Annotated in this window: 53 protein-coding genes and 1 pseudogene (2 of these 54 cut by a window edge); 23 read left to right on the plus strand and 31 right to left on the minus strand. The window is 68.7% G+C overall.

The features are described 5' to 3' along the window. From ABT313_RS33505 to ABT313_RS33515, 3 genes are all read left to right on the plus strand, one after another. Nucleotides 1-677, plus strand: the 3' portion of a protein-coding gene (locus ABT313_RS33505; protein WP_350862075.1) for a magnesium and cobalt transport protein CorA. The gene continues 430 nt to the left of window position 1, outside the view; the window shows 677 of its 1,107 coding nt (coding positions 431-1,107); its start codon lies beyond the left edge, outside the window; its stop codon occupies nt 675-677. Nucleotides 678-852: 175 nt separating this feature from the next. Beyond that, on the plus strand, nt 853-1,866 hold the full coding sequence (locus tag ABT313_RS33510; protein ID WP_350862077.1) for an ArsR/SmtB family transcription factor: 1,014 nt from the start codon (nt 853-855) through the stop codon (nt 1,864-1,866). Between the two features lie 148 nt (nt 1,867-2,014). Continuing rightward, entirely contained in the window at nt 2,015-2,473 is a 459-nt protein-coding gene (locus ABT313_RS33515; RefSeq protein ID WP_350862079.1) for an RICIN domain-containing protein, read from the plus strand. On the opposite strand, the gene ABT313_RS33520 is transcribed toward ABT313_RS33515, so the two are convergent. Further along, on the minus strand, nt 2,470-3,660 hold the full coding sequence (locus ABT313_RS33520; protein ID WP_350862081.1) for an acyl-CoA dehydrogenase family protein: 1,191 nt from the start codon (nt 3,658-3,660) through the stop codon (nt 2,470-2,472). The genes ABT313_RS33515 and ABT313_RS33520 overlap by 4 nt on opposite strands. Before the next feature lie 114 nt (nt 3,661-3,774). Beyond that, entirely contained in the window at nt 3,775-5,220 is a 1,446-nt protein-coding gene (locus tag ABT313_RS33525) for a serine/threonine-protein kinase (RefSeq protein ID WP_350862083.1), read from the minus strand. A 131-nt stretch (nt 5,221-5,351) separates the two neighbouring features. Here ABT313_RS33525 and ABT313_RS33530 point away from each other — a divergent pair, with 131 nt between their 5' ends. Together ABT313_RS33530 and ABT313_RS33535 are read left to right on the plus strand one after the other, a co-directional pair. Beyond that, nucleotides 5,352-6,008 carry a peptidylprolyl isomerase gene (locus ABT313_RS33530; protein WP_350862085.1) on the plus strand — a complete coding sequence of 219 codons (657 nt, stop codon included), beginning with the start codon at nt 5,352-5,354 and terminating at the stop codon, nt 6,006-6,008. A 41-nt stretch (nt 6,009-6,049) separates the two neighbouring features. Beyond that, nucleotides 6,050-6,658 carry a VOC family protein gene (locus ABT313_RS33535; protein ID WP_350862087.1) on the plus strand — a complete coding sequence of 203 codons (609 nt, stop codon included), beginning with the start codon at nt 6,050-6,052 and terminating at the stop codon, nt 6,656-6,658. Here ABT313_RS33535 and ABT313_RS33540 read toward each other — a convergent pair. Further along, nucleotides 6,655-7,617, minus strand: a complete 963-nt coding sequence (locus tag ABT313_RS33540) for an HpcH/HpaI aldolase/citrate lyase family protein (RefSeq protein ID WP_350862089.1) — start codon at nt 7,615-7,617, stop codon at nt 6,655-6,657. The genes ABT313_RS33535 and ABT313_RS33540 overlap by 4 nt on opposite strands. Before the next feature lie 96 nt (nt 7,618-7,713). On the opposite strand from ABT313_RS33540, the gene ABT313_RS33545 reads away from it, so the two are divergent. Further along, a complete protein-coding gene (locus ABT313_RS33545; RefSeq protein ID WP_350862091.1) occupies nt 7,714-8,241 on the plus strand; it encodes a hypothetical protein in 528 nt (175 codons plus the stop codon). 7 nt (nt 8,242-8,248) lie between these two features. Here the strand turns inward: ABT313_RS33545 and ABT313_RS33550 are convergent, their stop codons facing one another. Together ABT313_RS33550 and ABT313_RS33555 are read right to left on the minus strand one after the other, a co-directional pair. Next, nucleotides 8,249-11,896 carry a S8 family serine peptidase gene (locus tag ABT313_RS33550; protein ID WP_350862093.1) on the minus strand — a complete coding sequence of 1,216 codons (3,648 nt, stop codon included), beginning with the start codon at nt 11,894-11,896 and terminating at the stop codon, nt 8,249-8,251. A gap of 117 nt (nt 11,897-12,013) precedes the next feature. Then, entirely contained in the window at nt 12,014-12,982 is a 969-nt protein-coding gene (locus ABT313_RS33555) for a transcriptional regulator TrmB (protein ID WP_350862095.1), read from the minus strand. 88 nt (nt 12,983-13,070) lie between these two features. On the opposite strand from ABT313_RS33555, the gene ABT313_RS33560 reads away from it, so the two are divergent. The 6 genes from ABT313_RS33560 (at nt 13,071) to ABT313_RS33585 (ending at nt 18,756) form a co-directional block, all read left to right on the plus strand. Next, nucleotides 13,071-14,366, plus strand: a complete 1,296-nt coding sequence (locus tag ABT313_RS33560; protein ID WP_350862097.1) for a magnesium transporter MgtE N-terminal domain-containing protein — start codon at nt 13,071-13,073, stop codon at nt 14,364-14,366. Further along, nucleotides 14,356-14,892 carry a DUF1003 domain-containing protein gene (locus tag ABT313_RS33565; RefSeq protein WP_350862099.1) on the plus strand — a complete coding sequence of 179 codons (537 nt, stop codon included), beginning with the start codon at nt 14,356-14,358 and terminating at the stop codon, nt 14,890-14,892. Before ABT313_RS33560 ends, ABT313_RS33565 begins: the two co-directional genes overlap by 11 nt. 40 nt (nt 14,893-14,932) lie before the next feature. Then, nucleotides 14,933-15,835: a zinc metalloprotease HtpX gene (gene htpX / locus ABT313_RS33570; protein ID WP_350862101.1), complete on the plus strand. Its 903-nt coding sequence runs from the start codon at nt 14,933-14,935 to the stop codon at nt 15,833-15,835. Between the two features lie 4 nt (nt 15,836-15,839). Further along, nucleotides 15,840-16,403 (plus strand): PspA-associated protein PspAB, encoded by a 564-nt coding sequence (gene pspAB, locus ABT313_RS33575; protein WP_350862103.1) that lies wholly within the window; start codon nt 15,840-15,842, stop codon nt 16,401-16,403. 75 nt (nt 16,404-16,478) lie between these two features. Continuing rightward, a complete protein-coding gene (locus tag ABT313_RS33580) occupies nt 16,479-17,624 on the plus strand; it encodes an Mrp/NBP35 family ATP-binding protein (RefSeq protein WP_350862105.1) in 1,146 nt (381 codons plus the stop codon). A gap of 55 nt (nt 17,625-17,679) precedes the next feature. Continuing rightward, nucleotides 17,680-18,756, plus strand: coding sequence for a GNAT family N-acetyltransferase (locus ABT313_RS33585; RefSeq protein ID WP_350862107.1), 1,077 nt, complete (start codon nt 17,680-17,682; stop codon nt 18,754-18,756). On the opposite strand, the gene ABT313_RS33590 is transcribed toward ABT313_RS33585, so the two are convergent. Beyond that, nucleotides 18,739-19,320, minus strand: coding sequence for a TetR/AcrR family transcriptional regulator (locus ABT313_RS33590; RefSeq protein WP_350862109.1), 582 nt, complete (start codon nt 19,318-19,320; stop codon nt 18,739-18,741). The genes ABT313_RS33585 and ABT313_RS33590 overlap by 18 nt on opposite strands. A 51-nt stretch (nt 19,321-19,371) precedes the next feature. Between ABT313_RS33590 and ABT313_RS33595 the strand changes: the two genes are divergently transcribed. Next, nucleotides 19,372-19,791, plus strand: a complete 420-nt coding sequence (locus tag ABT313_RS33595) for a hypothetical protein (protein ID WP_350862111.1) — start codon at nt 19,372-19,374, stop codon at nt 19,789-19,791. Between the two features lie 4 nt (nt 19,792-19,795). On the opposite strand, the gene ABT313_RS33600 is transcribed toward ABT313_RS33595, so the two are convergent. The 7 genes from ABT313_RS33600 to ABT313_RS33630 form a co-directional block, all read right to left on the minus strand. Beyond that, nucleotides 19,796-20,131, minus strand: coding sequence for a sec-independent translocase (locus ABT313_RS33600; protein ID WP_350862113.1), 336 nt, complete (start codon nt 20,129-20,131; stop codon nt 19,796-19,798). Nucleotides 20,132-20,193: 62 nt separating this feature from the next. Next, nucleotides 20,194-21,723: a S1C family serine protease gene (locus ABT313_RS33605; protein ID WP_350862115.1), complete on the minus strand. Its 1,530-nt coding sequence runs from the start codon at nt 21,721-21,723 to the stop codon at nt 20,194-20,196. Between the two features lie 78 nt (nt 21,724-21,801). After that, nucleotides 21,802-22,857 carry a sigma-E factor regulatory protein RseB domain-containing protein gene (locus ABT313_RS33610; protein ID WP_350862117.1) on the minus strand — a complete coding sequence of 352 codons (1,056 nt, stop codon included), beginning with the start codon at nt 22,855-22,857 and terminating at the stop codon, nt 21,802-21,804. Between the two features lie 3 nt (nt 22,858-22,860). After that, nucleotides 22,861-23,469 carry an anti-sigma factor family protein gene (locus ABT313_RS33615; RefSeq protein ID WP_350862119.1) on the minus strand — a complete coding sequence of 203 codons (609 nt, stop codon included), beginning with the start codon at nt 23,467-23,469 and terminating at the stop codon, nt 22,861-22,863. Then, nucleotides 23,466-24,137: an RNA polymerase sigma factor SigE gene (sigE, locus tag ABT313_RS33620; RefSeq protein WP_350862121.1), complete on the minus strand. Its 672-nt coding sequence runs from the start codon at nt 24,135-24,137 to the stop codon at nt 23,466-23,468. The genes ABT313_RS33615 and sigE overlap by 4 nt, the downstream gene beginning before the upstream one ends. Before the next feature lie 150 nt (nt 24,138-24,287). Further along, nucleotides 24,288-24,509 carry a biotin/lipoyl-binding carrier protein gene (locus tag ABT313_RS33625; RefSeq protein WP_350862123.1) on the minus strand — a complete coding sequence of 74 codons (222 nt, stop codon included), beginning with the start codon at nt 24,507-24,509 and terminating at the stop codon, nt 24,288-24,290. A 120-nt stretch (nt 24,510-24,629) separates the two neighbouring features. Next, nucleotides 24,630-27,392, minus strand: a complete 2,763-nt coding sequence (locus ABT313_RS33630) for a sugar-binding protein (RefSeq protein WP_350862125.1) — start codon at nt 27,390-27,392, stop codon at nt 24,630-24,632. 102 nt (nt 27,393-27,494) lie between these two features. Between ABT313_RS33630 and ABT313_RS33635 the strand changes: the two genes are divergently transcribed. Then, entirely contained in the window at nt 27,495-28,493 is a 999-nt protein-coding gene (locus ABT313_RS33635; protein ID WP_350862127.1) for a LacI family DNA-binding transcriptional regulator, read from the plus strand. On the opposite strand, the gene ABT313_RS33640 is transcribed toward ABT313_RS33635, so the two are convergent. The 5 genes from ABT313_RS33640 to ABT313_RS33660 form a co-directional block, all read right to left on the minus strand. Then, nucleotides 28,466-29,329: an NAD-dependent epimerase/dehydratase family protein gene (locus ABT313_RS33640; protein WP_350862128.1), complete on the minus strand. Its 864-nt coding sequence runs from the start codon at nt 29,327-29,329 to the stop codon at nt 28,466-28,468. The genes ABT313_RS33635 and ABT313_RS33640 overlap by 28 nt on opposite strands. Beyond that, entirely contained in the window at nt 29,326-30,210 is an 885-nt protein-coding gene (locus ABT313_RS33645) for a carbohydrate ABC transporter permease (protein ID WP_350862130.1), read from the minus strand. Before ABT313_RS33645 ends, ABT313_RS33640 begins: the two co-directional genes overlap by 4 nt. Next, entirely contained in the window at nt 30,207-31,049 is an 843-nt protein-coding gene (locus ABT313_RS33650; protein WP_350862131.1) for a carbohydrate ABC transporter permease, read from the minus strand. Before ABT313_RS33650 ends, ABT313_RS33645 begins: the two co-directional genes overlap by 4 nt. Before the next feature lie 34 nt (nt 31,050-31,083). Beyond that, entirely contained in the window at nt 31,084-32,445 is a 1,362-nt protein-coding gene (locus ABT313_RS33655) for an extracellular solute-binding protein (protein ID WP_350862133.1), read from the minus strand. 117 nt (nt 32,446-32,562) lie between these two features. After that, the gene (locus ABT313_RS33660; protein ID WP_350862135.1) at nt 32,563-33,093 is read right to left on the minus strand and encodes a CGNR zinc finger domain-containing protein; all 531 of its coding nucleotides are present in this window, start codon (nt 33,091-33,093) and stop codon (nt 32,563-32,565) included. A 70-nt stretch (nt 33,094-33,163) separates the two neighbouring features. Between ABT313_RS33660 and ABT313_RS33665 the strand changes: the two genes are divergently transcribed. Next, nucleotides 33,164-34,318, plus strand: coding sequence for an MFS transporter (locus ABT313_RS33665; RefSeq protein WP_350862137.1), 1,155 nt, complete (start codon nt 33,164-33,166; stop codon nt 34,316-34,318). Here the strand turns inward: ABT313_RS33665 and ABT313_RS33670 are convergent. Continuing rightward, nucleotides 34,305-35,165 carry an SIS domain-containing protein gene (locus tag ABT313_RS33670; RefSeq protein WP_350862139.1) on the minus strand — a complete coding sequence of 287 codons (861 nt, stop codon included), beginning with the start codon at nt 35,163-35,165 and terminating at the stop codon, nt 34,305-34,307. The two genes, ABT313_RS33665 and ABT313_RS33670, sit on opposite strands and share 14 nt — an antisense overlap. Nucleotides 35,166-35,284: 119 nt before the next feature. On the opposite strand from ABT313_RS33670, the gene ABT313_RS33675 reads away from it, so the two are divergent. From ABT313_RS33675 to ABT313_RS33685, 3 genes are all read left to right on the plus strand, one after another. After that, complete coding sequence (locus ABT313_RS33675) at nt 35,285-36,067, plus strand: DeoR/GlpR family DNA-binding transcription regulator (protein ID WP_134108530.1); 783 nt, start codon at nt 35,285-35,287, stop codon at nt 36,065-36,067. Nucleotides 36,068-36,208: 141 nt separating this feature from the next. Continuing rightward, nucleotides 36,209-36,898: an O-methyltransferase gene (locus ABT313_RS33680; protein WP_350862142.1), complete on the plus strand. Its 690-nt coding sequence runs from the start codon at nt 36,209-36,211 to the stop codon at nt 36,896-36,898. 126 nt (nt 36,899-37,024) lie between these two features. Then, entirely contained in the window at nt 37,025-38,146 is a 1,122-nt protein-coding gene (locus ABT313_RS33685; RefSeq protein ID WP_350862144.1) for a Fic family protein, read from the plus strand. On the opposite strand, the gene ABT313_RS33690 is transcribed toward ABT313_RS33685, so the two are convergent. The 4 genes from ABT313_RS33690 to ABT313_RS33705 are packed head-to-tail and all read right to left on the minus strand — an operon-like array spanning nt 38,074 to nt 40,725. Then, a complete protein-coding gene (locus tag ABT313_RS33690; protein ID WP_350862146.1) occupies nt 38,074-38,796 on the minus strand; it encodes an alpha/beta hydrolase family protein in 723 nt (240 codons plus the stop codon). The two genes, ABT313_RS33685 and ABT313_RS33690, sit on opposite strands and share 73 nt — an antisense overlap. Beyond that, nucleotides 38,793-39,788 (minus strand): amidohydrolase family protein, encoded by a 996-nt coding sequence (locus tag ABT313_RS33695; protein ID WP_350862148.1) that lies wholly within the window; start codon nt 39,786-39,788, stop codon nt 38,793-38,795. Before ABT313_RS33695 ends, ABT313_RS33690 begins: the two co-directional genes overlap by 4 nt. Then, complete coding sequence (locus ABT313_RS33700) at nt 39,785-40,300, minus strand: 3-hydroxyanthranilate 3,4-dioxygenase (protein ID WP_350862150.1); 516 nt, start codon at nt 40,298-40,300, stop codon at nt 39,785-39,787. Before ABT313_RS33700 ends, ABT313_RS33695 begins: the two co-directional genes overlap by 4 nt. Before the next feature lie 2 nt (nt 40,301-40,302). Next, nucleotides 40,303-40,725, minus strand: coding sequence for a RidA family protein (locus ABT313_RS33705; RefSeq protein ID WP_350862152.1), 423 nt, complete (start codon nt 40,723-40,725; stop codon nt 40,303-40,305). 90 nt (nt 40,726-40,815) lie between these two features. Here ABT313_RS33705 and ABT313_RS33710 point away from each other — a divergent pair, with 90 nt between their 5' ends. Next, entirely contained in the window at nt 40,816-44,310 is a 3,495-nt protein-coding gene (locus ABT313_RS33710) for a tetratricopeptide repeat protein (RefSeq protein ID WP_350862154.1), read from the plus strand. Here the strand turns inward: ABT313_RS33710 and ABT313_RS33715 are convergent, their stop codons facing one another. From ABT313_RS33715 to glgC, 4 genes are all read right to left on the minus strand, one after another. Further along, a complete protein-coding gene (locus ABT313_RS33715; protein WP_350862156.1) occupies nt 44,311-45,813 on the minus strand; it encodes a 2-hydroxymuconic semialdehyde dehydrogenase in 1,503 nt (500 codons plus the stop codon). Between the two features lie 145 nt (nt 45,814-45,958). Continuing rightward, nucleotides 45,959-47,260 (minus strand): FAD-dependent oxidoreductase, encoded by a 1,302-nt coding sequence (locus ABT313_RS33720; protein ID WP_350862158.1) that lies wholly within the window; start codon nt 47,258-47,260, stop codon nt 45,959-45,961. Continuing rightward, a complete protein-coding gene (gene kynU / locus ABT313_RS33725; RefSeq protein ID WP_350862160.1) occupies nt 47,257-48,510 on the minus strand; it encodes a kynureninase in 1,254 nt (417 codons plus the stop codon). The genes ABT313_RS33720 and kynU overlap by 4 nt, the downstream gene beginning before the upstream one ends. After that, a complete protein-coding gene (gene glgC, locus ABT313_RS33730) occupies nt 48,507-49,769 on the minus strand; it encodes a glucose-1-phosphate adenylyltransferase (protein WP_350862162.1) in 1,263 nt (420 codons plus the stop codon). The genes kynU and glgC overlap by 4 nt, the downstream gene beginning before the upstream one ends. A 64-nt stretch (nt 49,770-49,833) precedes the next feature. Between glgC and ABT313_RS33735 the strand changes: the two genes are divergently transcribed. The 3 genes from ABT313_RS33735 (at nt 49,834) to ABT313_RS33745 (ending at nt 52,864) form a co-directional block, all read left to right on the plus strand. Then, the gene (locus ABT313_RS33735; RefSeq protein WP_350862164.1) at nt 49,834-50,379 is read left to right on the plus strand and encodes a GNAT family N-acetyltransferase; all 546 of its coding nucleotides are present in this window, start codon (nt 49,834-49,836) and stop codon (nt 50,377-50,379) included. A 19-nt stretch (nt 50,380-50,398) separates the two neighbouring features. Further along, nucleotides 50,399-51,556: a glycogen synthase gene (gene glgA, locus ABT313_RS33740; protein ID WP_350862166.1), complete on the plus strand. Its 1,158-nt coding sequence runs from the start codon at nt 50,399-50,401 to the stop codon at nt 51,554-51,556. 69 nt (nt 51,557-51,625) lie between these two features. Next, nucleotides 51,626-52,864 (plus strand): alpha/beta hydrolase, encoded by a 1,239-nt coding sequence (locus tag ABT313_RS33745; RefSeq protein ID WP_350862168.1) that lies wholly within the window; start codon nt 51,626-51,628, stop codon nt 52,862-52,864. 15 nt (nt 52,865-52,879) lie between these two features. Here the strand turns inward: ABT313_RS33745 and ABT313_RS33750 are convergent, their stop codons facing one another. Next, entirely contained in the window at nt 52,880-53,731 is an 852-nt protein-coding gene (locus tag ABT313_RS33750; protein ID WP_350862169.1) for a helix-turn-helix transcriptional regulator, read from the minus strand. A 103-nt stretch (nt 53,732-53,834) separates the two neighbouring features. On the opposite strand from ABT313_RS33750, the gene ABT313_RS33755 reads away from it, so the two are divergent. Next, nucleotides 53,835-54,686 (plus strand): oxidoreductase, encoded by an 852-nt coding sequence (locus ABT313_RS33755; RefSeq protein ID WP_350862171.1) that lies wholly within the window; start codon nt 53,835-53,837, stop codon nt 54,684-54,686. Nucleotides 54,687-54,796: 110 nt separating this feature from the next. On the opposite strand, the gene ABT313_RS33760 is transcribed toward ABT313_RS33755, so the two are convergent. From ABT313_RS33760 to ABT313_RS33770, 3 genes and pseudogenes are all read right to left on the minus strand, one after another. After that, nucleotides 54,797-55,528, minus strand: a complete 732-nt coding sequence (locus ABT313_RS33760) for a putative endonuclease domain-containing protein (protein WP_350862461.1) — start codon at nt 55,526-55,528, stop codon at nt 54,797-54,799. 87 nt (nt 55,529-55,615) lie between these two features. Next, nucleotides 55,616-55,750 (minus strand): annotated as a pseudogene (locus tag ABT313_RS33765) (type IV toxin-antitoxin system AbiEi family antitoxin domain-containing protein); the annotation flags it as partial. 189 nt (nt 55,751-55,939) lie between these two features. Then, nucleotides 55,940-56,550: the 3' portion of a leucyl aminopeptidase family protein gene (locus ABT313_RS33770; RefSeq protein WP_350862173.1), read on the minus strand. Its footprint extends 865 nt past the window's final position; only the last 611 of its 1,476 coding nucleotides appear in the window; its start codon lies off the right edge, out of view; it ends in the stop codon at nt 55,940-55,942.

The raw sequence follows: 56,550 nt of genomic DNA on the forward strand, positions 1-56,550 counted from the left end.
AGGTCATGGTGTTCTGCGGACCCGGCTTCGTCGTCACGGTCCGGCATGGTGAGCACAGTGAGCTGACCGGACTGCGCCAGGAGCTCGAGAAGGAGCCGAAACGGCTCGCCACCGGTCCAGGCGCAGTACTGCACGCGATCGCCGACCACGTCGTCGACCGGTACCTGGAGGTCGCGGACGCCGTACAGGCCGACATCGACTCGATCGAGACAGGCATGTTCACACCGCGTGGCTGGCGGAACATCGACAAGGTCTACCAGCTGAAGCGCGAGGTTCTGGAGCTCAAGCGGGCTGTAGCGCCGCTGACCGGCCCGATGCGCGCATTGTCGACCCTGCGCAACCCGCTGATCGCCGACGAGACCAGGAACTACTTCCGCGACGTCGACGACCACCTGCAGCGAGTGAAGGAGCAGGTGATCTCGTTCGACGAGCTGCTCAGCTCGATCCTGCAGGCCGGGCTGGCCCAGGTGCAGGTGGCCGAGAACGAGGACATGCGGCGGATCTCGGCCTGGGTCGCCATCCTCGCGGTGCCGACGATGATCGCCGGTATCTACGGCATGAACTTCGACTACATGCCCGAGCTCCGCCTCAAGTACGCGTACTTCGTCGTCCTCGGTGTGATGGCCTCGGCGTGCTTCGTCCTTTACCGGTTGTTCAAGCGGAACCACTGGCTGTGACCCGGGTGTTCTCTACCGTCTGATACCCGACTTGGCAACCTTTTGCCATGGCCAGGAGTACTTGCGGATTGGAATGTTCAAACGGTTGTGGACCAATCCGCTGCCTTGATTGAATTCTGCCGTCGCGTTCGGTCAGGAATCGAGCACGTTCTGCGACCGAGGGGAGGGACTTGCGGTGCTTCGAATCCACTTCACGCCACGGGACCTTGCCCGCGTCACCGTCGCGACCACGCCGGCGCCGCTCTGGGAGGTGCTGCTCAGCCTGCACATGCTGCAGCACTCGGACGGCCGGCTCATCTTCGAGGACTGGCGCCGCCACGTGCGGACCAAGGTCGCACCGGACCAGATGCGGCTGCTGCTGGAGCTGACCCCGTCCAAGGGCTACTCCCCCGACTTCCTGACGCCGGCCGAGTCCGCACCGGACTTCGACTCCGCGCTGGAGCAGACGCTGGCGACGCCGCGGCAACAGCTGCGCAGCCAGATCGACCTGCTCGGGACGTACCGTCCGGCGTCGCCGTGGACGCGGGAGCTGGCGCAGGGCGGCCGGACCTCGATGCACAAGCTCGGCCGGGCCATCCGGACATACCACGATGCGGCAATCGCGCCGTACTGGAAGTCGATCGGCACGCATGTGTCCGCGGACCACGCCCATCGTGGGGAGGCGTTGGCCCGCCACGGGGTGGACCGGCTGTTGTCGTCACTGCATCCGCGGGTCCGGTGGGTCGCACCGGTCCTGCAGGTGCTGGACATGAACGACCGCGACCTGTATCTCGATGGCAGGGGAATCGAGTTGCAGCCCTCGGCGTTCTGCTGGCAGGTACCGACCAAGCTGCGGGACCCGGACCTCAAACCGATCCTGGTGTACCCGATCCAGCACGCGCCGGGGATCCTGCGGCAGGCGTCGGCGGAGCCTGCACTGTCGAGTGACCCGCTCGGGTCACTGCTCGGCTCGACCCGCGCGGCGGCCCTGGAGGCCACCGTCAGCGGCTGTACGACGACCGAGCTGGCCAAGCGCTGCGGGATCTCCCCGGCCGCCGCCAGCCACCAGGCGACGGTACTGCGGGAGGCCGGCCTCATCACCACCCGCCGGGCCGGCGCATCCGTGCGCCACGAAATCACCCAGCTCGGCATCTGGCTCCTGTCCGGCCACGGCTCCGGCCACACCCGGCCGCCGGCGCACACCCCCTAGCCCCTGCCCCGCCGAGCGCTGGGCCGACCGGCACCGCCCCGCCTGTCGACCCAGCGCCCCGGCCGTCAGCCAACCGTCAGCACTTCGTCAGCACCTCCCGGGATGGTTGTCCCGGCCGCCGCTCCGCGGCCAGGACAAGGGAGAGCACATGCGAAAGCTACTCGGGGTGCTGAGCACATTGGCCGTGGCTGCGGCTGGGCTGGTAGCTGCGACATCGCCGGCGCAGAGCACGGTCTACCTGGGTGTCTACATGATGAAGGCGCTCGGGACGAACCTCTGCATCGCGGACTCCAGCGACGGTCTGTGGATGCAGACGTGCAACTCGCACGACACGGACCAGCAGTGGGACACCAACGCGCCGCCGAACACCAGGGTCTTCTCGAACCGCACCTTCATCGGCTACTGCCTGGACGACAGCATCAACGGCCTGATGACGGTGCGGTGCAACGGGACCGACTACCAGCGGTTCACGCTGGACGTGAAGAGTGACGGTGCCTACGTGAAGAACGTCCACACCCATGGCTGCGTGACGTTCGGTTCCGGCAACGTCTATGCGTCGGCGTGCCGTGCCCTGCATTCGCAGCGGTGGGTGCTGGTCAAGCTTTAGAGCTTGTAGTCCTCGAGGAGGCGGCGGCCGATGATCATGCGTTGGATGTCGGCCGTGCCTTCTCCGATCAGGAGCATCGGGGCCTCGCGGTAGAGGCGTTCGATCTCGTACTCCTTGGAGAAGCCGTAGCCGCCGTGGATGCGGAACGAGTCCTCCACCACCTGGGCGCAGTACTCACTGGCCAGGTACTTCGCCACGCCGGCCTCGAAGTCGTTGCGGGAGCCGCTGTCCTTCTTCCGGGCCGCCTTCACCATCAGCTCGTGCGCCGCCTCGACCTTCACCGCCATGTCGGCCAGCCGGAACAGCACCGCCTGGTGATCGGCGATCTTCTTGCCGAACGTCTCCCGCTGCTGCGCGTACGAGATGCCCAGCTCGAAGGCCCGCCGCGCCACACCGCAGCCGCGGGCGGCGACGTTCACCCGGCCGACCTCGACGCCGTCCATCATCTGGTAGAAGCCCTTGCCCGGTACGCCGCCGAGGATCTGCGCGCCGTCGATCCGGTAGCCGTCGAAGACCAGCTCGGTCGTGTCGACGCCCTTGTAACCCATCTTCTCGATCTTCCCGGGCACGGTCAGCCCCGGCGAGACCTCACCGAAGCCGGGCTCCTTCTCGACCAGGAACGTGGTCATGTTCCGGTAGACCGAGTCCTGCCCCTCGTCGGTCTTCACGAGTACGGCGACCAGGTTCGACGAGCCGCCGTTGGTCAGCCACATCTTTTGGCCGTTGATCACGTAGCCGTCGCCGTCGCGAGTGGCCTTGGTCTTGATCGCGGACACGTCCGAGCCACAGCCCGGCTCGGACATCGAGAACGCGCCGCGGACCTCGCCGGTCGCCATCCGGGGCAGGTACTTCTGCTTCTGCTCGTCGGTGCCGTGCTGCAGCAGCAGGTACGCGACGATGAAGTGTGTGTTGATGATGCCGGAGACGCTCATCCAGCCGCGGGCGATCTCCTCGACGCACAGCGCGTACGTGAGCAGCGACTCGCCCAGCCCGCCGTACTCCTCGGGGATCATCAGCCCGAACAGGCCGAGCTCCTTGAGGCCCTCGACGATCTCGGTCGGGTACTCGTCGCGGTGCTCGAGCTCGGTGGCGACCGGGAGGATCTCCGCCTCGACGAACGCCCGGACCGTCTTCAGGATCTCTTCCTGGATGTCCGTGAGCCCCTCGGTCTGCTGCAACCTGCTCATGCTGCGCCTCCTGTCGTCCCGGGACGGCTTACCCGCGAGTATCGCGGTTCCCAGCATCCCGGGACGAGGGTGACACCCGCTGTGACATCGACCACCTGGCGGAGGTCGCGTGGCTCACTCGTTGTTGTCGTGCTGCGGCCGCGGGAGTGCCTGCCCGACTGTCTGGAACAGGGCAATGATCTGCGGGGTCGCCTGCCAGCGGTGGCGTTGCTGCGCCTCGAACAGACGCTGCCGGGCTGCATAGAAGTTCCGCGCTGCTGAGTCCAGGTCGCCGTGGTCGAGTGCTTCGGCGGCCCGGTCCAGCTGCTGCGCCGCGTCGCGTGGCGCCTTGCTGCGGCTGCCCTGCTGCGTCGCACGGACCTGTGCGGCCAGCGTGCGCAGGTTCTGCACCAGAGCCGCCTGCGGGTTCTGCGGCGTCTCCTTGGGAGTCGGCTTGGGCGTGGGCTTCTTCGACGGAGTCGTCGAAGGCTTGGGCTTCGGCGTGGTCTTGGGCGCACTGGTCGCCTTCACCACCGGCGCTGACGGCGTACCACCGGCCTGGGCTGGCGGATCGGTCGTCAGACCGGCTCGGAGCAGCAGAGCGGCCACTACGCCGACTACGACGACAGCAGCCGCCACGCCGATCTTTGCCAACGGCAGCGCCTGTCGCGGCGCTCGGTGCGCAGACGTAGCAGCCTGCTCGTCGTCGTCCTCCCACTTGCCGACGCCGAGAACGTCCTCCGCAGCCGCAGGCGGCGCGAACGCCAGCACCTGGGTCTGGTTGGCCGGTGCGAGAAGCGCACTGACGTCAGCGGACGACGACGGCCGGTCTGCCGGGTTCTTCGCCAGCAGGTGCGTGACGAGATTCGACAGCTCCGGCGGTACGTCGGTCCGCGCGATCGGCGGCGGCGGTGCGTCGAGGTGCTGGCGCATCACCACGTCGACGGTCGGCCCGGTGAACGGCGGCGTGCCGGTCAGGAGCTCGTGCAGGACGCAGCCGAACGAGTACCAGTCGCTGGCGGGTGTGGCCGGCTCGCCACGGACCTGCTCCGGCGACACGTACGACGCCGTACCGAGCAGGACGCCCAGTCCGGTCGTCTCGTTGCCGGCGCGCTTGGCGATGCCGAAGTCGGTCATCTTGAGCGTGCCGTCGGGTGCCAGCAGCAGATTGCCCGGTTTGACGTCGCGATGGACGATCCCGGCCTCGTGGGCCGCGTCCAGAGCGCGGGCGCCCTGGACGGCGATGTCCGTGACCAGATCGGCCGACGGCAGCCCCGCAGTACGCATGAGCTTCTGCAGGTCGGGGCCCTGGACCAGCTCCATCACCAGGAACACGTGGTCGCCGGCAGCGCCTACGTCGTACGTCGCGACGACGTTGGGATGCGACAGCCGGGCCGCGGCCTGCGCCTCCGCCCGGAACCGCTGGACGGCGTCCATGGGGTCGCCCTCGAGACTCCTGAGGAGTTTGACCGCCACCTGGCGGGCGAGGACGGTGTCCTCGGCCTGCCACACCTCACCTGCACCGCCCCTGCCGAGCAGGGACACCAACCGGTACCGACCTGCCAGTACCTCGCCGTTCACGAACCACACCTTCCGCAGTGGACCGCAACACCTTAGGCGGGAAGCGCGGGATGATCGAGTCCGCGGCCGAAACCTTCAGAAAGCCTTCCGGAACCTCTGCAGAGTGCGATCGGAGTACTACGGTGTGTCGCATGAAGCGATCGATTCCCGCCCTGATCGCGGCCACCCTCGTCGCCGCGACGCTGACCACTTCGACGGCTTCCGCAACGCCCGTCCGGCACCCGAAGCCGGTCGTGACGTGCGAATTCACGCCGACCCCCGAGAACCCGGCCGCCAAGCCGGTGCGGATCCCGTCCCCGACGGCCCGCGCGAAGGGCACGGTCGACGTGTTCTTCGTGACGAACTACGGCCCGTTCGTCGTCCGGATGGACCGGGCCAACGCGCCCTGCGGAGTGCACAACTTCGTCCACCTGGTGCAGAGCCGGTTCTACGACTCGACACAGTGCTTCCGGCTGACGAACTCGACGCGCCTCGGCGTGCTCCAGTGCGGTGACATCTACCGCCAGGAGGAAGGCGGACCGGGGTACAAGTTCCCGGACGAGGTGACCGGCCAGGAGACCTACCCGCGCGGCACCGTTGCTTACGGCAACCAAGGCCCGGGGACCAACGGCTCGGAGTTCTTCGTCGTCCACTCGTTCGCGAACATCGCGCCGAACTACACCGTCCTCGGTCACGTGATCGCGGGCATGTCGACGTTCGACCGGATGGTCGCCGCGGGCATCGCCGACCCCGACCAGGACGGCCCGCCGGTGAAACCGATCCGCATCTACAAGGTCTGGAGCCTCTGAGGGGAGGGTAATTCGCCGCCTTCCGGCCTTACCGTGGCGACGTGGGCACCCGCGGACGACCGAGACATCCCGATGTACTGACGCCTGCCGAGTGGCGGGTGGTGCACCTGGTGCGCCACGGCATGTCGAACCGCGAGATCGCGCAGCGCCGCGGAGTCAGCGTCGACGCGGTCAAGTTCCACGTCGCGAACGCCCTGCTGAAGCTCGGCCTGCACCGCCGGGCCGAGCTTCGCAGCTGGCGCGGCGTGCCCGCGGACAGCGCGCTACGAGGACAAGGAGCCCAAGCGATGGAGCTAGGTGTCATCGGGCAGATCGCCCGACCGGTCAGCGATATCCAGAAAGCAGTGGAGTTCTACGGCGACGTCCTGGGTCTCCCGCACCTGTACACGTTCGGCGATCTCGCCTTCTTCGACTGCGGCGGCACCCGGTTGTTCCTGAGCGCCACCGACGAGCCGGCCGAGCCTTCGATCCTGTACTTCCGCGTCGACGACATCCAGACGGCCTACGACGAACTCCGCGACCGTGGGGTGGAATTCGAGCAGGCTCCGCACCTGATCCACAAGCACGACAACGGCGTCGAGGAGTGGATGGCCTTCTTCCCCGACCCCGACGGCCACCTGCTCGCGATCATGGCCCAGGTCGGGCCCTAGTCCGCCGGCGGCTGCCAGATGTCGGTGCGGGTCAGACCGGCGGCGCGGCCCTTGGCGGAGATGACCAGGGCCATCTTGCGGGACGCCTCGTCGATCATCTCGTCGCCGAGCATGACCGCGCCGCGTCCGCCGCCGGCGGCCGAGGTGTAGTGGTCGTAGGCATCGAGGATGTTCTCGGCGTGGTCGTAGTCGTCCTGGCGGGGCGAGTAGACCTCGTTGGCTGCGGCGATCTGGTCCGGGTGCAGGACCCACTTGCCGTCGAAGCCGAGCGCGGCCGAGCGACCCGCGACGCGGCGGAAGCCGTCGACGTCCTTGATCTGCAGGTACGGGCCGTCGATCGCTTGCTTCCCGTGCGCCCGCGCGGCCATCAGGATCTGCATCAGGATGTAGTGGTAGGCGTCGCCGACGTCGTAGCCGGGCGGCTGCTCGCCGACCACCAGCGACTTCATGTTGATCGACGCCATGAAGTCGGCCGGGCCGAAGATGATCGTCTCGACCCGCGGCGAGGCCTGTGCGATCGCGTTCACGTTGGTCAGGCCCAGGGCGTTCTCGATCTGCGCCTCGATGCCGATCCGGCCCGGCTCGTACCCGTGGACCTTCTCCAACTGGGTGAGCAGCAGGTCGAGCGCGACCACCTGCTCGGCGGTCTGCACCTTCGGCAGCATGATGCAGTCCAGGTTCGCGCCGGCGCCGCCGACGACCTCGATCACATCGGCGTACGTCCACTCGGTGGTCCAGTCGTTCACCCGGACCACGCGGAGCTTCGTGCCCCAGCCGCCTTCGTTCAGCGCGGCGACGATGTTCTTCCGGGCGTCCGGCTTGGCGATCGGGGCGACCGAGTCCTCGAGGTCCAGGAACACCTGGTCGGCATCCAGTCCCTTCGCCTTGGCCAGGAACCGCGGGTTGGACCCGGGCGTGGCCAGACACGACCGTCGACTGCGTAGCACCTGCTCCGACATGTGACCTCCACTCGGTTACCCACCGGTCACCGGCAGCGTACGGCGAAACGCACGCGACCTGCCCGGTGACATCGCTCACTGTGACACTCTTGGCCCGTGGAGAACGAGGACGCTGTGACGGAGATCGCCGCGGTGATGAAGAAGGCCGGGCTGGTCTGGCTGGCCTGGGACGGTGGCCGGCCCGCACCGGCCTGGTTCGCCACGGTCGACGGACAGTACGTCGTTCTCGCGGACGCGGCCGACAGCGCCGAACAGCCACTGCCCGGACTGGCGACGGCCACGTCGGTCGAGGTCGTCGTACCGGCCAAGCCGGCCACCAACCGGCTGGCGAGCTGGAAGGCCACGGTCCGGCGGCTGACGCCGGGTACCGACGAGTGGACGCAAGCCGCCCAGGTACTGCGGACCGACCGCCTGAACGCGGCCGGCCTGGACACGCAGCTCGAACGCTGGCAGACCGAGGCCGACATCCTCGTCCTGGACCCGACCGGTGAGATCACCGAGGCAACCGGACGGTACGACGCGACCCCACGGGCCGAGGCTCCGGTGCCCACCAGAGCCACGACCCGTGGGAAGCCGCCGACGACGTTGCACCGCCCGATCCGCCGGCGCCCGAAGCTGAGCTAGTGCGGGGCTAGCGCACTCCGAAGGCCCGCTCGACGGTCTGGGTCACGCTGTTACCTGCCGCGTCGCGCGCCGTCACCCGCAGACTCGCGTAGTTGGCTGACGCCGGTGCGTCCAACTTGGCTCGCCAACCGGCTCCGGAGCGCTGCAGCCGGACCGGTCGCCACGTCGCGCCGTCGTCGTACGACAGCTCCAGCGTCGCCGCAGTGACCTTCCCCGTCCCCGCAGCACCCGGAAGGTGCGAGGCAGCCACCTCGAGATCCGTGTGACGCTTCGCCTTGCCCGACAGGTCCGTCGCGACCGAATAGTCGAGCTGGAGCAGCGGAAGCGTCTCCAGGTTCGCGTAGTCGGCCTGACCGGAGACGAAGCCCCACTCGGTGTGCGTCCGTGGCGAGTACGGCCGGCCAGGTAGATCACGCGTGGTGTCGACGACCAGCCGGTACGGCGCTGACTCGGGCGGCACCTCGACCGAGAGCATGTCTGCTCCCTCACCGAGCAGCGTGTCGCCCTGGTACAGCGCAGTGGTCACCTGGGCGCCCACGTCGTACACGATGCCCTGGTGTGGGCCGGAGTCGGCCCAGCCGGGCAGGGTGAAGACGCTGATGATGTCGCCGACCCGCGAGGGCGGAGTCGAGAGCGCGCTGTCGCTCAACAGCCGCGGCCGCTGGATGCCGCCGAACCAGGTCTCCTTCGTCGTGCTACCTGCCCGATAGGACAGCGAGGACCCCTGCTGCGACAGATCGGGTACGGCGGCCATGCTGAGCCACTTCACCTTCGGACTGGCAGTCACCCAGACGGTGTGGTCACCCTGCGCGGGCACAGTCGAGGCTGCGGCCGCCACAGCCCAGGTGAAGTCGGTCGACAGGTCGAAACGGACGTCGACCGCGTCTCCAGGCTTGGTGTCTCGGTAGGACTCGTCGATCCGCGCCAGGTCCCGCGCACTGGGTCGATAGCCAGGGTCACTCGGCACTGCTCCGTCGTGGTGCTGGACGAGGTCGTACAGATAGTCCGGACACGGATGCGAGACCACGGACAGCAGCTTCGGGCTGTGCGCAAGCAGCTGCCGACCCTGGTCGGTGGTCAGCGATGCCACTGGCAGCGCCGGCGCATCCTCGATCGGCAGGTCGGCCCAGGCATCCAGCGGACCGTAGCCGTCGTTCAACAGCAACAGCATCTTCGCACCGGCGCGCGCAGCGGATGCTGCCTGCTCCGTCGGCGGTACGACGTCGTTGCGCTGGGCAACCGCGATCTTGCCGCGGACGTCGTACTTCGCGAAGTCCGCGCCGTCACCCACATAAACCGCCTGATTGATGCCGGCGCCTTCCGGAAGCTTCGGGGAGAGGCTCTGGACCATGGCGCCGAACGAACCGACGGTCAGCGCCGGCTGCTCCTGTCGCCAGCGCGTCGCGAACGTGTACGAGCCTTGTGTCACCTTGCGGGTCGGCGTGGCCCAGAGAGAGTCGTAAAGCCACCACTCGAGCTGATACGTGTCGACGAAGCGATGCAGGGTGCCGTAGCTGCGGTACTGGTCCACTCGGACGTACGTGTTCTCCGTCGGTCGTGGCGTGACCGCGGCGACCTTGCGCAGTCCGGCTGCGTCGAACATCAGCGTCCGGTCCTGGGCGACCTCCACCTCCGGCTGACTGATGACAGCTCGACCCAGCGAGTGAACACCCTCCAGACCGCGAACGTCGGCGTACATCCAACCGGCGTAGGTGCTGGGACGCACGTTGACGTCCAGACTGCCGCTCTCGTCGACCATGAACACCTGCGGTACGACGTCGCGCTTGATGTCCTTCAGCACGACGACACCCGGCAACGGAGCGCCATGCGGGTCCTTGGTGCGAATGGACAGTTTGACTCGTTCGCTCTGCTTGCTCACGCCGATGGCGTTGTGCGCGCGGGCTGTCCCGTCGGCGTCTGTTGCCGTGAGCATCGAGCTGTAGCCGGCGTCGTCGGCCGCCAGGTCGAGGTGGCTGACCACACCGACAGTCGCCGTACCGTGGGCCGGGACTGTCACCTGCGGGGCCGTCAGACTGAAGAGGCCCGCCGGGATGCCTTGGTTCTTGAGGGACAGGTTCAACGTGACAGGTTCGGTGCCGTCGTTCGTGTAGGTGACGTCTTTCTGCACCAGTCCACTCGCCGGGTACGGCCATTTGACCGCAGCGAAGGCGGAGCCGGACGAGAACAGCGTGCCGCGTACGGCGGCGGCCACATCGAGCCGACCGGCACCTGCTGCGAACGGGCTGTACTGGACCGTGGTCTTGGTCGAGCTGACCAATGCGTCCTTCAACTGCTGCCCGCTCCAGTCAGGATGCGCGTGCGCCAGCAATGCGGCCGCGCCAGCGACGTGTGGAGTGGCCATCGAGGTCCCACTCATCGCGACGTACGACCCCTCCCCTTCGGGCGAGTAGTGCGACCGAGCCGCGAGTACGTCGACACCGGGAGCGGTCAGGTCGGGCTTGAGCGCACTGTCGCCGAGTCGCGGACCGCGGCTGGAGAAGCTGGCCAGTCGATCCGCACCGTCGACCGCACCAACAGTCAGCGCAGCGTCCGCCGCACCGGGTGCGGAGACGCTGTACGGATCCGGACCCGAGTTGCCGGCCGCGATGACGAACAGGGCGCCGGTCTCCGCGCTCAACGTGTTGACTGCCTGGCTCATCGGGTCGGTGCCGTCGGACGGACCTGAGCCGAGGCTCATGCTGATCACCTTGGCGTGCTGGTCACGCGCGGCCCACTCCATGCCGGCGAGAATCCAGGAGTCCTGACCGCTGCCGCTGTCGTCCAGGACCTTGCCGATGTGCAGACCGGCGCCCGGTGCGACGCCCTGCTCCTTGCCGTTCGACGCTGCACCGGTGCCGGCGATCGTCGAGGCGACGTGGGTGCCGTGACCGTTGCGATCGGTGACGTCCTGTCCGGGGACGAAGCTGGTGGAGGCGACGATCCGGCCGGCGAAGTCCGGGTGCCCGGCGTCGATGCCCGTGTCCAGGACTGCCACGTCGACGCCTTGACCGGTGTCACCGCCCTGCCAGACTTCCGGTGCGCCGATCTGTGCCGTCGTGTCGGCGAGGCTCGCCTTCGCCTTGCCGTCCAGCCAGATCTTCGCGATTCCGCTGGGCACCGCGCGGGCAGCCGGGGTACCGCCGGTGAAGGACGACCAGAACGCGGTGGCCTGGTCGTGGTCGGCGGTCACGGCGGCGCCGCGGATGCTGCTGAGCACCAGGGTCTGCCGGGCTCCCGCCGGCGGTGTCTGCTTGCGCGCCTGGTTGTACGAGACGATCAGCGGCGTGCCGTCGCTGTGCGCGTCGTCGTACCCGTCGGTCAGGAGTTCGGTGACGTTGAACAGTCGCTGGTCGAGAACGCCGGAGGCGAGGTACGGGAGGGCGGCGTCCGGGTAGACGTACAGGTCGTTGCCTACGGCCATGACGTGCGCTCCGGCCGGAGTGCCGTTCGGCTTGCGCACAGTCGCGGTCGGGCGGCCGGCGACGGTCGTCACGGAGACCTTGTCACCGGTGATCAGGGTGACTGTGTTGGTCGAACCAGCAGACACCGGAGGACCAGTGGGCGCGGCGCCGGCCGGGGGCACGGTGGCGGCGCTCAGCGCCAGCACGGCCGCGCCCACGGCGGTCAGCCCGCGACGGGCGGAGGAGAGGGACACGACAGCTCCAAGCTGAGGGGAGGGGCAGCAATCCCCGCATTACATGTGGAGCTGCGCCCGGACTGCTATCGATCCGCCTGGCGCAAACGGGACACGACCAATCAGGTCAAGGTCGGGTCAGAGCCAACCTCGGTCTCGGGCATGCCAACCGAGCTGCAGCCGCGACCGTGAGTGCGTCTGCTCCATCAGCTGCTGCACCCGCCGCGCCACCGTGCGCCGGCTGATCCCGAGCCGCGCACCGGCCGCATCGTCGGTCAGACCAGCGACCAGCAACGACAGGAGGTGCCTGTCCTCGGCTGACATCGCCTCTTCCGCCTGCAGACCGTCCGAGTCGGTCACCGAGAGCGGGCTGGCGCGGTTCCACACGGTCTCGAACAGCGCGACGAGTGCATCGAGCAGACTGCACGGATGCACCAGCAGAGCGGCGTCCTGCGCCGGTGTAGCCCAGTCCAGCGGCAGCAGTGCGAGCTCCCGATCCGCTACGGCGAGCTTGGTCGGCAGGACGTCTGCAATCCGCGCCTGCTCCCCTGCTCGCACGTGGCTGACGGCGCTGGCGGCCAGTACGGCGTCTCCGAGCGCTGAGCTGTCATAGACGACCCGATAGGCCACACCAGCGCCCTGCCTAGCCAGCTGCGTGCTGTTGACCTCAGCCGACGCGACGTACGGCGGTGCGACCAGCTCACGCATCTCGACCCGAGCCGTCCGCTGCACCCGGTCGAAGGCCAGCCCCACTGCGGGCTCGCCGGTGACGATCTCGATGAGCTCCTCGGTCCGCCGCGCGCCGCCCTGCCTGGTCGCCTCGGCTGCCAGCCGGTACGCCGCCTTGCGGATCCGCTCGAACTCCTCCTCCTGCCGCTGCACCAACTGCTCCACGGCAAGCTCCGGCGGCACCGGGACGATCAGCTCGCCCGGCGCCGGCGTACGGTGCACGAAGCCTTCGCTCTGCAGTCCGTCGACCGCCCGCTGCACCTCCTCCACCGGCCACCCGAGCCGCGCCGCCAGCTCCACCGGTGAGGCCGCGCCCCACCGGATCAGGTCCAGGTACGCCGCCTCGCTCTCGGCCCCGAGCCCGGTCGATCCCTGCATGTCAGTCCCCACTTCGCCGTAACCCGAGGTAAGAAGTCTACGAAGCGTCCTCAGCTGAGACGTAGGCTCCGCGGGTTAGCCTTCGGACATGACCGGATCACCGTCGCGCGTGTACGTCGCCCGGTTGGCGGGATTGCCGGTCTACGACCCCAACGGGGACCAGGTCGGCAAGGTCCGCGACGTGGTGGCGATGATGCGTCAGGACAACCAGCCGCCCCGCGTGCTCGGCCTGGTCGTCGAGGTGTTCACCCGGCGCCGCATCTTCCTGCCGATGACCCGTGTCACCTCTGTCGACGTCGGCCACGTCATAACGACCGGCCTGCTCAACGTACGGCGTTTCGAGCAGCGTGCGACCGAGGTACTCGTGCTGGGAGAGCTGCTCGATCGCACTGTCACCATCGCCGACACGGGTGCGACCGCAGTGGTGTTCGACATGGCGATGGAGCAGTGGAGAACCCGCGACTGGCTGCTGACCAAGGTGGCGGTGCGGGAGGGCTCCAAGCGGTTCCGGCGGCGCGGACAGACCTATGTGCTCGACTGGAGAGACGTCACCGGGTTCACCCAGGACGAGGAGGGTCAGGGCGCCACGCACATCCTGGCCGCCTTCGACTCGATGCGGGCCGCGGACCTGGCCGGCGTACTGCACGACCTGTCCGCCAAGCGACGCAAGGAGATCGCAGCTGCGCTGGACGACGAGCGGCTGGCCGACGTGCTCGAGGAGCTGCCCGAGGACATCCAGGTCGAGATCCTCGACGGTCTGGACACCGAGCGAGCCGCCGACGTTCTGGAGGAGATGTCGCCGGACGACGCGGCCGACCTGATCGCCGAGCTGCCGACCGAGACCGCCGAGCGCCTGCTGACGCTGATGGAGCCGGAGGAGGCAGAGGACGTACGACGGCTGCTGACCTACGAGGAGCACACCGCGGGCGGCCTGATGACGTCCGAGCCGGTCATCCTGCCGGTAGACGCCACTGTGGCCGACGCGCTCGCCCATGTGCGCAACGCGGATCTCAGCCCGGCTCTGGCCGCCATGATCTACGTCTGCCGCCCGCCACTGGAGACGCCGACCGGGCGGTTCATCGGGATCGGCCACATCCAGCGGCTGCTGCGCGAACCGCCCTCCGAGCTGGTGTCCGCAGCACTGGACACGGATCTGGACGGGCTGCGGCCGGATGACAGCCTGCAGACGGTCAGCAAGTACCTGGCGACGTACAACCTGGTCGCGGCGCCGGTGCTGGACGACGAAGGCCGCTTGCTCGGTGCGGTGACTGTTGACGACGTACTGGATCACCTGCTCCCGGACGACTGGCGGGAGCACGACCACACCGACAACGCTGACCACGCTGATCCTGGCGAGCAGGAGGGGGACCACGATGCCTCGTGACGACCGCCGGTCCTCGGACGAGCGCCGGCTGTTCCGCGGTACGACGCGGCTCGACGTACCGCGGGACTGGCGACGGACGTTCGTACCGCGGCCGACGTACGACGCGGACGCCTTCGGCCGGCTGTCCGAGCGGATCGCCCGCTTCCTCGGCACCGGGCAGTTCCTGGTCTACATGACCGCGACGATCCTGTTCTGGGTCGGCTGGAACATCTTCGCGCCGGAGAGCGTGCGGTTCGACCAGTACCCGTTCATCTTCCTGACACTGGCGCTCAGCCTGCAGGCGTCGTACGCCGCGCCGCTGATCCTGCTCGCCCAGAACCGGCAGGAGGCCCGCGACCGGGTGCAGTACGAGCGCGACCGCGACGTCGACGCCAGGACCCGTGCGGACATGGAGTTCCTGGCCCGCGAGATGGCGTCGCTGCGGATGGCCGTCGGCGAGGTCGCGACCCGCGACTTCCTCCGTTCCGAGCTCCGCTCGCTGCTCGCCGACCTGGACCTGAAGAGCCGCGAGGACGACCGGGTTTGACCCCGAGCTACCCTCACTATCAGGTGAGGAAGGACGTGGGATGAAGACTCGATTCGCGCCTGACCGCGGGCTGTCCAGCCGGATGCTGATCACCAGCTTCCTGCTCGGTCTGCTGTACGTCGGTTTCGTCGCACTGCTGATCGCGCTGACCAAGAGCGCCGTCCTGGCGGTCGTCATCGCGGGCGGTGCGTTGTTCGTGCAGTACTGGTTCTCCGACCGGATCGCGCTGTACGCGATGCACGGCCGGATCGTCACGCCGGAGGAGGCCCCGGAGCTGCACGGCACGATCGACCGGCTGTGCGCGCTGGCCGACATGCCGAAGCCGCGGGTCGCGATCGCCGACGTCGACCTGCCGAACGCGTTCGCGACCGGCCGCAACCCGAAGAACGCGGTGGTCTGCGTGACCACCGGCATCATGCGCCGGCTGGACCAGGACGAGCTCGAGGGCGTGCTGTCGCACGAGCTCTCGCACGTCGCCCACCGCGACGTCGCGGTGATGACGATCGCGTCGTTCCTCGGCGTCCTCGCCGGCCTGATCACCCGCTTCGGCCTGTACGGCGGGCTCGGCCGCAACCGCGACCAGAACACCGCCGTCATCGTGCTGACGATCATCGCCGTGTCGATCGCCGTGTACGCGATCTCGTTCCTGCTGACCCGTGCCCTGTCGCGGTACCGCGAACTGGCCGCCGACCGGGCCGGCGCGATGCTGACCGGTCGCCCGTCCGCGCTCGCGTCGGCGTTGACCAAGATCAGCGGGGACATCGCGCGGATACCGTCGCGCGACCTGCGCCAGGCGGAGGCGTTCAACGCGTTCTTCTTCGCCCCGGCGATCTCCGGCAAGGCCGGCGCCAGCCTGTCGTCGCTGTTCTCGACGCACCCGTCGCTGGAGAAGCGCCTCGACCGCCTCGGTGTGCTGTCCCGCGAGCTCGGCGAGCAAGCTTAGCCACATGGGTCTACTCGATATCCTGCTCGGCCGGAGCAAAGCCGTCCCGCCGAACCTCGACCAATTGTTCTCTGTTCCGTCGGCCGCGATCACCTTGGAGACCGCGGCCGGCTACCGTCCGACCGGCAGCGGATCGGTCTGCTTCAAGGCGGCCGAAGGCGGTGGCTTCTCGGCCCTGCGCGACGAGGTCGACAAGCTGCTCGCGCTCGACAACGGCAAGTTCACCAGTACGACGGACTCGTACGGCTTCACCTGGTTGGTCAGGCAGACGGCTCCGGACGACCTGGAGACCCTGGTCACCGACCTGCACGCCGTGAACACCTCGCTGGTCGACGCCGGATTCGGCAACGCCCTGCTGTGCACGCTGGTCGCCTTCAGCAACGGCACCCAGTCGGTAGGCCTCGTCTATCTCTACAAGCGCGGCACCTGGTACCCGTTCGTTCCCGCCGGCGCCGACCGCCGCGACAACGCCACCGAGCTCCAGCTCAAGTCCGTCATCGGCGCCGATCTCAATTTCGAGCAGGACCTCTCCCGCTGGTTCCCGATCTACGGCGCTCCCGGCCTGTAGTTAGGGTTGCCTTGCCGGGCCTACGTCACATGGACCGTGGTCGGGTGCGGTGGGGTGAGCACGTAGCCTTGGTGCATGGCTCCCACTGCTGATCAGGTGACCACGGCGCTCGGTGGCGTGCTGGATCCGGAGATCAAGAAGCCGATCACGGATCTGGGCATGGTCGAGTCCGTCGTCGTTCGCGAGGACGGCGTGGTCGCCGTGCGTGTTCTGCTGACCGTTGCGGGCTGTCCGATGAAGGACACGCTCCGCCGCGACGTGACCGCCGCGGTGAGCAAACTCGACGGTGTCACCGGGGTCGAGATCGACCTCGGTGTGATGTCGGCCGAGCAGCGGGCGGCCCTGCAGACGCAGCTGCGCGGCGGTGTGGCCGAGAAGGAGATCCCGTTCGCCCGGCCGGACTCGCTGACCAAGGTGTTCGCGATCGCTTCCGGCAAGGGCGGTGTGGGCAAGTCCTCGGTGACGGTCAACCTCGCGGTCGCGATGGCGCGGCAGGGGCTGTCGGTCGGCGTACTGGACGCGGACATCTACGGGCACTCGGTGCCGGCGATGTTCGGCGTCGCGGACGAGCGGCCGACCGCGGTCGACGACATGATCATGCCGGTGCCCGCACACGGCGTGAAGGTGATCTCGATCGGCATGCTGAAGCCGAAGCGCGACCAAGTCGTCGCGTGGCGCGGCCCGATCCTCGACCGGGCGCTCGTGCAGATGCTGGCCGACGTGTACTGGGGCGACCTCGACGTACTGCTGCTCGACCTGCCGCCCGGCACGGGTGACATCGCGATCTCGGTCGGCCAGCGGCTGACCAGCGCCGAGGTCATCGTGGTGACGACGCCGCAGGAAGCCGCCGCGGAGGTCGCCGAGCGCGCCGGGACGATGGCGCAGATGGTCCACCAGCGGGTGGCCGGCGTGGTCGAGAACATGTCGTACCTGCCGTGCCCGCACTGCGGTCCCGAACACCGGATCGAGATCTTCGGCTCCGGCGGCGGCACGCGCGTCGCGGAGACGCTGTCCGCCCGCCTCGGGTACCCGATCCCGCTGCTCGGCGAGATCCCGCTGGACGAACGGCTCCGCTCCGGCGGCGACCTCGGCCAGCCGCTCACGGCGGCCGACCCCGACACCCCCGCAGCCCAGGTCCTCAACCAGATCGCCACGACTCTGGGCGGCAAACCCCGAGGCCTGCTCGGCCGCCAACTCGGCCTCTCCCCCGCAGGTCGATAAAGCCGGCCCCGTAATCAGGCTGAAGGTGGCCGCCGGTTGGTGTTGACTTGGCCGGGTGCCGATTCCCGCTGAGCATCCGGTCCTGACCGACGGGGTGGTGACGCTTCGTGCGCCCCGACCCGACGACATCGAAGGGCAGGCCGAGCGCAACCGCGAAGGCACCCGCCGCAACGACGAGGACGCGAGGCGGTGGATCACCTTCGGCATCACCGAGGCCTGGAAGCGCCACGAGCGGCTGATGTTCGTGATCGAGTACCAGGGCCGGTACGCCGGGAGCATCGCCCTGGAGCCCGACGTGGACGGCAACGCCCGCGTGCACTACGGCCTGTCGGCGTGGGCCCGCGGTGCCGGGGTGATGAGCCGGGCGGTGCGGCTGATCCTGGACTTCGGCTTCTCCACCTGTGGTTTCCACGTCATCCGCTGGTGGGCGCAGGTCCGGAACTGGCCGTCGCGCCGGGTCGCCTGGGCGACCGGCTTCCGCCTGGGTGAGACGATCCCGGACATGGCGGAAGAAGGCGGTGAGCGGGTCGACACCTGGACCGCGTGGATCGGACCCGACGACGAGCGGAAGCCGCGCCACCCCTGGTTCGAGAATCCGGTCCTGGAGACGCCGCGGCTGCGGCTACGGACGTGGCGCGAGGACGAGATCCCGCGCATCACGACGGCACGGACCAATCAGGCGACCGCGCACTTCCTGCCGTTCATCCCACAGCCGTTCACCGCGGAGGACGCCCGCTTCTGGCTGAAGGACATGGCCGAGCAGGCCGCCTCCGGCCGCCGGTTCAACTGGTGCGTTGCGGACGCCGAAACCGACCAAGGGCTGGGGAATCTCACCATGTTCGGCATCCACCGCGGCGAGGTCCGCGACGCCGAGCTGGGCTACTGGATGCACCCCGACGCACAGGGCCGCGGTGTGATGACCGAGGCGATCCAGCGAGTGGCCCAGTGGTACTTCGACGCGGACGGCTTCGACGGACGCCGGCTCTTCATCCGTACGGCGGGCACGAACACCTCGGCCCGTCGTACCGCGGAGAAGGCCGGTTTCCGGCACGTCGGCACCGAACGCGCCGCCTTCCACATCTCCACCCACCTCGACGACAAGGTCACCTACGACCTACTCGCCACCGACTGACCAGATCGCGCGGAGGGGCTCGAGGCCTTCTTCGACGTAGTGGGCGACGGGGTGCACGCCGCCGTCGAGGTACCACTGCTCGAGGGCTGAGAAGTAGCCGAAGACCAGGGCGTTCGCGGCGACGCGGGACTGGGTCTCGGTGAGCTGCCCGCCGGCCATCATCGGGGCGATCCGCTGGGCGGCGCGGTCGAGGGAGGCGCAGAACGCCGTCCGGACCGAGGGCTCCTTGAAGAAGTACCTGATCCGGCGCCACGGGACCGGCTCCGAGCCCTCGGGCGCCGCCTCGTAGTTGCGGACGATCCGGATCATGCTGCCGACCGGGTCGTCGACGTCGAGGATCTCCTCGAGCGTCTCCTGGCTCATCGTGTCGAACTCGTCGGCGACGATCAGGCCTTCCTTGGTGCCGAAGTACCGGTAGACCGACGACGGCGAGACCTCGGCCGCGGCGGCGATCTCCTCGATCGTCACCGCGTCGAACCCGCGCTCGTCGAACAGGTCCAGCGCGCGCTCCTGGATCGTCCGTCGCGCCTTCACGCGCCATCGTTCCCGCAGACCGGTAGCCATGGTCAGACAGTAGCACGCTTCAGAAAGTCACTGTCTGATACAGTCACTTGCATGAGACAGTCACTTTCTGAAAAATCCACAGCGCTGATCGCGGTCGGGCTCTCGGCCCTGCTCGCGGTGATCGCGATCGTCGACCAGGCGGGCAGCCGCAGCCTGCTGGACCACGCCACGTCGGCGTACGCCTCGCATGGCAAGCAAGCGTCCGCAGGGGCGCTCTACGGCCTGCTGTACGGCGTTGCCGTCCTCGACGTGCTGCTCTGGCTGGCAGTCGCCGGCCTGGCCCGCTCACACCGCCTGGTTGCGGCCGTCCTGGGCGTCATCGCCACTCTGATCACAGCATCGCTGGGCCTGACGCTCCTGCTCGCGTCGGAGTACGGCGTACACCCATACACGACCCTCTGGGGAGTCCTCGCGCTGCTGCCCGCGGCAGCCGGTGCTGTCGCGACCGCCCTGCTCTTCCGGCGGAAGTAGGGCGTCAGGTGGATTCGGGGTCGTACGGCGGGCGCTGGCCGGCCGGGAGACGCTCCGGCACGGATTCGGTGAACTCGGTGACCGGCTTCTCGTCCTCGTCCATCGGGTCGAGCAGGTGCTTGCGGACGAAGTTCTTCGGGTTCAGGTCCTGGAGTTCGAGGTCGGCGAACTCCGGACCGAGCTCGCTACGCAGGTCGTTCTGCGCGTTGTTGACCATCTGACGGACCTGCCGCAGCAGACGTCCCGCCGTCCGGGCGAACTCCGGCAGCCGGTCCGGTCCGAAGACGAGTACGGCGACGATCGCGATCACGACCAGCTCGAGTGGTCCGATGCCGAACATGTCCCCACCTCACTTCTTTCCACGGACGCCGACCAGCCTATATCGAGCCCGGTCATAGCTGTTCAGCCGATCTGCTGGGCGAGAGTCAGGGTAACCGTCCGGGACCGCCCGCCGCGCTCGTACGCGAGCCGGACGGCCTCTCCCGGCTGGTGGGTACGGATCGCGACGATCAGCACCTCGGCGCTGTCCACCGGCTCGTTGTTGATCGAGGTGATCACGTCACCGACCCGCAGTCCCGCCCGCGCGGCCGGCGAGTTCGCGGTCACAGCGCTGACCCGGCCGCCGCCCTCGAACGACATGTCCACGCTCGCCCCGATCACGGGGTACGACGCCTTGCCGTTCGCGATCAGCTGCTGCGCTGTCCGCCGGGCCTGGTCGATCGGGATCGCGAACCCGAGCCCGATGCTGCCGCTCTGCCCCTCGCCGGCACCCGGAACGGTCGCGATCGCGGAGTTCACGCCGATCACCCGCGCGTTCATGTCGACGAGCGGACCGCCGGAGTTGCCCGGGTTGATCGCCGCGTCGGTCTGCAGCGCGCTGATGTACGACGACGCCTGGCCGGTGTCGTCGCCGGTCGTCACCGGCCGGTTCTTGGCCGAGATGATGCCCGACGTGACCGTCCCGGCCAGGCCGAGCGGCGAACCGATCGCCACCACGTCCTGCCCGACGACCGCCTGGTCGGACCGGCCGAACTGCACCGACGGCGCGTCCAGGCCGACCACCTGCACGACGGCCAGGTCGTACGCCGGGGAGCGGCCGACGAGCCGGGCGGTCGCGGTCTTGTTGCCGTTCGTCACGACCTGGATCGAGCCGCCGGTCGCCGCGGCCGCGACGACGTGGTTGTTGGTCAGGATGTGCCCGGCGTTGTCGATCACGAAGCCGGATCCGGTGGCGTCGGAGTTGTCCGAGCCCTCGACCTTCAGCTGTACGACGCTCGGCAGAAGGGTCGCGGCGACCGCGGAGACCGAGCCGGTGCGGATCTTCGGGTCGGCGCCGGTGCCGACCGGCGGGTTGGGCTGATCGGCGATCGGGGCGTTGCTGCCGCCGCCGAGCGCGACGACGACGGTCGCCGCACCGGCTCCGGCGAGCACGCCGATGATCAGCGCGACCAGAGCCGCGATCGTGACGATGCGGTTCACCTTCGGCGGCTCGCTCGTGTACGACCGGGCCTGCTGCGCGTGCCAGTCGGCCGGTGGCGGCGGGACATACGTCGGCCGGTACTGCGGCTGTGCGGTCGGCCAGGCCTGACCCGGGTACAGCGGCGTGAACCGGGGCTCCTGCGGCTCCGGCCGCCCGAAGCTGCGCTGGGTGGTGGACCGGGCGCTCGCCTGCGGTCCGCCGTTCGTGGCCCCGGCGCCGTTCGTCTGGCGGTACGCCGCGTCGGAGCCCGGTGTGCGCAGCGGCATCGAGCCGGCGCCGAGCGACGGCGGAGTCAGGCCGCTGAGCGGCGACGCTCCGACCGGCGACTGCTGGGTCGGTGCGGGGGCTGCGGGAGGGGGACCGGCAGACGGCTCAGGCGTGCTGGCGGCGGCCGCGGACGGATCCGCCGTAGCTGGGTTCGGAACTGTCGGCTCGGCGTCGTCGCTCGTCACGGTCCCCGCCTCACGTCGTCGTCGTGGTCGTCGGTCGAGGCCCTTGCCGGGGGTAACCGGAGGACCTTCCGCATTCGATTATCCCAGCTTCGGCGAGAGTGCACCCATCGGAGTGAGCCAGGTCGCGATTTTTGCCAGTCCGGTGCCCAGCCGCTCGATCGCCGTCAGCTTGATCGGCACGTCGTGCCCGAACGCCCGGACGACCTCGCCGAGCTGGTCCGGGGGCAGGTCCCCGATCAGCGTGTAGACGATCCCGCCGGACGACCAGACGACGTACGACGGCATTCCGTACCGCTGGTAGACGCCCGGACTGTCGGTGCTGCTGAAGCCCGCAACCGCGGCCGGGTCGAGCGAGCCGCGCTGCTCGAACACCGAGACGTTGAACAGCCCGTCGGAGTACGAGAACTGCAGGGAGCCGTTGGCGGTGTCGCGGTGGACGTCGTACAGCTTGAGCGATGCGGGCAGCTCCGGGGCGCAGACCCAGCCCTCGGAGCGCAGGTTGTCGACCTTGCCCATGCCGACGGCCTCGACGCCGCTGGGCAGCATCGGCGGCAGGTGGCCCAGGAACTCGGAGTTCTCGATCTCGAGCTCGGTGAAGACCGTGGCCCGGACCATCGTCTTGCCGTCCGCACTGAACAGCTGACGCTGCAGGAGCAGTCCGGTCGTCTTGTCGATCCAGAACCGTGCAGCCAGTGTCTGGTCGTCCCGCAGGGCCTCGACGAGCACTGCGGTCCGGCCGATGACGTCGGTGCAGCACTTGTCGACCAGCTGGTACGTCGCCTGCAGCAGCGCCAACGGTCCGCCGTCGATCGCGGCGTCGGTGGTCGTGGCGCGCTGGACGAACGCCTTCGCGCCCGGAGCGGACGACGAACCGAGCACGCTGATCTCGGAGCCCTGTGACGCCGCGTGAGTGATGTCGAACATCGCCGAGCTCGCGCCCTGCGGTCCCCAGGCCGTGATGATCTGCGTGCCGTGGTACGAGATCCGGTTCGGTGCGGCGGCCGCGCGCTGCAGCCAGCTCACCGCGGTCGGAGAGTCTGCTTTGGACAGGGCCGGTACGGCGGCTGCGGATGTGGGCAGGCCGAAACCGATCAGGGCTGTGCTGACCAGGACGGCGAGCCGGGACAGGCTCACAGATCAGCGCCCTGTCAGAGCCACCGGCTGGAGCGTCGAGGTGAGCCCGGCGTACCCAGAACCGTTGTAGGAGTTCAGCACGGCGACCGGGTCGGCGAACGGCGCTCCGCCGCTCGTGGTCGCGTGATCGGAGGAGAAGCTCGCGACCGGCGGCTGCAGCGCCGGCGGCTGCTCCGACCGGGACGGGTCGCCGACGACGAACGCAGTACCGAGCAGGGAGGCGACTGCGGCGGCGGATCCGGCTGCACCCAGGACGCCGGCGCGGCGGCGGGACCGAGTGCCACGGGCGGGCCCCGGGCGAGTGCCACCGGTGCGACCGGCCGGGAACGCGGACCGCTGCGGGAACAGGCTGACCGCCGGTGTGAGCACCGGGCGCACCTCTTCGCGCGGCTCGGTCGAGAACGACGAGACACCCATCAGGCGCTGCATGAGGTCGGTCGACGGGTCCTGTGAGTCCAGGCCGGCCATCCGGGCCTTCAGCCGGCGCTGTGCGTCCACCTCGGCGCGGCAGGTGTCGCAGCCGACCAGGTGGCTCAGCACCTTGTCACGGGAGTCGTGGTCGAGCTCACCGTCGACCACGGCGCTCAACTTGTCGAGCGGGTGCAGACTCATCGGAGGTCGCCTCCGTCGCTGAACAGGCCACCGTCGGCGGGCGGGCCGCCGACCCGGGTCTGGCCGGACCGCGGGGCCCGGTGCTCCAGGTGCTTGCGCAGCATCGAGCGGCCGCGGTGGATGCGGCTGCGGACGGTGCCGAGCTTCACGTCCAGGACATCCGCGATCTCGTCGTACGTCATGCCCTCGATGTCGCACAGCACGACGGCGGCGCGGAAGTCCTCGGGCAGTGCGTCGAGCGCGTCCTGCACGTCGTGGTCGAACAGGTCGGAGTCCAGCTTCTCGGCCGGGCCCTCGCCCTTGGCCGGCAGCCGGTCGTGCGCATCCTCGGGCAGGCCGTCGAAGCGGATCCGCTGCTTGCGGCGTGCGCCGTCCAGGAACAGGTTCGTGGTGATCCGGTACAGCCAGCCTTCGAAGGTGCCCGGCGTGTACGACGACAGCGAGCGGAAGACCCGGACGAACACTTCCTGGGTCAGGTCCTCGGCGTCGTGCTTGTTACCGGTCAGGCGATAGGCGAGCCGGTAGACCCGGGCGGAGTGGGTGCGAACGATCTCGTCCCACGAGGGCAGCACCTCCGGCGCCTCCTGCGGCGCGGGCGCGGTCCTGGTGTCGGCGGGCTTCACCGCGACGCCTCCCTGGGTCCTCTCGGCAATAAGCGTGAAGGCCATGGTGCCGCGGTCACCGTCCTCTGCGCACGTCGGGAAGACCCGGGTAGAACCCTGAGTCGTTCGTACGACGGCTCAACGCGGCGCCCCGGCCGGAAGTTCCCGACCAGACCTCTCACTGAACAAGACGCGCGGACGGCCATTTCGGTTGAATCACTTCTCTTCTATGACTGCAATCGGGTCGCCGTCGCGGACTACTTCGCCCTCGGCGACCTTCAGTTCGGTGATGGTGCCGGCCACCTCGGCGAGCACCGGGATCTCCATCTTCATCGACTCCAGGATGACCAGAGTGTCGTCCGGGCCTACCGTGTCCCCGGCCTTGGCGGTGACCTTCAGCACATTGGCCACCAACTCGGCCAGCACGGTGTGACTCATGGCCCGATCCTAGGCGGGCGGTAGAGGGTTCGGCGTAGGTGCCCCTCGGGCAGCAGACCAGGGCACCTACGCCGAGTCAGTGAGGAACTACAGCGTGGCTACAGGGCGGCTATAGGGCGGCTACCGCGCCACCTCGGGCGCAAGCCGGACTGCGTTGAACAGGGCGGGGTTCTTGGTCTCCGCGACCCCCTTGCCCCAGGTCAGCCAGCCACGCCGTCCGGTGCCGTCGTTCTCGTTGATCACCACGGTCGTCGACAGCAGCCGGTCCTTGGCGGCGAACCCGAGCGTGCTCCACGGGATCGCGATCTCGTACGTCGTGGTGTGGGCAGCCTCGTCACGCACGACCTTGGCCTGGACACCCGGCGGCACACCGGCCGCACTGGTCGGCGTCCACCGCCACGTGTCCACCGGACCGGCGTCGGTCAACGCAGCACCGATCTCCTGCGTCTGGGGCGTCTCCCCCGGCGCACCGGCGGTCATACCGAGCTGCAGACCGTCACCGCCCCAGATGTTGCCGGCCCTGTTCGGCTGCGAGAACACGTCATCGGTCACCTTGGCCGACAGGTACAGGTTGTTGTCGTCGTGGTTGATCCACAGGGAACCGGACAGGTCGCTCGGCCCGCCCCAGCCGGTCACCGGCGGCGTGCCGGTTCCCTCCAAGGCGATCGCAGGCTGACGGGCGACCGCAGGGTCGATGACCCCGTCCAGCTTCACCGTGTGCCGCTTGGCAACTGTCGGCGCACTGACCGGCAGCAGGGTCCCGGAGGCCTTGATGTCGGGCTCACCGGTACGCCGCAGACTCGCAGACCAGGTGGAGGGCGCGGTGAGGGTGATCGGCACGTCGACCTCGCGCGTGGCGTTCGCACCGATCGTGCAGCCTGCCAGCAATGTCCCAGACGCCGTACCGGAGGCCCAGTCCAGCCCGGCAACCGGAAGCGCATGCGACGACGCGTTGGTGACGCGGAACCGCAGCAGGTCCTTCCCAGTGCCATTCAGCACGTGTGAAGCAGTCACGGACAGCGGTGGAGTCGCAGTGCCAGTCGTCGACACCAGTCCGACCGGCTGGCCGTCCACGCTGACCTCCGCGGTGTACGTACGTGCTCCGGTCGAGTCCTGTGCCGGATAGCTGACGGCAGCCGTCGCCGTGGCACCCGCGGCGGCCGAGCCAGTCGTCTCGGCGCCACCGGCGGACACAGTGAACGCGTGCGCAACCGCATCCGGGTTCGTGAACGTCAGCGTGCCCGTCGCCGGGTCACCGGCGATCTCCGGAGCCACAGACAGCGCGAACCGGTTGGACGGAGCCACGCCAGTGATCGCACCGCGTGCGTAGAACGGATCCGGTCCAGCTGACACCCACACATGCCCGCCCGCATCCGCGGTCAGCGTCGTGGTCGCGCCGTACAGATTGGTGATCTGGACCTGGGAGCCTGCCGGTGCAGCCACATTCACCAGGCCGGGTGTTGTCGACCAGACGGCGTGGACAGACTGGCCACTGCCGGCGTCGAAGGCGACGTCGTACCCGTTGGAGCCGAAGCGGGTCTGGGCGATCAGTGGCAGCTCGTCGATCTGGCGGGCGAGCACAGCCGTAGCGACGTACGACGGCTTCGGGACGAGTGCGCCGCGGGTGTCGAGCCGGTTGCGCACCAGGCCGAACCGGTTCTCGACGTTCGACGGGTCGGTGCCCGAGTCCATGAAGTTGTACGAGCTGTAGCGCGCCACACCGTTGCCGTACGCAAGCAGGTTGCCGCGGACCAGGTCGCGCGCCTGAGCCGGCTCGGACACCGCGCTGGGGTTGGTACCGGTGGCCCAGCCCTGCTCGCTGATGTAGATCGGCTTGGTCGAGCCGTGCGCCGCCATGATGCTGCGGATCGTGTTGACGTAGGTGACCGAGGCCTCCGGGTCCAGCGGCTGCACGTACGGGTGGATGGTCACCGCGTCGACGTAGTCCAGCCCGCCGAGGTCGGCGAACTTGGTGAACCAGCCCTGCCAGTCGTTGATGACCGCCAGCGACGGACCGGTCAGCTTCACGTCCGGGTGCTTCGCCCGTACCGCTGCGCTCACCATCTTGAGCAGGGCGACGTAGTTCTCCGGGCTGGCCTTCGCGGCGCCGTTCGGGTCGCGCAGGTTCCACTCGTTCCACAGCTCGTACGTCGTGTGCTCGGTACCCCACTGGTCCACGGCGGCAACGGCGTACCGGGTGAAGGCCTCACGCTGCTCGTCGGTCGACGGGGCCTCGTCCGGGTAGTACAGCGTGTTGCCGTAGTCGAGGATGTTCAGGAAGTCGACGTTGTTGGCGTCCAGCGCGGCCTTGTAGTCGTTGTACCGCTGCGGGAACTCGATCACGCCCTTGGTGGTCTCAGCCGCCGACCAGAACGCCTCGTCCCGGTCCGTGGAGATTCCACCGTTCGCCATCAGCGGCACAGCTTCCAGACCGGGATTGTTGGCGCCGCCGAAGCCCAGCGCACCAGCGACACCGATTCGGGTGTCGGTGGAGGTGGAGAAGTCATGCGGAGTCAGTACGGCGAAGTCGGTGCCGCCCAGCGTGGTCGTGCCGTCGGCCGCGACCGCGGTGAGGTCGGTCTGGTACCAGCCCGGTGTGCTGATCGACAGCGGGAGCTGGCCGTTGAGCGAGGCAGCCGATGCGGAGCCCTTGGCCACTTCGGTGCCGCCGGCGTCGCGGACCGTCCAGTTGACGGTGGCGGCGTCGGTGCTGAAGCCCAGCTTCACCTGCTGCCCGACGGTGAAGGTGTTGCCGACCGTGGTCGGCGTGATGGTCAGAGTCGGCGCAGCGGTCGTCGCAGCGCGGGCAGGTGACTGGATTACGGCGGCCAGCAGCAAACCGGCCGTGAGAAGACTGACTGCGCCGGAGCGGCGACGGGTCATGGAGTGTGCTCCTCCCAGGGGAAGCGAAAGCGGTTTCGCAAATCACACCCTGATACGCCCCGGGCCCCGTGTCAACGGCTCGAAGCTGACTACGATGTGCACATGGCCGATTCCGTCATCACCCTGTCCGACGTGGCAGCTGCCGCTGGGGTGTCGCTGTCGACGGCCTCCAAGGCGCTGAACGGCACCGACCGGATCTCGGAGGCCACCAGGGAACACGTCCGCGTCACAGCGGACCGGCTGGGCTTCCGCCACAACGCACTGGCCCGCTCGTTCGCCCGCGGCCGCAGCCAGACCATCGGCGTCCTCACGCACCGCGCGTCGAACCCGTTCACCCGCGTGGTGCTGGCCACCGCGGCCACCGAGCTCGGCGCCAAGGAGCAGGCGATCCTGCTGTACGACGCGCGCATGGAAGAGCAGCACGACGTCAACGAGAGCATCCTGCAGCTCCGCGCCCGCCGCATCGACGGTGTGATCGTGATCGGCACCAGCACGTCGTTCCGGACCCCGTCGTTCACCAGCCGGTTCGACGTCCCGGTGATCAACGCCTTCACGGTCCCCGAGGATCCGCGGGACACCACGATCACCGCCGACGACCTCGCCATCGGGCGGCTCGCGATCAGCCATCTGCTGTCCCAAGGCCGGCGCCGGATCGCTCACCTCACCGCCGAGCCGCACGACATGGCCGCACAACGGCGGGCCGAGGGTGCCGGCCAGGTCCTCGCCGACGCCGGACTCCAGTGGGCGGCGCCGGTCCGCTTCGGGCGCTGGCGCGAGGAGTGGGGTGAGCAGGCCGCGACCGAGTTGCTGGCCGAGGTTCCCGACCTGGACGCGATCTTCTGCGGCAGCGACGCGATCGGCCGCGGTGTGGAACGGGTCGTCCGGGCCGCCGGCCGGCAGGTACCCGGTGACATCGCGCTGATCGGCGTCGACAACTGGGAGAGCCTGATGCACGACCAGCGCGGCACCCGGCACCTGACCACGATCGACGTCGGCCTCGAGGAGATCGGCCGCCAGGTCGCCAACAGGCTGCTGGACGGCGATCTCGAGCCGGGCATCGAGTACGTCGAACCTCACGTGGTGATCGCGGACACCGCCTGATCGTGGATCGAGTACCGCGGGCGGAAGCCCAGCAGTTCCTGTGCGCGCGTGGTGTCGACCAGCGACGCACGTCCTTGCACAGGTCGCTTCAACGGGACGCCGGGTGCGTACTGGCGCAGTAGGTCATCGGTCTTGCGGTCGATCAGGATGTCGTCGGCAGCCAGCCCGACCACATGGGCGCCGGCAGTCGCCGACTCGAGTGCCGCGATGATCGCGCGTACGCCGTCCCGCAGGTCCAGGTAGGCCCAGCCTTCCCGAGCCATCACCGACGGATCGCCATCGGCCCTGGCCGCGAACTTCAACAGTTCCTCGCGACTCTTGACCAGCGGGAAGCGCAGTGCGATCACGTTGGTCCCCCAACGCCGCCACGCCATCCGCGCACTCTGCTCGTCGACACTTTTGGACAACGAGTACGCATCGGCGATATCCGCCTCCACCTCCTCGTCGAGCGGGTAGTACGCCGGCTCCACCTCGTTCACGTTCATCGGCACGCCGAACGCGTTGATGCTGCTCGCGATCACCGCGCGCCCAATCCCCTGCTGTCCGGCCTGTGCCAGCACGTTGAACGTCGCGGCGACGTTGTTCTCGAACACCTCCTCCGGCGTACCCAGGCTGGGATGCGGAATGGCCGCCAGATGCAGTACGGCGTCCACACCGTCGAGCGCGGCCGTCACGTCCTCGGCCGACCGCGCATCGCCGACCAGTGGCCGGTCCGCCGTACTGCTGTGGTCGTAGCGCAGCGACAGACCGGTCACGTCGTACCCGGCGGCTTGCAGGCCGTCGACAGCGGCCCGGCCGATCGAACCGTCCGCACCGGTGACCAGAACACGTTTCACGCCTTGATTCCCCCAGACAGGCCCACACCACGTAGAAATGCTCGCTGGAAAACCAGGAACAGCAGCACCGGGATCAGCAGGGCCAGGAACAGACCCGCCAACTGGATGTTGAGCTCCGTCACCTTGGCGATCTTGGGCAACGCCACCGAGACCGGCTGCAGATCCGGATTCGTCAGCACCAGCAGGGGCCACAGGTAGTCCTTCCAGGAAGAGATGATGCTCAGCAGCGCGACCACTCCGAGGATCGGCCGCGACAGCGGGAGCACGAGCGAGGTGAACACGCGGACCGACCCGGCGCCGTCGATACGGGCCGCTTCGAAGTACTCGCGCGGGATGCCGTCGAAGAACCGCTTCACGATCAGCACGTTGAACGCGCTGGCCGCGGGCGGCAGCCAGACCGCCCAGAACGTGTTGGTCAGGTTCGCGTGGACCACCGGCACTTTCAGCACGGTCAGGTACAGCGGGACGAGCGAGACGATGTGCGGCACGAACAACGTGGCCAGGATGCCCGCGGACAGCACTGCGCCCCACCGCGGACGCAGCACGCTCAGCACGTAGCCGGCCGTCGTACAGACGATCAGCGACGCCAGCGCCGTACCGGCCGCGATCATGGCGGTGTTGCCGAGGTAGTAGCCGATGTGGGCCTGCTGCCAGGCAGTGGAGAGGTTGCCCCACTGCACCTGGCCGGACGGGAACCACGCGAGTGGCGAACGGATGCTGTCCTGTGTCGGTGAGATCGCTGCCTTGAGCAACCAAAGCAGCGGACCGAGCCCGGCCACGAGCAGTCCGAGCAGTACGACGACCTGTCCGATGACGAACGGCACCCGGACCCGGGTGAGCCGGCGGTCGGCGTCCGACAGCGCACCCCGCTCGCCACTCACTCCGTACTCCAGCCACGCGTGGCGAACTGGAAGACCGCCGACAGCACGGCGAGAGCTACCGCCAGCAGCACACTGAGCGCTGTAGCGGCGCCATAGTCGCCGTTGACGAAGGCGTAGTTGTAGATGAGCAGCAGAATCGTCATCGTCGACCCTTGTGGTCCGCCACCGGTGAACAGCAGCGGCTCGGTGAACAGTTGCATGGTCCCGATCACCTGCAGGAGCAGCATCAGCAGCAGGACACCGCGCAGATGCGGCAACATCACGTGCCACACCCGCCGTACGACGCCTGCACCGTCCAGCTCGGCCGCCTCGTACAGGTCCGCGCGTACGGAGGTCAGTGCGGCCAGGTAGATGATCACTGCGTTACCTGCACCGGCCCAGGTGGCTTCCAGCACGATCGACGGCATCGCCGACGACGGACTGTCCAGCCAGGGGTACGGCCCAAGCCCTACCGTGCCGAGGATCGTGTTGAACATCCCGCTCGGCGACGGGTCGTAGAAGAACCGCCAGAGCAGGATGGCGACCACAGGCGGGGTGATGACCGGCAGGTAGGCCAGCGTCGAGTACAGCCAGGACCTGCCTCGCAGCTCGGACAGGAACATCGCCAGCAGCACCGGCAGCGGAAAGCCGAACAGCAAAGCCAGCAAGGTGAACCAGATGGTGTTCAGAGTCGCCTGACCGACGCCGGGGTCGGACAGCACGTAGCGGAAGTTCTCCAGCCCGACCCACTTGACCGGATCGATCAGGTTGGTCTGCTGGAGGCTCATCACCAGGCCCTTGACGATCGGGCCCCACGAGAACACCACGAAGATCAGGAGCACCGGCAGTGCGAACAGCACTGCCGGTACTCCGTTGCGTAGACGGCGAAGCAACTCAGCGCCCGAGCTTGGCATTCACGGTGCCGGTCGCCTTCGTCAGCAGCGCCGGGATGTCGGCCTTCGCGTTACCCAGCACGGCCTGCACGACCGGGTCGAGCGCGGCGTACACCTCCTGAGCCTTCACCGGCGGCTCAGGGATGATCTTCTGGTCGGCAGCCACTTTCGTGTACGGCGCGAACTGCTCCAGCGGCACGTTGACGTACGGCTTGATCCAGCCCTGGTACGTCGCCCACTGGTCGGCAGCGACCACCGGAAGACCCGGCGTACCGACCGGCAGCTTCCCGGCCACGCCGGCCTTGGCGGCCGTCACCGCGGCGTCCTGGTCGACGAACTTGTTCAGGTAGTTGAACTTGATCCACTTGACGGCCGCAACCTTCTCGGCGTCCGTCGCCGTCGGGCTGACGATCTGGACACTGCCACCGGTCAGCGTGCCGTGCTCACCGCCCTGCTGCGGCATCGGCCCGATACCGAAGGCCGCCGACGGCAGGCCGTTCTGCTGCACCAGCGTGCGGTAGCCGTCGGGCGCCGACATGAACATCCCGATCTTCCCGGCCGCGAAGGCCTTGGAGATGCCGGGGATGTCGTACAGGACCGCCTGGCCCATCGACTTGTCGGTCCACTTCATGTCGTGCAGCAACTGCAGCGCGGCTTTCGACGGCGCGTCGTCGAACGTCGCCTTGCTGCCGTCCTCGTTCTCGATCGAACCGCCGAACGCGTACGTCTGGGTGGTGAACATCCAGCCGCCGGTGTTGTTCGTGGTCAGCTGCGCGTAGCCGGCCTGGCCGGTCTTCTGGGCGATCTGCTTCGCGTCCGCGCGGACCTCGTCCCAGGTCGTCGGCGGCTTGTCCGGGTCCAGACCGGCCTTCTTGAACAGGTCGCGGTTGTACACCAGGCCCACGGAGTAGGCGGCGGTCGGTACGGCGTACACGTTGCCGGACTGGTCCTGGGCGATCTTGAGCACGTTCGGGTTGAGCTCGCTCAGCAGGCCGTCGTCCTTGAGCACCTTGGTCAGGTCGGCGACCTGCTTGCGGGCGATCATGCCCTGCGGCTCGGTGAACGGCACGTTGAGCACGTCCGGCAACTGACCGCCGGCCGCCTGCGCCTGGAACGTGGTCGCGTCCCAGAGCGTCTCGACCGGGTTCAGCTTGATGTCCGGGTTCGCCTTCTGGAAGTCGGCGACCCGTTTGTCGAACGCCGCCCGGTTGGCGGGATCGGAACTCGTGGGACGGTCACCGACCGTGATCGTCACCTGTCCGCCGGAGCCGGACGTACCGGTCGAGGACGGCGCACTGGAGCAGGCCACCAGCAAGAACGGCACTGAAAGCCCTGCAGCACAACGGATTGCGAATCTGTTCATCGAAGCTCCTCTGCGGGGATGGCGATCGGCGAGCCGACCGTTCCGCACAGTAGCGCAAGCGCTTTCGCAAATACTAGACCTCAGCGAAACTGGTTTCGCATCCGTTAACTCCCGGGGTCAGCCGCGGCGGGCGCGGTACGCCGCGACGCGTGACCGGCTCGAGCATCTCGGCGTACAGAACCTGCGCGGACGCCGCTCGGCCGGGTTCGCGAAGACCCGCTCGCAGTCGACCGCGGCGCACACACCGAGCGCCTCGAACCCGTGCCCGGCCGCGAACGTCGCCAACCCCAGCGCGGCCGTCGCCGCCAGCCACTCCGCCCACGACGCATCCGGCTCGGCGACGTGCAGATGCCACGGCGCCCCGTCGTGATCGGACAGATACGGGCGTACGGCGTACTCGGCGAGCAAGCCGTTGAGCAGCCCGGCCGCCTGGGCGGGATCGGCGTGGAAGACCGGTCGCACACGCTCGCGCACGGCACGGACCGCGGCCAGGTCGTCCTCGCCCACCTCGATCGGGTCCGACTCGCCGTGCTCGAGCAAGAACGTGCGCACCGCGGCCGGCGACGTGAGTTGCTCGGGGTCCCGAGTCCGGGTGTTCACCAGGTCGACGGCGAGCCGGATCAGCCGATCCGGAGACTGAATTTCCACTGGACTCCTCCCGTAACGCGTTTGTTAGTGTAACGCGTAACAGATCAGTTTGCGTTACAGGAGGTTCGGCGTGCCCAGCTATTACCTCGCGTCGACGCTGGCGCGGTTCGCCGACGAGATGGTCGCGTTCACGCTCGTCCTGCTTGTGCTGGATCGCACCGACAGTCCGACGCTCGCCGGAATCACCGGCGCGGCCTATGCGCTGCCGGCCATCGTCACCGGCCCGTTGCTCGGTGCGTGGCTCGACCGGACCTCACACCGGCGCAGTGCGCTCGCGGTCAACCAGGCGACGCTGGCGCTGGTCATGCTCGGTCTGCTTGCGGCCGTCGGGCACAGCGCGCAGTGGATTCCCCCTGTGCTCGCCGCGGTCGCCGGTGCGACGCTGCCGCTGGTCAGTGGTGGCTTCACGAGCATGCTGCCGAGCCTGTTCCGGCCGGAGCGGCTGGCACGCGCCAACGCCTTCGAGTCGGTCAGCTTCAGCGCTGCGACCATCGCCGGGCCGTCAACCGCGGCCACGGTCGCAGCAGTGGTCTCAGTCGACGCAGCCGTTGTGGTGATCGTGGTGGCCGCGGCCTGCAGCATCGTCGCCATCAGCCGCTTGCCTGCACTCCCACCGGTCGGCGGTGGCGGCGAGTCCTTCATCAGCTCGGTCGTCGGCGGACTGGTCCACCTGGCGCGCACTCCGCGGCTGCGGGCCTCCACGGTCACTACGACCCTGCTCATGGGCTTCACCGGAATCCTGCTGATCGCTCTGCCAGTGCACATGGCTGAGCTGGGCATGCCGAAGTCCGCAGCGGGCTATCTGTGGACTGCCATCGAGATCGGCAGCGTCACCACGGCGCTGCTGCTCGCTCGGCGGCAGGCCCGCTGGCGCCCGGAGTACGTGGTGATGCTCTCGGTCGCGGCGTACGGCCTGGTGCTACTGACCTGGCCGCTCGCCGGCACGTTCGCCGTACTCCTGCTGCTGGCCGTCGCAGCAGGACTCGTCGAGGGACCGGCGCTGCCGGCCATGTTCGCGGCCCGGCAGCAGTACAGCCCGCACGCACTGCAGGGCCGAGTCAGCACCTCAGCCGCCAGCCTCCGGGTCGGGAGCTCAGCCCTCGGCCAGGCGACCGCCGGCGTATTCGTACCGGCTCTCGGCACCCACGCAGCCCTGGTGACGGTCGGACTCGGCCTGGTGGCCGCATCCGTCGTCGGTGCGGTCGCGGGACTCAGCCGAGGATGACGGAGCGGGTCAGGCTGCGGGGCTGGTCTGGGTTGAGGCCCAGGGCGAGGGACTTGGCGACGGCGACGCGCTGGGCCACGACGAGGGATGCCATCGGGTCCAGGTCGTGGTGTACGACGGTGGCGCCGGTCGCGGCGACGTCGTCGAGCAGACCCGCCGGCGGCTCGCCGAAGATCCACACGCCACGCCCGGGCTGGGCGATCGCGATCGGACCGTGCCGGTAGTCCATCGCCGGGTACGCCTCGGTCCACGCCGACGCGGCCTCACGCTGCTTCAGCGCCGCCTCGTGCGCCAGGCCGACCGTCCAGCGGGTGCCGAGGTACGTGACCTGCTCGAGCTTGGCCAGGTCGTCCACGTCGATGGTCAGTGCGGTCTGAGCGTCCGCAGCGGCCTTCGTCAGGTCCTGGCCGAGCGACGCGCGCAGCAGCGCCAGCGTCGTGGTGGCGAACCGGGTCTGCACAACGGACTGCTCGTCCGCGAAGTCCAGCATGATCGTGTGATCGGCCAGCTCGACGATCGGCGAGCCGGGCGTGGCCGTGATCGCGATCGTCGGCAGGTCGGTCTCACGGATCAGGTCGAGGACCTCGGTCGTCGTACCCGAGCGGCTGATCACCACGACGGCGTCGTACGAGCGGCCGGCCGGGAACTCCGAGCCGGCGAACGCGTCGGTCTCGCCCTGGCCCAGGTCCTCGCGCAGCGCGGCGTACGCCATCGCCATGAACCAGGAGGTCCCGCAGCCCACCGCGGCGACCCGTTGGCCGGCCTGCGGAAGTGCACCGCCGTACTGCGCGAAACCGTCCGCGACCTGTCGCCAGAGGTCCGGCTGAGTGGCGATCTCAGTGCTCACAAATGGCGTCTGGGTCATGTCGTCTCCGCACTTGTCATGGTCGAAACTGCTCGAACGTGATCGAATGGTGCCAACCAGCCGCCATCCGGCTGACCGATTGTGTGAAGGAGGAGCCCCGGGTGAAGCGTTATGAACGCCTCAACACCTTGCTCGAGTCGCTCGCCGAGAAGGGCGCCATCGACGTCGACGAGCTCGCCGAGCAGTTGCACGTCTCGGCGGCCACGATCAGGCGCGACCTGGACCATCTCGGCAAGCAGCAGCTCCTCACCCGGACCCGCGGCGGCGCCGTGGCCAACGCGGTGTCGTACGACCTGCCGCTGCGCTACAAGACTGCGCGTTTCGCGTCCGAGAAGCAGCGGATCGCGCAAGCCGCGGCCACGCTGGTCCGGCGCGGCATGGTGATCGGGATGAACGGCGGTACGACGATCTCCGAGGTGGCGCGCACGCTGGCGACCCGCCCGGAGCTGTCCGCGGAGCACGGCGAGCCCGCGTTCACCCTCGTCACCAACGCGCTGAACATCGCCAACGAGCTGATCGTCCGGCCGCACGTGAAGATGGTGCTGACCGGCGGCGTGGCCCGGCCGCAGTCCTACGAGATGATCGGCCCGCTGTCGCACCGGATCCTGTCCGACCTGTCCCTGGACATCGCCTTCATCGGCGTCGACGGGATCGACGAGACCGGCGCCACCGCCCATCACGAGGGCGAGGCGAACATCAACCAGCTGATCGTCAGCCGGGCCGCGAAGGTGGTCGTGGTGGCCGACTCGTCCAAGCTCGGGCAGCGGGCCTTCGCCCGGATCTGCGAGCTGAGCGAGATCGACACCCTCGTCACCGACGCCCAGGCCGACGAGAGCCAGCTGACCGTCTTCAAGGAAGCCGGTATCGACGTCATCCGCGCCTGACCGCACTCCTCACCACCTCCCCTCACGTCCTCCTGGGGACGATCATATCTGATTGGGGGCCCGTTGTTATGAGCAAGAGTGCGCAACCTCCGCGCGTGCAGCACGGAAAGCGGACTTCCAACCGCTAGGCTCTGGTTCAGCATGGGTACCGCAGCCGCAGAACACTCCGCCGACCACTGGGAGGACGCCATCGCCACCGGCATCGACCCGACGTCCTGGGCGTACGCCGAGGACTACACCGGCGAGGACGAAGTCGTCACCGGTGCGCGGGCGAGCGCCGCGGACAGCGGTGTCGCCCCGATCGGCCCCGGCGCTGCGGCCGCCCTGAGCATGCTCGCCGCCGGCGCGGGCGCCAAGGCGGTCGTCGAGATCGGCACCGGGACCGGCGTCTCCGGCCTGGCCCTGCTGCGCGGGATGCGCGCCGACGGCACGCTCACCACGGTCGACATCGACGCGGAGAACCAGCGCCTGGCCCGCAAGACCTTCCTGGACGCCGGCGTCGCCTCCAACCGCTTCCGGCTGATCGCCGGCGCCGGACTCGACGTGGTCACCCGCCTCACCGACGGGCACTACGACCTGGTCTTCTGCGACGCCGACCGCCGCGAGAACACGGCGTACCTGCACGAGGCCCTCCGCCTGCTCCGCCCCGGCGGCGTCGTCGCCTTCGCCGGCGTCCTCACCGGCGGCCGCGTGGCCGACCCGTCCCACCGCGACCCCGACACCATGGCCCTGCGCGACCTCATCCGCGCCGTTCGCGACGACGACAACCTCGTCTCAGCCCTCCTCCCCACCTCCGAAGGCCTCCTCACCGCCGCCAAACGCATCAGCTGAGGTGACAACCAGTGGCCGCAGGCCACTGACCGTAGCCAGTTTGGCTCAGGAATGCGCCAAGAAAACCAACAAACATACTAAGATGAGAAGGACTTAGTATGTTTATCGGTTTCTTTGGAGGATTGGGTGCGCTCGTTCGCAGACCTGGACCGAGTGATCGGTCGGGTCCCGGCCGACATCGTCATGCGCCTCCGGTCGATCGACACCGGCCGCGGTAGTGAGGCGCTGTACCGGCACCAACTGCCCGCCTTGCTGACCGAGCTTGCCAACCGTGCGCGGATCCAGAGCATCACCGCCTCGTCGGCCATCGAGGGTGTTGTAGTGCCGGACCTCGCCCGGGCCGAGCGGATCATCGACGGCAAAGCCGGCGTTCTTCGGAACCGGAGTGAGCAGGAGTTGGCCGGGTACCGCAAGGCGCTCGACTACCTGTTCCAGGAGGACTGGCATCCGCTCAACATCGGTCTCTTGCTGCATCTTCACAGGCTGCTCTGGTCGGAGACCGCATATCCAGGTGGCCAACTCAAGACCGACGACAATCTCGTCGTCGACCGCTCACCCGACGGCAGTACGACGGTCAGGTTCGTACCGGTCCCAGCGGCGAAGACCGCAGAGTGCCTGACCGAACTCGTCGGCCGCTATCGGGATGCTCAAGCGGACGCCAGACATCACCCGGTTCTTCTGGTCGGTCTGTTCGTGCTGGATCTGCTCGTCATCCATCCGTTCGCGGACGGCAACGGCCGGGTCGCTCGCGCGCTGACGAATGCTCTCCTGATCGACGGCGGATACGAGGTCTGCCGCTGGGTCTCGCTCGAACAGCTCATCGCCGACTCGGCCGACGAGTACTACGCCGCGCTTCTCCGCTCGACCGATGACTGGCACGACGACCAGGCCGACCCGTGGCCCTGGCTGTCGTACTTCGTGAACGTGCTCGCGTCGGCGTACCAGATCTTCGCGCGCAGAGCCGCTGCTCATCGCAGCGGAGGCACGAAACAGGAGCGCGTCAGGACTCACGTGCTGAAGCATGCCGCGCCGGTGTTCCGGCTTGCTGACGTCCGGACAGCCCTGCCGGGGATCAGCGACCAGACCATCCGGCTCGTGCTCGAGGAGCTCAAGAGCGAGCAGAGGGTGAGTCCCGAAGGGACCGGCCGCGGCGCTGTCTGGCGGCGCATCCCCGATCAGCCGGTGAGGCGGGTTAGTTCGGTGGTTAGTTCGTGCCAGGCGGTGGACAGAGGGTCTATCAGTTCGTAGTGGGCGCAGTGGGGGACGCGGACCAGGCGGGCGGTGGGGTGGGCGGCGAAGTAGGACTCGGTGATGCTGAGGGGGACTCTGGTGTCGTCGACGCCGTGGATGAGGGTTACCGAGGCGATCGGGGCGGGGAGGTGGACCGGGTCGAGGTCGTTGCGGACGCCGCTGCCGATGAAGGCTTGTACGGCGCCCTCGTCGAGGTCCAGGCGGTCTGCCATCAGCAGGTCGGCCACGGGAGCCAGGGCGATCACGCCGCGGAGGCGGACCGGGTTGGTGGTCGCAGCGAGCCAGAGTGCCAGCTGGCCGCCGGCCGAATGGCCTACGAGGATGTAGCCGGCGTGTACGTCGACCAGGTCGGGCAGGGCATCCAGCGCCGCACGGATGTCTGACGTCGTCGCGTCGGGATCGCCCGGCACCCGGCGGTACTCGAGGGAGACGACCGGCCAGCCGAGGTCGGAGAGGGCTTCGCCGAGGGGACGGGCATGCTTGCGGTCGTACTCCGGCCGCCAGAAACCCCCGTGGATGAAGACGATCAGCGGGCGGTACTCCTTCGCGTGCCAGTAGTCGATCACCTGGTCCGCGTGGTCGCCGTACCGCAGCTGCTCGTCCGGCTCGCGCGCTTCACGCGTCAGTACCGATCGGTCCTCGGTCATTCAGACCTCCCGAGATAGCTCAGGGCGTTCGCCGTCAGCAGTTTGTGCTGCTGCTCCGCGGTCAGGAAGCCGGACTTCCGTACCACCTCCCCGACCGGCCGCTCACCCAATGGATAGGGATAGTCACTGCCGACCAGAACGCGGTCTTCCCCCAAGGTATCGACAAGTAGCCGCAATGGCGCTGATTCAAACACCACCGTGTCGACCAGGATCCGGTCCAGGTACGTCGACGGTGGGTGCTGCGAGCAACCACGGACGATCTCGCCGCGCCGGTGCCAGGCGTTCTCCAGCCGCCCGAGCCAGAACGCGAAACTGCCGCCCCCGTGGGCGAAACAGATCCGCAACGACGCCGGCAGCGCGTCGAAGGCACCGCCGAGGATCATCGCCAGCAGCGACAGATGCGTCTCGGCGGGCATCCCGGTCAGCCAGCGCGCCATCCACCGGTCCAGCCGCGGTCCGCCCGGCATGTCCCACGGATGCACCAGCACCGGCGTACCGGTCTCGGCGCAATGGTTGAGGAAGGCAACGATCCCGGCATCGTCGAGATCCTTGTCGCCGACGTGGTTCCCGATCTCGACCCCGACGTGGCCGGCCGCGCGGGCCCGGTCCAGCTCGGCACAGGCCAGGTCCGGATCCTGCAACGGCACCTGGCAGAACGGCACGAACCGCTCGTCTCCCGCCAGCGTCTCCAGCGTCAGGTCGTTGAAGATCTCCGCGAGCTTCACGGCCTGGGCGGCCGGCCGCTCGTAGCCGAAGAACACCGGCGTCGGCGAGACCACCTGCAGATCGATGCCATCGGCATCCATATCGGCACGACGTACGCCGCGATCCCAGGCCTGCGGTCCGATCGGGCGGAACTCGTTCTGGCCGATCATGATCATCGCGGCCCGCTCGGAGTCGATCCGCAACCACGGCCAGCCGTCGCCGCCGCACGCCGTCGCGAGATCCGGCCAGCCGTGCGGGACCAGATGCGTGTGGACGTCGACCGTCATTTACCCGGGTGCAGCGTGCCGCACTGCGGGCAGGTGCGCGCGTCCTCGCTCTCGTAGAACGCCTTGAACACCGGTGGCAGGTCGGCGACGATATCGGTCACCTGGAGCTCGACCTCGTGCACGATCCCGTTGCAGTTGGCGCAGTACCAGCGGAACTTCTCCAGCGTGCCCGGCTCCCGGACCCGCTCGATCACCAGGCCGATCGAGTCCGCGTCGCGCTGCGGCGAGTGCGGCATGCTGCGTGGCAGCACCCACATCTCCCCTTCGTTGATGTCCACCCGGCCCGGTCCGGCATCCGTCATCACGTCGACGTGCATCGTGCCTTTGATCTGGTAGAAGAACTCCTCGTACGGGTCGACGTGGAAGTCGGTGCGCTGGTTCGGGCCGCCGACCACCATCGTGATGAAGTCGTCCCCGGTCGGGAACATCTGCTTGTTGCCGACCGGCGGCTTCAGCAGATGCCTGTTCTCCTCGATCCACTCCGGAAAGTTCGTCGACTCCAGGTTCGTCATCTTCACTCCTTCTCGAGCGGGATCGCCGCCACACAAGAGATCTCGATCAACAGTTGCGGGTGAGGCAGTTGATGTACTGCGACAGTCGTCCGAGCCGGCCCGGACTCGTCGAAAAACTCACCATAGACCTCGTTGTACCCGCCGAAGTCGTTCATCGACACCAGGTACGTCGTCACGCTGACCAGGTCCTCGAGCCCCGCCCCGACCGCCGCGAGGACGTCCCGGATGTTCTCCAGCACGACCCGCGTCTGCACCCGGATGTCCAGCGCGACCGTCCCCATCGCGTCCACCGACGCCCCGGCGATCGAGTTGTCCGGCCGCCGGCTCGACGTACCCGACACGAAGGCGAACCCGTTCGAAACCTTCACGTGCGGGAACCGCCCCCGCGGCACCGCTTTGCCTGGCACCACCTTCGCGTCAGCCACGGGAACACCTTGCCCTACCGACTGGCACCCGCCAAGTACCCACGGTCGGATAGCATCGGACGTCCACCGAGCGACGAACTGGGGGCCGGGGTGGCCGAGCCGAAACCTTCGCTGCAGGACCGGATCCGGGCCCGGCAGGAGGGTGCGTTCATCGGCCGTGCCGAGCCGCTGGCGCAGTTCGAGCGCAACCTGACGCTGCCGGTGGACGACGGGCGACGCCGGTTCGTCTTCGCCGTACACGGTGCCGCGGGGGTCGGGAAGACCAGCCTGGTCGGGCAGTGGCGCCAGTTGGCCGAGTCGCGCGGCTACGCCACCGGGTACGTCGGCTCCGGGTACGACGTACTGTCGGCGCTGGAGCAGCTGACGACTTCGCTCGCCGCGTCCGGCCTCGAGTGCACGACGTTCGGCCGGAGGCTGGCGCAGTACCGGAAGGACCGGCGGGCCGTGGACTCCGATCCGAACGCGCCGGCTGGGATGTCCTCGCTGCTGACCCGCTCGGCGACCCGGATCGCGCTGCGCGCTGCCGGTGACCTCCCGTTCGTCGGTGCGTTCACCGACGAGATCGACAAAGACGAGGCGGCTGTGCAGGCCGACCAGGTCCGGGCCTTCCTGGCCCGCCGGTTCGGACGACGGCACGACCTCGACCTGTTGCTGTCACCTGTCGATGTGCTCAGCCGGGCCTTCGTCACCGACCTGCGGCAGGCCGCGAGGCGGCAGCCTTCGGTGCTGTTCTTCGACGCGTTCGAGTCGACCGGACGGTACCTCAACGGCTGGCTCCTGCAGCTGCTCGACGGCCGGTACGGCGACCTGCCGGAAGACATCGTCCTGGTCGTGTCGGGCCAGGAGCCGCTCGACGCGAACCTCTGGGCCGGCTACCTCACCATCCGGGCCGACGTAGAGCTCCAGGTGTTCACGGCGGCCGAGACCCACCAGCTCCTCGCCGCCCACGGCATCGTCGATCCCGCGACCGTCGAGCTGATCATCGGGCTCTCCGGCCGTCTGCCGGTGCTGGTCGCCATGCTCGCCGCCGCCGCTAAGGACGGCACGATCAGGGCCTCCGACTCGACCGGCACGGCTGTCGAGCGCTTTCTGCACGGCGTCTCCGACCTCGACCGGCAGCGGGCAGCGCAGGCGGCCGCGCTGTGCCGCCGGCTGGACCGTGAGACCGTGGCAATCGCGTCGGGCGCGGCCGCCGACTTCGACTGGTTACGCCGGCTGCCGTTCGTCGTCGCCCAGCCGGACGGCTACTACTACCACGACGTGGTCCGGACGATGATGATCCGCTCGTACCGCCGGACCGACCCGGACGACTGGCCGGCCCGTCATCGGGCGCTGGCCGAGCATTACCGTCGCCGGCAGGACGCGCTCGACCTGCCGGTGTTCGAGCGATGGCGCGATGACCGATGGCTCGACCTGAAACTCGAGGAGACCTACCACGATCTGTGTGCGGCTGGGACGCCCGCGTTGCGGGACAGCCTGCACGGCCTGATCGACGTGTACCGACGTACCAGCGACGGTGCGGTGCGGTGGGCCCGAACGATCGCTCAGGCGGGCGACGACTCGGGTGTCGAGGCATTGCGGACGACAGGCGCGGACCTCACTCGCCGGCTGACCGGTGAGCCTGCTGACGTGATCGCGCTGCTGGGTCAGTTGGCCGGCGACCGGTCCCTCGACGACCAGCACCGGTGGTACGGGTGGTTCCTGCGGAGCCAGCTGCAGACCAGATCGGGAGATCACGCGGCGGCCCTGCTCGATCTCGACCACGCCGATGAGTTCTTCCCAGGCGCGGCGACGAAGGAACTGCGCGGACAGATCCACGCCGACCTCGGCGAGTACGACCAGGCGCTGCTGCACCTGGACGAGGCGGCCCGGCTGGATCCGCAGTACGGCATGGTCTTCACCACCCGCAGCGAGGTCCACCGGCTCCTCGAGCAGTACGACGCTGCCCTCGAGGACATCAACCGCGCTCTCGAGCTCCGGCCGGCCGATCCCGCCCTGCTCGCGGGGCGGGGCGCGCTGTATCTGGACCTGGATCGGACCAGCGAGGCCAGGGCCGACCTCGATCACGCCATCGCTCTGGCCCCAGCGGAGCCGACCTGGCTGCTCTGGCGGTCCCACCTCTTCCTGCGCAGCGGTCGCTTCACCGAGGCGCTGGCCGACGTCGACCGTGCGGTGGAGCTCGATCCGAGCTCGACCGAGGCCCGCGGTGAACGAGCCCTGCTGTCCGGCATCCTCGGCCGGACGGAGCCTGATCCGGGATTCGATCCAGGGTTCGATCCGGAACTCCAGATCGAGGTCGCGGTCGCGCGGGCGATGGGCCGGCTGGTGTCCGGCGACGCCTCCGACACGGTGCCGGACCTGTCTCGGCTGATCGAGAGCAACCCGGACAACCCGTTGCTGTACTACGGCCGCGGGTCCGTGTTCAGAAGTCTGGGCCGGTTCGACGAGGCCCTCGCCGACCTCGGCCGGGCGATCGAGCTGGATCCGGAACCGTTGCCGGCGCTGGCCGAGCGCGCCGAGGTGTACACCGAGCTCAGCAGGTTCGACGAGGCGCTGGCCGACCTCGATCGCGCCCTCGGGTCCGAGCCGCACTCGGTCGAGCTCTGGACGACTCGCGCACAGCTCAACAACCGGGCCGGACGGCGCGAGGCGGCGCTCGCCGACCTGGACCGGGCTGCCGGACTCGCGCCGGACTCCGGAGAGGTCATGCTGACACGCCGGCTGCTCGGGGCAGACGCCGGCGATCCCGACGAGGCGATGCGCAAGCTCGACCGCGCCATCGCACGCAATCCTGACGACATGCCTGCCGTGATCGAGCGGGCGCAGACGCGGCTCCAGCGCGGCCGGTACGCGGCGGCGATCGAGGACTTCGACAGCATCCTGCGGTTCCTCCCCAACAACCACGCGGTCCACGCACTTCGCGCCCACGCCCTGTACCTACTGGGCGACACGGCGGCGGCACGGCGCGAGTTCGACCGTGCCGTTCAGCTGACCGGCAGGAACGGGTCCGTGCTCGCGATGCGGGGTCGGTTCCACTACCGCACGGGCGATCATCAGGCGGCGCTGGGCGACTACACGCGGGCCGTCGAGCTTCTGCCCACTCGCCCCCACGTGTGGATCGGGCGCGGCCGGGCCGGCCTTGCGCTCGGCCGGTATGCCGATGCGGCCGCCGATTTCGAGCGGGCGGCGGTCCTCGAGCCGGTCGAGGGCTGGGCGTTCTACGGCCAGGCCCTGACTTGGTGGTACCGGGGCGCGGCGGACCGGGTCCCTCCCCTGCTCCAGTCGGCGGTAGCGGCATCGATCGGCCGGATGTCGGACCTGAGCGGCCCGCTGCCGGACGATCTGCCCGGGCAGCTCGACGCGCTGCACGGCCTGGTGCCGAAGTACCGGGATTGCCTCGAGCTGGTGATCTTCGCGACCGGCCTCGGCGAGACGCCGGCCGCGAGCAGGTTGCTGGCAGCGGTCCTGCGGTCCGGTACGGCCGTCGACGCGGTGAAAGGCATGCGTCAGGACGTCAGCGAACTCGGCAGGTTCGTCGGCGCCGACGCGGTGGCGCCGCTGATCGAGCAGCTGTCCCGGCCCTGATCAGGACAGCTCGACGCAGACGTTGGTTGTCTCGGTGTAGAAGTCGATCGAGTGGCGGCCGCCTTCGCGGCCTACGCCTGACAACTTCACGCCGCCGAAGGGGGTTCGTAGGTCGCGGAGGAACCAGGTGTTGATCCAGCACAGGCCGACGTCGAGTGCGGCGCCGGCGCGGTGGGCCCGGCCTACGTCGCGGGTCCAGACGGTTGCGGCGAGGCCGTAGTCGCTGTCGTTGGCCAGCGCGAAGGCCTCTTCTTCGGTGTCGAACGGTGCGATGTGACAGATCGGGCCGAAGATCTCCTCGCGGTTGGTGCGGGCATCGGCCCCCAGACCGGTGACCACAGTTGGTTGCACGTAGCAACCGCCGTCGCGGGCGTCGCCGAACGTCGGTACGCCGCCGCCGGTGACGACCTCGGCGCCCTCGAGCCGGGCGAGGTCGTAGTACGAGAGGACCTTGTCGCGGTGCTGTTTGGAGATCAGGGGCATGTTCATCGTGGCCTCGTCGGCCGGCCAGCCGTAGGTCAGCTCGGCGGCGCGCGCGGCCAGGCGTTCGGTGAACTCCGTGAAGACCGGGCGTTCGACGTACAGGCGTTCGGTGCACAGGCACACCTGGCCGCCGTTGGTGAAGACCGAGCGGACCGAGCCCTCGACGGCCGCGTCCAGGTCGCAGTCGGCGAAGATCAGGCCGGCGTTCTTGCCGCCGAGCTCGAACGACACCGCCTTCACGCGATCAGCTGCGACCTTGGCGATCGACGTACCGGTGGCGGATTCGCCGGTGAACGTGATCGCGTCCACCCCGGGGTGCCGGGTCAGGTACTCCCCCGCCGACGACGGGCCGAAGCCGTGGACGAGGTTGAAGACCCCGGCCGGTACGCCGGCGTCGGCCATCACCTCGGCCAGTACGGTCGCCGACGACGGCGTCTCCTCGGACGGCTTCACCACCACAGCGTTGCCACAGGCAAGCGCCGGCGCGACCTTCCAGGTCAGCAGGAGCAGCGGAAGATTCCACGGTACGACGATCGCCACCACGCCGACCGGTTTCCGTACGGCGTAGTTCAGCGCGCGACGCCCGTCCGGTAGCACAGTCGTATACGACTCGGTCGGCACTGTCGTCGCGAAGTCTGCGAACGCCCGGAAGTTGGCCGCACCCCGCGGGATGTCGAGCGTCCGCGCCTGGCTGATGGACTTCCCGGTGTCGCCCACCTCGGCCGCGACAAGATCCTCGAACCGCCGCTCCAGCTCGTCCGCAACCCGACGCAGTACGACGGCCCGCTCCTGCTCGCTCATCCGCCCCCAGGGGCCGCGCAGCGCCGCCCTGGCCGCCCCCACCGCCGCATCCACGGTCGCCTCGTCGGCCTCACACACGTCGAAGATCTGCTCCCCCGTCACCGGCGAGACCTTCGCGAACCGCGCCCCACTCTCGACAAACTCGCCGCCAAGAAAATGCCTAAGCAACCCAACCGATGCGGGCTGCCCAGTCAGCAACTCAGGCGACCACAGACTCATACGCCGGTACCTCCTAGGGCTTCCATACCAAACCGTATGGAATGGTCAGGCGCGAGCACCGGCAGGAGCTCGGGCGTGGGCGCGAGCACGGGAGTGGGCGCGGGGCGAGAGCACGGCGTGTTCCTCGGCGTCTCCTTGCGCGGGCTCATCGGCGTTTCCTTGCGCGGGCGAGGGTCGTGAGGATTCCGAGCGCGGCGACGGCTCCAGCGCCCAGAAGCTGGTGCTGGCGTCGGACCCGTTGCTGCACCTCGGCGTACGGCGTGTTGCTGAAGGAGACGAGTTCGTAGCGGGAGAAGTAGCGGCCAGGTAGGAGTCGCTCCAGCGCGTGTTCGACGCGTTTCTGCAGGCGGAAGACCGGGGAGGCGACCTTGTCGCGCATTTCGACGAAGTTGGCGAGGGCCATTTCGGCGATTGCCTCGGTGTTCTCGCGGCGGCGGGCTTCGAACAGGGGAAGCGCCCGCGCCCACGAGCCGCCGGTGTCGTCGAGGCAGCGGTCGAGTTCGACCACGTCCTCGAAGGCGCAGTTGGCGCCCTGCCCGTAGAACGGCACGATCGCGTGCGCGGCGTCCCCCAGCAACGCAGTACGGCCGTGGGCCTGCCACGGCAGCGTGTGCACGGTCCCGAGCACGCCGACGGGATTGTTCAGGTAGTCGTCGACCAGGTTCGGTGCCAACGGCAACAGATCGGGATAGTTGGTGCTGAAGTGCTCCTCGATCCCGGCCCCCGACGTGAGCGCGTCGAAGGACCCGGCCGGCCAGAACAGCGTGCAGGTGAACGACTTGTCCGGGTTCGGCAGTGCGATCATCATCGACGTACCGCGTGGCCAGATGTGCAACGCACCCGGGTCCAGCGCGAACTCGCCGTCGGCGGCCGGGATCGACAGCTCCTTGTAGCCGTAGTCGAGGAACTCGACGTTCTCCGCAACGATGCCCTCGGCAAGCAACTGCTCGCGGACCGCGGACCCGGCCCCGTCGGCCCCGAGGACGACATCGGCAGTGACCGAGACCTTGCCCGCAGGCGTCGCGAACACCATCCGGCCGGCAGCAGAATCCAGCTCCACCAGCCGATGCTCGAACTCGACCGAGACCCCGTCGGCAGCCGACGCGGCCGTCAGCAGCGCGTTGTTCAACGCACCGCGGCTGATCGAGTTGATCGCGCGATCCCCCGACGCCGAGTACGCCTGGAAGTCCAGTGGCCCGGTGACCGGATGAATCATCCGGCCCTTCATCGGCAGCGCATCCGCCATCACCTCGTCGACCAGGCCGATCCGCCGCAACGCGTTCAGCCCGCGTTCGGAGATCGCCAGGTTGATCGACCGGCCCCGCTCGACCTGCGCAACCCGCGGGTCCGCGCGACGCTCGTACAGCGTCACCGTCAACCCGCGCCGCGCCAGGAAACACGCGAGCAACGAACCGGTCAGCCCGGCGCCGACGATCGCGACCTTCATGCCATCACCTCGGTCAACGCCGTCGCGGCCCGCCAGCAGTCGTGGTACGTCGAATACAGCGGCACCGGCGCCAGGCGCAGTACGTCGGGCTCACGCGCGTCCGCGATCACGCCGTACTCGAACCGCAGGCGGCGCGACAGCTCACCGGCCCGCATCGCCGTGACCCGCAACGACAACTGGGCGCCGCGGCGCGCGGGGTCCGTCGGCGTGATCACCTGCAACGGCACGTCCGCCAGCAGTTTCTCCAGGTACGCCGTCAATCGCACACTCCGCTCCCGCAGTACCTCGATGCCGATCTTGTCGAAGAGCTCCAGCGATGTCCGGACCGGGCTCATCGAGAAGATCGGCGGGTTCGACACCTGCCACGCGTCGGCGCTCGCCGGCGGCCGCGACTCGGGCGTCATCTCGAAGCGCGTCGCCGCCTCCGTGCTCCACCAGCCCTCGAACCGCGGCAGGTCCGTGCCGAGGTGACGTTCGTGCACGAACGCACCGGCCAATGCGCCAGGCCCGGAGTTCAAGTACTTGTACGAGCACCACGCCGCGAAATCCACATCCCAGTCGTGCAAGGCCAACGGCACATTCCCGGCCGCGTGCGCGAGGTCCCACCCGACGACCGCGCCGGCCGCATGACCGGCCTTGGTGATCATCGGGATGTCCATCAACTCGCCGGTCAGGTAATTCACGCCGCCGAGCAGTACGAGCGCCACGTCGCCACCGAGCTGCTCGACGACATCCGCCGTCCGCAGACTGTCCTCGCCCGGTCGCGGACGCAGCCGGACGACCGCGTCCTCGGCGTCGTACCCGTGGAAGGCGACCTGCGACCGTACGGCGTAGCTGTCCGACGGGAAGGCGGCGTCCTCGATGACGATCCGGTGCCGCGACCGGGTCGGCCGGTAGAACGACACCATCAGCAGGTGCAGGTTGACGGTCAGCGAGTTCATCACGACAGTTTCGCTCGGCAACGCACCGATCAAGCGGGACGCGGGACCGGTCAGCAGCTCGTGATACGGCAGCCAGGGTCGGGCCGCATCCAGATGGCCCTCGACCCCGAGCGCGGCCCACGCGTCGAGGTCCTCGAGCAGCTCGGCGCGGGTCGCTCTCGGTCGCAGGCCGAGCGAGTTGCCTGCGAAGTACGCCACCTCGGGGTAGTCACCGCCCTGCGCGGGCGGCACGTCGAACAGGTCCCGATGCCCTGCGTCGGTGGCATCGAGGGACAGCGCCCCCTGCTCGGACATTGTCTCGGCCGTCACCCCTCGGCGACCTCGTCGGCAGCGGCGGCCTTCGGCGCCTCGATCATCTGGCCCTTGCCGAGCACCGTCACGCCGCCCTTGGACACGATGAATCCGCGCTCCCGGTCGTAGTCCGGGTCGACGCCGATCTCGACGCCGTCCGGGACGACGATGTTCTTGTCCAGGATGACGTTCTTCAGTACGACGTTCTTGCCGATCTTGCAGTTGTCCATGATCACGCAGCGCTGGATGTCCGCGCCCGAGCTGACGATCACGTTCGAACCCAGCACCGAGTGGTCAACGTGCGCCCCGGTGACGATCGAGCCCTGGCAGACGATCGACTCGCCGACGGTCGCGTCGTCGGTGAACTTCGCGCCGGGCAGTTGCGGGTGCGAGGTGAAGATCGGCCAGTCGGAGTTGTACAGGTTGAACACCGGCTGGATCGAGACCAGGTCCATGTGGGCCTCGTGGTAGGAGTCGAGCGACCCGACGTCGCGCCAGTACGACCGGTCGCGGTCCAGAGCGCCCGGTACGTCGTTCTCCTGGAAGTCGTACACCCCCGCCTTGCCCTCGGCAACGAGCATCGGGACGATGTCGCCGCCCATGTCGTGCCGCGAGGCCGGGTTGGCGGCGTCCTTGCGCAGCGCGTCGACCAGGACGTCGCGGGTGAAGACGTAGTTGCCCATCGAGGCGAACGTCTCGTCCGGCGAGTCCGGCAACCCGGGCGGGTCGGCCGGCTTCTCCAGGAACTCGTCGATCACGTGCCCGTCCGCACCGGTCTTGATCACGCCGAACTCGCTGGCCTCGACCCGCGGCACCCGGATGCCGGCCACGGTGACGCCGTTCCCGCGCTCGATATGCGCGGCGACCATCTGCGACGCGTCCATCCGGTACACGTGGTCGGCGCCGAAGACCACGATGTACTCCGGGTCCGCGTCCCTGATCAGGTTCATCGACTGGTAGATCGCGTCGGCGCTGCCCTGGTACCACTGCGGGCCGAGCCGCTGCTGCGCCGGGACGCAGGTCACGTAGTTGCCGAGCAGGGTCGACATCCGCCAGGTCAGCGTGACGTGCCGGTCGAGCGAATGCGATTTGTACTGGGTGAGCACACAGAGATTTCGATACCCGGCATTGACCAAATTCGAGAGGACGAAGTCGATCAGCCGATAACTGCCGCCGAACGGCACGGCCGGTTTGGCCCGGTCCGCCGTCAGCGGCATCAACCGCTTCCCCTCACCACCGGCCAGCACGATTCCGAGAACTCTGGGCGCCTTTGCCATGTCCGCACCTTAGCTCCGGATACCCCAAGGCATAAGCGCTTGCGAGTGTCGCGACACTGTAAAGATGCCGATCCTCGTCGTACCGACCACTGCCGTTCATCGATCGTTTCTCGCGGCCTGGGACGAGCTCGGTCCGGATCATGAGCGGTGGATGGGTGCACGGTCGATCGCCGCCGACGACGAGGAGTGGACCCGGGAACAGGCGGCCGACCCGGCGGAGTTCCACCGGCTGGTCGAGGCGATCAAGGCCGAGGCGGATCCCGCCACCGAGCTGCCGCCGGGGATCGTGCACCAGACCGTGCTGTGGTTCGTCGACGGGATCGAGTTCCTCGGCCGGCTGTCGATCCGGCACTGGCTCACCCCGGCCCTGCTCGAGGTGGCCGGCCACATCGGGTACTGCGTCCGCCCGTCCGCGCGCCGGCACGGGTACGCGACCCAGATGCTGGCCCAGTCGCTGCCGATCGCGGCCGCCCTGGACATCGAGCCGGCCCTCGTCACCTGCGACACCGGGAACGTCGGTTCGCGCAAGGTGATCGAGGCGGCCGGCGGCGAATTGGAAGACGAACGACACGGAAAGCTGAGGTTCTGGGTGCCGACACACGTGGCCTGATGACCTATGGTCGGAGCTTATGAAGGTCGCCATCCTGACGCGTGAGTACCCACCGGATGTGTACGGCGGGGCGGGGGTGCACGTGGACTTCCTGGTCCGCGAGCTCCGCCGGCTGATCGACGTGGACGTGCAGTGCATGGGCGAGCCCAGGCCGGGCGCGACCGCGCACTCCGAGGACGACCCGCGGATGCCGGGTGCGAACGCGGCGCTGCGCATCCTGTCCACGGACCTCACGATGACCGCCGCGGTCGGCGACTCTCAGCTCGTGCACTCGCACACCTGGTACGCGAACATGGCCGGCCACTGGGCCAAGCTGCTGTACGACGTACCGCATGTCGTCACCGCGCACTCGCTCGAGCCGCGTCGCCCGTGGAAGGCCGAGCAGCTCGGCGGCGGGTACCGGTTGTCGAGCTGGGCCGAGAAGACGGCGTACGAGGCGGCCGACGCAGTCGTCGCGGTGAGCCGCGGGATGCGCGACGACGTCCTCGACTGCTACCCGTCGATCGACCCGGCGAAGGTCCACGTGATCTCGAACGGCATCGACGCGGAGTTCTACCACCCGGACCCGTCCACGCAGGTGCTCGAGCGGCTGGGTGTCGACCTCAATCGCCCGTACGTGACGTTCGTCGGCCGGATCACCCGGCAGAAGGGCGTCCCGCACCTGCTCCGCGCCGGCCTGCGCCTCGACCCGTCCGTGCAGCTCGTGCTGCTGGCCGGGGCGGCCGACACGGTCGAGCTGAAGGCCGAGACCGACGCGCTGATCGACGACCTCAAACTGGCTCGGGACGGCGTGTTCGTGGTCTCGGAGATGCTGCCGCGCGAGCAGGTCCGGCAGGTTCTCACCCACGCGCTGGCGTTCTGCTGCCCGTCGATCTACGAGCCGCTCGGCATCGTGAACCTGGAGGCGATGGCCTGCCGGACCGCTGTCGTCGCGAGCGCGGTCGGCGGCATCCCCGAGGTCGTCGACGACGGCGTGACCGGCATCCTGGTCCCGTACGACGAGAACGACACCGACACGTTCGAACGCGGTCTCGCGGACGGGATCAACGCGCTGGTCGACAATCCGGCGCGCGCGGACGAGATGGGCAGGGCCGGGCGTGAGCGGGCCGTGTCGCAGTTCGGCTGGGACGCCGTCGCGGACCGGACCGTCCAGCTGTACACGAGCCTGCTCGGGTAGGAGAAACCCCACCTCGGTACGGGGCTTCGCACCATTCTTCGGGTGCCGCGGCGGCGGTTGGGTTGAGATATGACATCTCGCCTGACGAAAACTGTCGCCGCGACCATCGCGACTGCTGCCCTGCTCACGTTCCCGCTGTCCGCGTTCGGCGCCGTCAGCCGGCCGACGCTGTCCGAGGCCGCCGTCTCCAGCGTGCATGCTCCGCGCGGCTCGGTGGTCTCAGCGGTGCCGGTCGCGCAATTGACCACGGCTCAGCTCAACGCGGCGTCCGCCGACTTCCCCGGCACACCACCTGCGGCGTACGGCGTGACGGCGTACCGCCTGATCTATCGGACGATCGACCACGACGGACGGCCGACGACCGCGAGCGGGATCGTCGTACTGCCGGACGGGCGTCGCGGTGCGCTGACCGTCGCGGAGTACTTGCACGGGACCAACGCGACGAAGGCCGCGGCGGCGTCGGTGGACGATACGTCGACGGATCGGCTGGTCACGGCGCTGTTCGCGGGTCAGGGGCTGGTCGGCCTGGCTCCGGACTACCTCGGGCTCGGGCTGGGTCCGGGCAAGCCGCCGTACCTCGACACCAGGACCGAGACGACCTCGTCGGGCGATTTGTTGCTCGCGGCACGGACCTTCGCGGCCAAGCACGGGATCGCGCTGAAGCGGGACGTGCTGGTGACCGGCTTCTCGCAGGGCGGGCGTGCGTCGATGGCCTTCGGCCGGGCATTGAGCCGCGGCGAGGTCGGCCCGTTCCGCATGGGCTCGATCCAGGCCGTCGCCGGTCCGTACGACCTGCTCGGCAGCGAGCTGCCCGCGGTCTTCACCGCCGGTGTCCTGCCGCCGACGGCGACGTTCTACCTCGGGTACCTCATCACCGCGTGGAACCGGACCGTCGGGCTGTACGACGATCCACGTGAAGTGTTCCAGGCGCCGTACGCGGCGACCGTCGAAGGGCTGTTCGACGGCACACACTCCTATGAGGACATCGTCGCTGCGCTGCCGGACACGCCGCAGAAGCTGTTCACGCCGGCGTTCATCAAGCAGCTGCAGCACCCGACCGGTCGCCTGCTGCGGGCAGTCCGAGCGGCCGATCAGGTGTGTCGCGACTGGACGCCGCGGGTCCCGGTGCATCTCTACAGCGGTACGAAGGACACCGACGTGGTGGCCGCCAACGCCGAGGCTTGTGCAGCCTCATTGCGAGCACGCGGCGCCGACGTCACGGTCCACCACATGGGCCCCGTCGATCACACGGGCACGGCGTTCGCGGCGTACCCGGGGATCATCCGCGCGTTCAGCCGCTGGGCCTGACGGTGGCTTCCCGGGCTAGGAAGACTCCTTCGGGCTCGGCTGCGGCTGCTCGTCGCTGGACGCGATCAGGCTGCCGAGCAGGGCCAGCAACTCGACGTCGCGCGATCCCGGTACGGCGTGGAAGATCACCAGCGTCATGCTGTCGGTCCCGCCGATCGTGAGCTTGTCCGAGCGGAGGTCGAGGTCGCCGACGGCGGGATGCGTCAACTGGCTGAGCCGGCCCTTGCGTGGGCGGACGTCGTGCCGCGCCCAGAGCTGGCGGAAGCGTTCGCTGCGGACGGACAGATCGCCAACCAGTTCCTTCAGGCGCGGGTCGTCCACGTTCGGGCCGAGCACGGTGCGGAGAATCGCGACGCCCTCCTCCGTCAGGTCCTCCCAGTCGCGGCGCAGCTCACGTTCGCGAGGATCCAGCAGTACTGCGGTGAGCAGGTTGACGCCGACCTCGTAGTTCGGGGAGAGCGCCGCGCAGAGCGGGTTCACGGCCAGGCAGTCGGTGTACTTGTTCTGCACGTACGCCGGGTTGTCGGGCAGCCCGTCGATCAGCTCGACGATGCTCTCCGGGACCTTCTCGCCGGTCCGTCGTGGAGCCGGGCGCTCCTGGGTGAGACTGCGCAGGTAGGCGGTTGCGTCGGCGTCGAGTCGCAGTACGTCGGCGAGCGCTTCGAGAACCTGCACGGACGGATTGCGGTCACGGCCTTGCTCGAGGCGGAGGTAGTAGTCCGAGCTGATGCCGGCGAGCATCGCGACCTCCTCGCGGCGCAGCCCGGGGACGCGGCGCAGGCCGATGCTCCGGATGCCGACGTCCTCGGGCTTGACCTGCTCGCGCCTGGCCCGGAGGTAGTCGCCCAGCGCGTTCGTACTCTCCATGACTCCCACGGTAGTCCGGACCCTGCCCGGGTGCCTGGGTCCTGTCACTCCCAGGAACAGCGGGGTACTCCCTGGTCTCGGTGCTCCGGGCAACAGTGGAAGCATGACGAACTCAACCATCACCCTCGCCGAGGACCTCACCATCACCCGGATGGGGTACGGCGCCATGCAGCTCGCGGGCCCCGGTGTCTTCGGCCCGCCGAAGGACCGCGACCAGGCCATCGCCGTACTGCGGGAAGCCGTTGACCTCGGCGTCACGCACATCGACACCAGCGACTTCTACGGGCCGGTCGTGGTGAACGAGCTGATCAAGGAGGCGCTGTACCCGTACCCGGCCGGCCTGCACCTGGTCACGAAGGTCGGCGCGCGACGCGGCGACGACGGCTCGTGGAACATCACGCAGGACCCTGACGACCTGAAGGCGCAGGTCCACGAGAACCTCGAGCACCTCGGCCTCGACGTACTCGACGTGGTCGGCCTCCGCACCCCCGCCCACGACGGCGGCAGCGAGGAGTCGATCGCCGAGGCCTTCACGGCCCTGGCCGAACTCCAGCAGGAAGGCCTGATCAAGCACCTCGGCCTGAGCGGCGTCACGATCACGCAGATCCGCGAGGCCCAGGAGATCGCGCCGATCGTCACGGTCCAGAACCTGTACAACCTGGTCCGCCGCGACGACGACGCCGTGGTCGACTACACCGCCGAGCACAACATCGCCTTCGCGTCGTTCTTCCCGCTGGGCGGCTTCACCCCGCTCCAGTCCGAGACCCTCGCCAAGGTCGCGGCACGCCTGAACGCCACCCCACAACAGGTCGCACTCGCATGGCTCCTGCAACGCTCGTCGACAAGCGTGGTCATCCCCGGCACGTCGTCACTCACCCACCTGCGCGAGAACATCGCCGCCCGCGACCTGCTCCTCCCGCCCGACGCCGTCACCGACCTCGACGCCATCGCCTAACCCCACCCCCACCCCCGCCCTCGGCCCGCCGGCCCTCCTTGGGTGGGTTCACCTATCCCGTTGTGGGTTCGCACCCCGTAGTACCGGCGGGGAACCCACAGCACGGCGGGTCAGCCCGCCAAGTGTGTACGCCGGGCGATGTCGAACGATTTGCGGATCGCCAGCGCCGTACGGGCCGGGTACGCGAGATCGACCCACCTCAGCCGGAGCACCTGCAGCCCCAACGCTCGGAGGCGGTCCTCGCGGACCTTCTCGTTGATCAGTGTGAGATCAGAGGCACCGCCGTACTTCGCCAAGCCGTCGAACTCGACAACCGTGTTGTAGTCAGGGAAGTAGAAGTCGACCCGGCCGATGAACCCGGCGTCGTCCTCGAACACGGCCTGGAGCACCGGCGGCGGCAGTCCTTCGTTGTGCATGAGCACGCGAAGCCGCGACTCGCCGACGGATTCAGCCAGCGGGTCGGCGAACGCAAGTGCCGACCGGATTGTCGGTCCGCCGGGCCAGCAGTCGGTCACGGTCAGCAGGCGATGGAACTCGCCGACGGACACATCGGGCCGGCGCAGCGCCGCATCGACGCTGATCACAGCAGCCTCGAACGACGTCGTACTCGCGGTTTCGACCACGGCTCGCGGCACCGACGTGACCGCCAACCCGTCCACCCGCGTGACGTCCGCCGCGATCAGCCGACCCTGATGATGCCGGACTCCTGCCTTGACCTCGCCGCGTCCGCTCGTCCGCGTCAACTGAACCTCGGCGAGGTCGGCACGCCAAACCGGAATGCCGTGCAGGATCAATGCCGAGTAATGGCTCACCACGGCCGAGCCCTGCCGCATGGCGTTCATCGCAGCATGAACGAGTCGCCGATGACGAAACAGCTCCTGTTCCCACGGCGCCAAGGCAGCGAGGTCAGCCCGCTCGGCGTAGTACCCGCGCCGAACCCGCTCCCATCTGCCGTCAGTCAGACGTTCACGAATTTGCTCCGGGGTGTATCCGGCCCTGATGGCCTGGGCGCGACTGACAACGCCGCCCTGCCCTACCGCGACTCGCCCAAGCTCTGGATTCATCCACCCAGCATCATTCCCCCCACCCCCTCCCCGCTGCCCCTTCGCGCAATCTGTGGATAACCCGCCTGCGATGGGTTGACCCACCGCGTGGTGGGTTCACCGCCGTCACCCCGGGGGTGGAACCCACAACGGGATAGGTGAACCCATCCCGCGGGTGGGGGATGGGGTGGGGGTGGGAGGTGGGGTGAGTCAGCCGATGCCGGCGGTGGGTGCTTCGCTCGTCAGCCAGGTGGTGAGGAGGCGAGCGCCGGCGCCGGTGGCGCCGACGGAGTACTCGAAGTGGTCGGCCGGGGACTCGGCGATCGACGAGAGGTCCAGGTGGGCCCAGGGGATGTCGCCGGCGAAGGCCTTCAGGAACAGCGCGGCGGTGATGGAGCCGGGGCCCTTCGAGCTGTTGACCGAGTCGGCGATCGGAGTCGCGATCAGGTCCTCGTACTCCGGCGGGAGCGGCATCCGCCAGACCTCCTCGCCCGAGATCCGGCCGGCGTCGGCGAGGTTGTCGGCCAGCGCGTCGTCGGTGGCGAACATGCCGCCGTACAGCATCGCGCCGAGCGACACCTTGATCGCGCCGGTCAGCGTGGCCACGTCGACCAGGACGTCCGGCTTGAGCTCCTTCACGGCGTACGCGAGACCGTCGGCCATCACCAGCCGGCCCTCGGCGTCGGTGTTCTTCACCTCGGTGGTCCGGCCGCCGTAGTGCCGGATCACGTCGTCCGGGCGGTACGACGAACCGGATGGCATGTTCTCCGCGGAGCAGATCAGGCCGGTGACGCGGACGTTCGCACCGAGGTCGCGCAGCG

The organism is Kribbella sp. NPDC000426 (assembly GCF_040300265.1).
Classification (GTDB): Bacteria; Actinomycetota; Actinomycetes; order Propionibacteriales; family Kribbellaceae; genus Kribbella.

What these genes read in the sequence shown, in the direction of transcription:
- ABT313_RS33515 (WP_350862079.1), top strand. Translation starts at nt 2,015, where the DNA reads ATGCGAAAGCTACTCGGGGTGCTGAGCACATTGGCCGTGGCTGCGGCT.
- ABT313_RS33520 (WP_350862081.1), bottom strand. Translation starts at nt 3,660, where the DNA reads ATGAGCAGGTTGCAGCAGACCGAGGGGCTCACGGACATCCAGGAAGAG.
- ABT313_RS33530 (WP_350862085.1), top strand. Translation starts at nt 5,352, where the DNA reads ATGAAGCGATCGATTCCCGCCCTGATCGCGGCCACCCTCGTCGCCGCG.
- ABT313_RS33540 (WP_350862089.1), bottom strand. Translation starts at nt 7,617, where the DNA reads ATGTCGGAGCAGGTGCTACGCAGTCGACGGTCGTGTCTGGCCACGCCC.
- ABT313_RS33555 (WP_350862095.1), bottom strand. Translation starts at nt 12,982, where the DNA reads ATGCAGGGATCGACCGGGCTCGGGGCCGAGAGCGAGGCGGCGTACCTG.
- ABT313_RS33560 (WP_350862097.1), top strand. Translation starts at nt 13,071, where the DNA reads ATGACCGGATCACCGTCGCGCGTGTACGTCGCCCGGTTGGCGGGATTG.
- ABT313_RS33565 (WP_350862099.1), top strand. Translation starts at nt 14,356, where the DNA reads ATGCCTCGTGACGACCGCCGGTCCTCGGACGAGCGCCGGCTGTTCCGC.
- htpX (WP_350862101.1), top strand. Translation starts at nt 14,933, where the DNA reads ATGAAGACTCGATTCGCGCCTGACCGCGGGCTGTCCAGCCGGATGCTG.
- pspAB (WP_350862103.1), top strand. Translation starts at nt 15,840, where the DNA reads ATGGGTCTACTCGATATCCTGCTCGGCCGGAGCAAAGCCGTCCCGCCG.
- ABT313_RS33580 (WP_350862105.1), top strand. Translation starts at nt 16,479, where the DNA reads ATGGCTCCCACTGCTGATCAGGTGACCACGGCGCTCGGTGGCGTGCTG.
- ABT313_RS33590 (WP_350862109.1), bottom strand. Translation starts at nt 19,320, where the DNA reads ATGGCTACCGGTCTGCGGGAACGATGGCGCGTGAAGGCGCGACGGACG.
- ABT313_RS33595 (WP_350862111.1), top strand. Translation starts at nt 19,372, where the DNA reads ATGAGACAGTCACTTTCTGAAAAATCCACAGCGCTGATCGCGGTCGGG.
- ABT313_RS33600 (WP_350862113.1), bottom strand. Translation starts at nt 20,131, where the DNA reads ATGTTCGGCATCGGACCACTCGAGCTGGTCGTGATCGCGATCGTCGCC.
- ABT313_RS33615 (WP_350862119.1), bottom strand. Translation starts at nt 23,469, where the DNA reads ATGAGTCTGCACCCGCTCGACAAGTTGAGCGCCGTGGTCGACGGTGAG.
- sigE (WP_350862121.1), bottom strand. Translation starts at nt 24,137, where the DNA reads ATGGCCTTCACGCTTATTGCCGAGAGGACCCAGGGAGGCGTCGCGGTG.
- ABT313_RS33625 (WP_350862123.1), bottom strand. Translation starts at nt 24,509, where the DNA reads ATGAGTCACACCGTGCTGGCCGAGTTGGTGGCCAATGTGCTGAAGGTC.
- ABT313_RS33630 (WP_350862125.1), bottom strand. Translation starts at nt 27,392, where the DNA reads ATGACCCGTCGCCGCTCCGGCGCAGTCAGTCTTCTCACGGCCGGTTTG.
- ABT313_RS33635 (WP_350862127.1), top strand. Translation starts at nt 27,495, where the DNA reads ATGGCCGATTCCGTCATCACCCTGTCCGACGTGGCAGCTGCCGCTGGG.
- ABT313_RS33655 (WP_350862133.1), bottom strand. Translation starts at nt 32,445, where the DNA reads ATGAACAGATTCGCAATCCGTTGTGCTGCAGGGCTTTCAGTGCCGTTC.
- ABT313_RS33680 (WP_350862142.1), top strand. Translation starts at nt 36,209, where the DNA reads ATGGGTACCGCAGCCGCAGAACACTCCGCCGACCACTGGGAGGACGCC.
- ABT313_RS33690 (WP_350862146.1), bottom strand. Translation starts at nt 38,796, where the DNA reads ATGACCGAGGACCGATCGGTACTGACGCGTGAAGCGCGCGAGCCGGAC.
- ABT313_RS33695 (WP_350862148.1), bottom strand. Translation starts at nt 39,788, where the DNA reads ATGACGGTCGACGTCCACACGCATCTGGTCCCGCACGGCTGGCCGGAT.
- ABT313_RS33700 (WP_350862150.1), bottom strand. Translation starts at nt 40,300, where the DNA reads ATGACGAACCTGGAGTCGACGAACTTTCCGGAGTGGATCGAGGAGAAC.
- ABT313_RS33715 (WP_350862156.1), bottom strand. Translation starts at nt 45,813, where the DNA reads ATGAGTCTGTGGTCGCCTGAGTTGCTGACTGGGCAGCCCGCATCGGTT.
- ABT313_RS33720 (WP_350862158.1), bottom strand. Translation starts at nt 47,260, where the DNA reads ATGAAGGTCGCGATCGTCGGCGCCGGGCTGACCGGTTCGTTGCTCGCG.
- glgC (WP_350862162.1), bottom strand. Translation starts at nt 49,769, where the DNA reads ATGGCAAAGGCGCCCAGAGTTCTCGGAATCGTGCTGGCCGGTGGTGAG.
- ABT313_RS33735 (WP_350862164.1), top strand. Translation starts at nt 49,834, where the DNA reads ATGCCGATCCTCGTCGTACCGACCACTGCCGTTCATCGATCGTTTCTC.
- glgA (WP_350862166.1), top strand. Translation starts at nt 50,399, where the DNA reads ATGAAGGTCGCCATCCTGACGCGTGAGTACCCACCGGATGTGTACGGC.
- ABT313_RS33745 (WP_350862168.1), top strand. Translation starts at nt 51,626, where the DNA reads ATGACATCTCGCCTGACGAAAACTGTCGCCGCGACCATCGCGACTGCT.
- ABT313_RS33750 (WP_350862169.1), bottom strand. Translation starts at nt 53,731, where the DNA reads ATGGAGAGTACGAACGCGCTGGGCGACTACCTCCGGGCCAGGCGCGAG.
- ABT313_RS33755 (WP_350862171.1), top strand. Translation starts at nt 53,835, where the DNA reads ATGACGAACTCAACCATCACCCTCGCCGAGGACCTCACCATCACCCGG.
- ABT313_RS33760 (WP_350862461.1), bottom strand. Translation starts at nt 55,528, where the DNA reads ATGAACGCCATGCGGCAGGGCTCGGCCGTGGTGAGCCATTACTCGGCA.